Consider the following 54522-nt stretch of genomic DNA (forward strand, 5'->3'; position numbering starts at 1 on the left):
GTCGGCGCCGGTGAGGATGAAGGCGTGGTCGATCGGCCCCGGGATCGCCTCGAGCGAGGGATAGGCAGGCTCGCCGAGCACCTCGGTGGCGTTCGGGTTCACGGGGTAGAGGGTGCCGCGGAAGCCGTGGCGTCGGAGATGGATCTGCGCCCGGGCCGTGAGCTTCGCCGGGTCGGCCGAGGCGCCGACGAGGGCGATGCGCTGCGGCCGGAACAGCGCGTCGCGGAGCGCGGTCACTGGGGAGAGGGTGGCCGCTGGGGGAAGCTTCTGCCGAACACGCCCTCGGCGATCCGGTTCCGCATCATCTCGAGCGAGCCGCCGGCGATCATCCAGCCGCGCACCTTGCGGAAGCAGTATTCGACGAGCACGTCCTCGGAGTAGCCAGTGGCCCCCATCACCTGCATCGCCTCGTTCACGGCAAGCCAGCCCGCCTGGTTGCAGGCATATTTCGCGATCGCGACCTCCTGCGGGTCGGGCAGGCCACGCCCGGCATTGGCGGCGGCGCGCCAGAGCAGGAGCTGCGCGCCGTCGAGCGCCACGCGCAGTTCGGCGAACTTCCACGCGATCCCCTGGAACTCCATCAGCCGGCGGCCGAACTGAACGCGCGTCTCGGCATGCTCCTTGGCGAGGCGGAACGCGCACTCGCCCACCGCGCGGGACCGCGCGGCATTGCCCACGCGCTCGACATTGAAGCCGGCGATCTGGCGGCGGAACCCGCCCTCCTTGAGCAGCACGTGCGAGGGCGGAATGAAGACGTTGTCGAAATGAAGCGGCCGCCAGGTCTCGCCGTTGAGGAAGCGGCGCTTCTCGCCGAGGGTGAACCCCTCCATGCCGCGCTCGAGGATGACGCTGCCGATCCCTTCCGTTCCCGGGCCGAAGCGGCAATAGACGAGGAAGAGCGAGGCATCGTCGCTGTTCGAGGTGAACACCTTGCCGCCGGTGAGGCGATAGCCGTTGCCGTCCGGCCGGCAGGTCGAGCGGAGATCGGTCAGGGCCGAGCCTGCCTCGGGTTCGGTCATGCCGACGGCGCAGATCGCCTTGCCCGCGAGAAGCGGCGCGAACCAGCGCTCCTTCTGCTCTCGCGTGGCATATTCCGCGAGCGTGCGGAACGCGCCGAAATTTCCCGCCTGGAGCACATCGGCGCTGCGCGGGCACACCTCGGCGATGGCTTCCGCCGCGAGCACGGCGTCCATCAGCGTCCCGCCCTGGCCGCCCTCCTCCTCTGGCAGCATGATCCCGAACAGGCCGTTCTCGGCCATCAGCCGGGCGACGTCCCACGGAAACCCTTCGTCATGCGCGCGCGCGACCGCGCCGGCAGCGAGGTGGTCGGCGGCGAAGCGGCGGACGCTCTCTCGGAACGCGCGCTGTTCCTCGGTCAGCCGGAAGTCCATGCCTCAGACCGGGTCCCAGGAGAACACGTCCGCCGAGCGGTCGAGCGGGTAGAACGAGGCCCGCATCGCCGGGATGGCGTGATGGGCGATCGTCTCCGCCGTCCAGCCGCCGTCGCGGTGCACAGACCGGAGCGGCCGGCTCTGGCCCATCAGGAAGATCTCGTTGTTGCGCACGGCGAAGATCTGGCCGGTGACGTCCTTGGCGAGGTCGGAGGCGAGGAAGACCGCCATCGGCGCGATCTTGTCCGGCGTCATCTCGCGCAGCTTCGCCACGCGCGCCTGCTGCTCCGGCGTGTCGGTCGGGATCGAGCCGATCATCCTGCTCCAGGCGAAGGGCGAGATGCAGTTCGAGCGCACGCCGAACCGAGCCATGTCGAGCGCGATCGACTTCGAGAGAGCGGTGATGCCGAGCTTGGCAGCGGCGTAGTTCGCCTGGCCGAGATTGCCGATCAGGCCGGAGGTCGAGGTCATGTGGATGAAGACGCCCGAGCCCTGTTCGCGGAACAGGGGGGCGGCTGCGCGCGAGACGAAGAAACTGCCGTTGAGGTGCACGGCGATCACCGAGAGCCAGTCCTCCGGGCTCATCTTGTGGAAGATCACGTCGCGCAGGATGCCGGCGTTGTTGACGACGATGTCGATCCTGCTGAAGCGATCGAGTGCGGTGCGCACGATCGCCTGCGCGCTCTCCCACTCTGCCACGGAGTGGGTGTCGAGTGCGGCTTCGCCGCCTGCCTGTTCGATGATCTGGACCGTCTGGCGTCCGGGTGTCTCGTCGCCCCCTGTTCCCGTGACGGTCGCGCCGATGTCGTTCACGACCACCTTCGCCCCGGCCTTCGCCATGGCGACGGCGATCTCGCGCCCGATGCCGCCGCCTGCACCCGTCACCACCGCCACCTTGCCCGCGAGCAGCATGCGCCTCCTCCCCCTTGCCTCTCGATCCGGGCAGGGTTCTAGAGGCTCCGCGCCGGGCGCGCTAGGCGATGACGAAGCGCGCGGTGCTGCCGCGCAGCCCCGGCGTGACCTCGAGGCGGGCGGGAATTCGCGCCTTCAGTTCCGCGACATGGCTGATCACGCCGACGAGCCGGTTTCCGGCCTCGAGCCCTGCGAGCACCTCCATCGCCATCTCGAGCGCCTCCTCGTCGAGGCTGCCGAAGCCCTCGTCGATCAGGAGCGTGTCGATCCGCCGCGCCCCGGCATGCGCCTGGACGGTCTCGGAGAGCCCGAGCGCAAGGGCAAGAGCGGCGCAGAAGCCCTCGCCGCCCGAGAGGGTTCCGGCGGCGCGCGCCTGCCCCGTCCACGCGTCGAACACCTCGATGTCGAGGCCGATCGCGGCGTTGGCGCGCTCCGGCTCCTCGCGTCGCAACAGGCGGAACCGGCCAGATAGCATCCGCGCGAGATGCTGGTTCGCAGCGGCCAGCACCTCGTCGAGCAGGCTTGCGAGCACGAACCCCTCGAAGGAGAGCCTGAGGCGGTTCGTCCCGGCCGTGAGCTCGGCGAGCCCGGCGATCCGCCCGTGCACCTCACGCGCCGACGCGACACGCCGCTCGGCGTCGCGCAGGCGATCGAGCAGGCTCTTTGCCGTCTCCGCCGTCTTCCGTGCCTCTCCGGCCGACCGGTGCGCCGCCTGCTCCGCCTCGCGGCAGCGCGCCGTCTCCGCCTCGAGCGCGTCGAGGTCAGGCGCGCTCCTGCCCGCGGCGGCCGCGTACGCCGTCTCCGCGGCCTGGCGCGCGGCGGCCAGGCGTTCGCCGAAGTCGGTGACCTCGCGCTCGAGGGCCTCGATCTCCTCGGTCGTTCGTCGCGCGTCGCGCCAGGCGTCGAGGTCGGCGAAGCCCGCGCTGCGGCAGGCCGCGAGGAAGGCTTGTCCGGCCGCCTGCGCCTCCGCGGCCGCGCTGTTCCGACGCGCTATGGCTTCGGCGAGGTCGCTCCGCGCACGCTCGATCGCCTCGGTCGCGCCGCCGCCGCGCGCGCCTTGGCGAGAGCGAGGGTGGCGCGACGGTCGGCAAGCGTGGCGGCGAGCGCCCGCGACGACCAACGCGCCGCCACCGCCACCTCGGCCCTGCGGGCGGCGGACTCGCGCCTGGCCGCCGCCGCTTCGGCCTGCCGTCTTGCTTCGGCGAGGGCGGCTTCCGCCTGCTCGGCCTCCTCCGCGGCCAAGGCGAGCTTCTCCGCCTCGGCGAGGAGGGAGGCAAGCCGCGTCGCTTCCGCCCGTGCCGCCTGTTCCTGCATCTCCCGCAACGCCGCGTCGGCGAGCGCGCGCTCAGCCGCACGCAACCTCGCCTCCGCCTCAGCGAGACGTCGTTCCTGCTCGCGTGCCGCCGCGTCCGCCGGGCCGGCGATCCTCTCAAGCACCTTCAGTGCTTCGGCGCGGGCAGAGAGGGTTTCGGCCCGGCGCGCCACGGCCAGTTCCTGGCGCTGGGCCTCGATCTCGGGCAGGCGTGTCTCGAGCGTCGCGAGCTCGAGGCGCGCGGCGTCCGCTTCGGCGATCAGCCTCGCGTCCCTCGCGCGCGGCGGCAAGGCGCCGCTCCGCCTCCTGCGCAGCCTGCGCCGCCTCGAGCGCCGCGCGCTCCGCCGCGTCAGCCGCGCGCTCGGCCGAAGCGGCACGCTCCTCCGCTTCGGCGACGGTCTCGGCTCCGGCTTCCGACATCAGGGCCGACCGCGTTGCCTCCGCCGCCTTCACCTCCTCCCGGGCGTCGCGCTCCAGCGCGGCGAGCGCCTCCTCGACCCGGCGGTAAAACGCGGTGCGGAAGAGGGTGGCGAGGATGTCCTTGCGCGCCCCGCGCTTGGCGACCAGGAGTTCGCGGAAGCGCCCCTGCGGAAGCATCACCACCTGGCGGAACTCGGCGGCGGTGTAACCGAGAAGCTCGGTGAGCGCCTCGCGCACCGGCGTTACCTTCTCGGCGAGGACGGAGAGGCTTTCATCTGAGCCGCGACGCCACAGGGTCACCTCCGGCGTGCGCGCGACCGGCCTGCCGCCTCGGCCGGGCAGGCTCTGGGCGGGGAAGCGACGGATCCCGAACGCCTCCGCACCGAGAGAGAAGTCGAACTCGACCTCCGTCGGCCTCGTCGGCGCGGCATGGTGGCTCCTGTGGTCGGACGCGTCGCGCTCGTCGCCGCTGCTCTCCCCGAACAGAGCGAAACAGATCGCATCCAGCCGCGTCGTCTTGCCCGACCCGGTCGGGCCGTGGATCAGGAACAGCCGGTGGTCGCCGAGTTCGGCGAAGTCGATCTCCTGTTCGCCGGCATAGGCGCCGAAGGCGGCGAGGCGGAGGCGTTCGGGGCGCATGGCTCAGGCCTCGGCGCGTTCGGCGGCCGCGATCGCCTTGGCCGCAAGGCGCTTCTCCTCGGCATCGAGGGGCGGCGCGCCGACGCTGGCGCGGAAGGCCTCGAGCAGGGAGAGCGGGTCGGCCGCTGACCGGCGCGTGTGGCAGCGATTCCGGGGGCGTCGGAGGGGGCTTCGAACCGGAGGTCGAGCACCGAGGCGAAACGCTCGTCGAGCATGGCCTTGGCGCCGTAGGGGCGGTCGGTCAGCGTCACCTGAAGCCAGTCGTCGCGCCCGGGACCATCCGCTGCCGCCAACACCTCGGCGAGTGTGCCGCGCAGGCAGCGCAAGGCCCGGCGCGGCGTGATCACGATCTCCTCCGCCGTAGCCCCGCCCTCCGCCGCGAGCTCGACGAGGCTGAGCGACTTCGCCTGTGCCGCCTCGGAGAAGGAATACGCGAGCGGAGAGCCGGAAGAGGCGACCCGCCCCCCGTCGATCGCCTGCCGCCGGTGCAGATGCCCGAGCGCGACATAGTCGAACCCGGCGAAATGTGCGGCCGACACGGCCCCCGTTCCGCCGACCTGAAGCAGCCGCTCGCTCTCGCTCGTGACCCCGCCCTGGACAAAGGCATGGGCGACGAGAACCGAGCGCGCGCCAGGGGGGACGAGCGCCCGGAGCCTCTGCGCTGTGGCGGCGAAGGCGGCGTCGTGGTCGCCGAGGCTGCTCGCGCCCCCGAGGAGTTCCGAAACGAGCGCCGGCGAGCCGTAGCCGGCGGCGACCACCGTCACCTCGCCATGCCGGTCGGCGAAGCGGAAGGCCTCGCCGAGAGCGCTCTGGCTGATGAAGAGCCCCGCCCGCGTAGGAGGCCGGAGGCGAAGCCCAGGCGGCGAGGATCGTCATGGTTGCCGGGGATGATCACCCTTGGCACCCGGAGCCCGAGCACGACCTGGGCGAGGATGTCATCGAGGAGTTCGACCGCATCGGCCGGGGGGACGGAACGGTCGTAGACATCGCCGGCAACCACGACGAGATCGGGCCGCGTGTCACGCACCGCCTCGAGGAAGGGCCCGTGCAGGACCCACGCCTGCTCCTCGAGCAGGGGGCGGCCGCAGAGCGTGCGGCCGAGAGGCCAATCGGCCGTATGCAGGATGCGCATCACGTATCCTCAAATGCTTGCACGATTCGGCTCGGATGATGCGGCCCCTCTCCCCGTGTCGCAAGCGTCGGCCACATCAACGACTGACGCAACGGGGCTCGGTGGTTCCGTGGCCGAGGCGGCGCCGCGCACTTGGCGGTGACGCCGGGGCGGCAGGTCCGGGTTGACCACGGCCGCCTTGACAGGGGCGTGACGAAGGCACAGTTGAAAGTGGACAAAACCGGTCCGAATTGCATCGGGGGCGCTCAGGGACCGCGGGAAGGCGGAAGCGGCGATACGGAGCTGGACCTAAGGATGTTCAGGCTGTCGAAGATGTCGGACTACGCGGTCGTCGTGCTCTCCGAGCTCGGGCGCGAGGGGGCAGAGGCGAAGCGCAGCGCGGCCGACCTTGCCGCCGCCACCGGCATCGCCGAGCCGACGGTCGCAAAGGTCCTGAAACTGCTCGGGGCGGCAGGGCTCGTGACCAGCCAGCGCGGTGCCCAGGGCGGCTATCGGATCGCCCGGCCGCTCGCGCGCACGGCGATCGCCGACGTGATCATTGCCGTCGAGGGGCCGATCGCGCTCACCGCCTGCGTCGATGGCGCCACTGGGGCCTGCGAGGCGGAGTCGTGCTGTCCAGTGCGCGGCCGGTGGGACCCGGTGAACAGCGCGATCCGCCGCGCACTGTCCGAAATCACGCTTGCCGACATGCAGTGCCCCGCCTGGGTGCCGGGCTCGGTGGCGCGTCCGCAGGCGCTCGCCGTCGGGGACTAGATCGGGAACAGGGACGCAGGAAACAGCGATGCCAGCGGTTGCCGAAACCATAGACACCGTTCGTGACGTCACCGAGGGCTCCTACAAGTGGGGCTTCGAGACGGAGGTCGAGCAGGACATCATCCCCAAAGGCCTCGACGAGGACGTCATCCGCCTCATCAGCGCCAAGAAGAACGAGCCCGAGTGGCTGCTCGAATGGCGGCTGAAGGCCTTCCGGGCCTGGCAGGGGATGGACGAGCCGCGCTGGGCGGCGGTGTCGCACCCGCCGATCGACTTCCAGGGCCTCTCCTACTACGCCGCCCCAAAGCAGGCGAAGGCGCCCAAGTCCCTCGACGAGGTCGACCCGGAGCTCCTGCGCACCTACGAGAAGCTCGGCATCCCGCTCAAGGAGCAGGAGCGGCTCGCGGGGGTCGCGGTCGATGCCGTGTTCGACAGCGTCTCCGTTGCCACCACCTTCAAGGACAAGCTCGCCGAGGTCGGGGTGATCTTCTGCTCCTTCTCGGAAGCCGTGCGCGAGCACCCCGAGCTCGTGCGGCGCTATCTCGGCTCGGTCGTGCCGGCGAGCGACAATTTCTACGCCGCGCTCAACAGCGCGGTGTTCTCGGACGGCTCCTTCGTCTACATCCCGCGCGGCGTGCGCTGCCCGATGGAGCTCTCGACCTATTTCCGGATCAACGCGCGCAACACCGGCCAGTTCGAGCGCACGCTGATCATCGCCGAGGCAGGGAGTTACGTCTCCTATCTCGAGGGCTGCACCGCGCCGATGCGGGATGAGAACCAGCTTCATGCCGCGGTGGTCGAGCTCGTCGCGCTCGAGGAGGCGACGATCAAGTATTCGACCGTCCAGAACTGGTACCCCGGCGACGCCGAAGGCCGCGGCGGGATCTACAACTTCGTCACCAAGCGCGGCGCCTGCCGCGGGGCGAAGAGCAAGATTTCCTGGACGCAGGTGGAGACCGGCAGCGCCATCACCTGGAAATACCCATCCTGCATCCTGCAGGGAGAGGGGTCGGTCGGCGAGTTCTATTCGGTTGCGATCACCAACAACCGCCAGCAGGCCGACACCGGAACGAAGATGATCCATCTCGGCAAGGACACGCGCTCGACCATCGTTTCGAAGGGCATCAGCGCCGGCGAGGGACAGAACACCTATCGCGGCCTCGTGCGCATCATGCCGAAGGCGGATCGTGCCCGGAACTTCACCCAGTGCGACAGCCTCCTGATCGGCGACCGCTGCGGCGCGCACACGGTTCCCTACATCGAGAGCCGCAACCCCACCGCCAAGGTCGAGCACGAGGCGACGACGAGCCGCATCGCCGAGGACCAGCTCTTCTACTGCCGGCAGCGCGGGCTCTCCGAGGAGGATGCGGTCGGGCTGATCGTCAATGGCTTCTGCCGCGAGGTGCTTGCGGAACTGCCGATGGAGTTCGCGGTCGAGGCGCAGAAGCTGCTCGCGATCAGCCTCGAGGGAAGCGTTGGCTGAGGACGACAGGGACATGGACGCGATGCTGACGATCGAGGGGCTGACCGCGACGGTCGATGACAAGCCCGTGCTGAAGGGGATCGATCTTGCGGTTCCGGCGGGCGAGGTGCATGCCATCATGGGCCCGAACGGCTCGGGCAAGTCCACACTCGGCTACGTGCTGGCCGGTCGCGAGGGCTACGAGGTGACGGGGGGACGCGTGACCTTCCGGGGCCAGGACCTTCTCGCGATGGAGCCCGAGGACCGCGCGGCGGCGGGCCTCTTCCTCGCGTTCCAGTATCCGGTCGAGCTTCCGGGCGTCGGCAACGCGAACTTCCTGCGCCAGGCGCTGAACGCAATCCGGCGCAAGCGCGGCGAGGCGGAGCTCGACGCGATGCAGTTCCTCAAGCTCGTGCGGGCGAAGATGAAGGCGCTCGGCATGACGGAGGAGATGCTGAAGCGGTTCGTCAATGTCGGCTTCTCGGGCGGGGAGAAGAAGCGCAACGAGATCCTGCAGATGAGCGTGCTCGAGCCCGCCTTCTGCGTCCTCGACGAAACGGACAGCGGGCTTGACATCGACGCGCTGAAGATTGTAGCCGATGGGGTGAACGCGCTTCGCTCGCCCGAGCGCGGCATGCTCGTGATCACCCATTATCAGCGGCTTCTCACCTATATCGTGCCCGACCGCGTGCACGTGCTCGTCGGGGGGCGGATCGTCCGCTCCGGCGGGCCGGAGCTCGCGCTCGAGCTTGAGGAGAAGGGGTATGGCGAGCTCCAAGAGGCTGCCTGACGTGACGAGCCCCGCGAAGGACACGCCGGCAGCGCCCGCACCGCTCCTGCATCCTGCCGCGGCGGCCTATCTCGCGCGCCACGACGGGCTCGCGGAGCATCTCCCCGGCCATCGCCATCCTTGGGTGTCGGCACTGCGCCGACGGGCGGCGGAGGTGTTCGCGCGTCAGGGCTTCCCGACGCGCCGCGACGAGGCCTGGCGCTACACCGAGCTTCGCGCACTGACCGAGACGCGCTTCGATGAGCCGCTTCTGGCCGTGGATCGCCCGGTGCTTCTGCCCGACGGGATCGCCGATGCCGCGGCACCGCGGCTCGTGTTCCTCGACGGCCGGTTCCGGCCGGATCTCTCCGACCTCGACTCGCTTCCAGAAGGCGTTCGCGTCGAGAGCCTCGGCGCGCTGCTCGAAGCGGGCGAGGAGGATGTGCGCGACCGCTTCGGCGCGCTTGCTCGGGCAGAGACCTCCGCCTTTGTCGCGCTCAACGCCATGCTTGCGGAGGACGGAGCGGTGATCACCGTCACCGCCCCGCCCGAGGCGGCGGCGCGTCTGCATCTCGTCTCCGTCGGCTCGGCCTCGGGCGATCGGCCGGTCGCCTTCCACCCGCGACACCTGATCCGCCTCGCCGAAGGTGCGCGCCTCGCCCTGTTCGACAGCGCGGTGGGCGAGGGCACCACGCCCTATCTCAACAACACGGTGGCCGAGATCGCGCTCGCGCCCGGTGCTCGGCTCACCCATGTCCGGCTCCAGGCCGAGGCCGGCCGGTCGTTCCATGTCTCGACCGTGTTCGCGGAGGTGGGCGAGCGCGGGGAGTATGAAAGTTTCGTTCTCGCAACAGGAGCGCGGCTCGCGCGCAACGAGGTGCACGCTACGCTTGCTGGGCCGAAGGCTGCGGCGCACCTCAACGGCGCTCAGCTCGGCGACGGCGAGCGCCACGTCGACACCACGACCGTGATCACCCATGCCGCTCCGGACTGCGCGAGCCGGCAGACCTTCAAGTCGGTGCTCGCGGGCCGGTCGCGCGCGGTGTTCCAGGGCAAGATCCACGTCCACCGTGCGGCGCAGAAGACCGACGGCTACCAGATGAACCAGGCCCTGCTCCTCAGCCCTTCGGCCGAGATCGACGCCAAGCCGCAGCTCGAGATCTACGCCGATGACGTGAAGTGCAGCCACGGCGCGACGGTCGGCGAGCTCGACGCCGACCAGCTCTTCTATCTCCGGAGCCGCGGCCTGCCGCTTCGGGAGGCGCGCGCGATCCTCATCGAAGCCTTCCTCGCCGATGCGCTCGAGGCGGTCGAGGACGAGGCCTTCCGAAGCGCTCTCGGGCAGGCCACGGCCGGGTGGTGGGCGCGGGCGCACACGGAGGCGGGAGCGTGAGCGACGCCCGCGCGCTCGAGCGCCCCGCCGGTCTCGACGTCGCGGCGATCCGACGCGACTTCCCGATCCTTTCCGAGACGGTGCGCGGCAAGCCGCTCGTCTTCCTCGACAGCGCCGCCTCGGCGCAGAAGCCGCGCGCGGTGATCGAGGCGATGGTCCAAGCGATGGAGCACCGCTATGCGAACGTCCATCGCGGCCTGCACTGGATGAGCGAGCGGACGACGGAGGCCTACGAGGGGGCGCGCGACGCTGCCGCCGCCTTCCTCAATGCCCCTGATCGCGACGAGATCGTGTTCGTCCGCAACACCACCGAGGGGATCAACCTCGTCGCGCACAGCTATGGCCGTGCCTTTCTCAAGCCCGGCGACGCGGTGGTGATCAGCGCGATGGAGCACCACAGCAACATCGTGCCGTGGCAGATGCTGCGCGACGCGCACGGTGTCGAGCTGCGCGTCGCGCCCGTGACGGAGTCGGGCGAGCTCGACCTCGAGGGCTTCGAGGCTCGGCTCGCCGATGGGCGCGTGAAGCTCGTGTCGATCACGCACATGTCGAACGTTCTCGGCACCTACACGCCGGCGGAACGGATCGTCGCGCTCGCGCACGCCGCAGGTGCTGCGGTGCTGCTCGACGGCAGCCAGGCGGCGGTGCACCGGAAGGTGGACGTCCAGGCCTTGGGGTGCGACTTCTACGTGTTCACCGGGCACAAGCTCTACGGCCCCACAGGCATCGGTGTGCTCTGGGCGCGGCGCGAGCTTCTCGAGGCGATGCCGCCCTTCCTCGGCGGCGGCGACATGATCTCCTCCGTTTCCTTCGAGCGCAGCACCTGGGCGAAGGTGCCGCACAAGTTCGAGGCCGGAACGCCCGCGATCCTCGAGGCGATCGGGCTGAAGGCGGCGATCGAATGGACGACAGCGCTTGGGTGGGACGCGATCTCGGCCCATGAACAGGCGCTGACCGACCATGCGCTCGCGCGCCTTGCAGCGATCGAGGGCGTGTCGATCCTCGGCCGGGCGCAGGACCGTGGCGGCGTGGTGAGCTTCACGCTAGAGGGTGTGCACGCGCACGACGTGGCCACCCTCCTCGACCGGCAGGGAATTGCCGTGCGCGCCGGCCAGCACTGCGCCGAGCCGCTGATGCAACGCTTCGGTCTCGACAGCACCGTGCGCGCTTCCTTCGCCGCCTACACGACGCGCGCCGAGATCGACTTCCTCGCCGAGCAGCTTGCGCGCGTGCGGTCCTTCTTCGGGGCGAGAGGATGACGGTGTCGGCCGCCTTCGAGGAGCTTCGCGACCTCTACCAGGAGGTGATCCTCGACCACGGCCGCCATCCGCGGAACCACCGTCGCCTCGCCGATGCCGATCGGTCTGCCAAGGGCGACAATCCGATGTGCGGTGACCGTGTGGAGGTGTTCCTCCGGCTCGCACCGGATGGACGCATCGCCGAGGCGACCTTCGAGGGGCGGGGCTGCGCGATCAGCCAGGCTTCGGCGAGCCTGATGACCGAGCTCGTGCCGGGGCGAACGGCGGAGGAGGCGCGGGCGATCGGGCGCGCGCTTCGCACCCTCGCACGAACCGGGGTCTGCCCCGACTGCGAGGGGGTCGTCGCCGAGGCGATGGAGCGGCTCGCCCCGTTCGCCGGGGTCTCCGAATACCCCTCGCGGGTCAAGTGTGCGACTCTTGCGTGGCATGCGCTCGATGCCGCGCTTTCAGGTGAGGGAAGGGCGACGACGGAATGAGCGGCCAAGCGGACGCACCGAGAGTGCATTCGGCCTGGACGCCGGAGGGGGAGGTCGAGCCCGCTCCGCGCGTGTCGGAGGAGGCGGTGATCGCGGCCTGCGCGACCGTCTATGACCCCGAGATCCCCGTGAACATCTACGAGCTCGGGCTGATCTACGCGATCGAGATCGAGGATGACGGCCGCGTGCGGATCGAGATGACCCTCACCGCCCCCGGCTGCCCCTCTGCCCAGGAACTGCCCGATCAGGTACGCGGCGCCGTGCTCGCCGTGCCCGGTGTCACCGCCTGCGATGTCGCGGTGGTGTGGGACCCTCCCTGGACGCCGGAGCGGATGAGCGACGAGGCCCGGCTTGCCGTGAACATGTTCTGACCGCCGTGCCCGTGCTAGAGTTGCGCCCATGGAGACGCTCGCCGAACCGAAGACACCCCGCACCCTGCCGCCGCTTCTGACCCTGACGGAGCGTGCGGCAGAGCGTTTGCGCGCCCTCTACGCCGAGCCGAACGCGAAGCGCTACCTGCGAATCGGGGTGCGCACGCGCGGCTGCTCCGGCCTCTCCTACGACATGAGCTATGTTGACGAACCAGGGCCGAACGACGAGGTGGTGACGGACAAGGGCCTGACGATCCTGGTCGATCGCCGGGCGAGCCTGTTCCTGATCGGCACCGTGATGGACCATGTCTCGGAGAAGCTCTCCTCCGGCTTCACGTTCATCAATCCGAACGAGAAGGGCCGCTGCGGCTGCGGCGAGAGCTTCCACGTCTGACACCGCTGCCGCTCGATGCGCCTTCCCGCACGCTATGGTCCGGTGCTCTTTGGCTTCCTTCTGTCTGGGCTGATGAGCCTCGTCGTCTCGGGCATTGCCACGCTCAAAGCGCTGGGGCCGGTGCGGGAGATGCCGGGCGCCTGGATAGGGGCCTGGGCGATCGCCTGGACGATCGCCTTCCCCACCGTGCTGGTGGTCGCGCCGCTCGTGCGCCGGATCGTCGCCGCCGTCACCGAGCCCGCCGGCCGCTGAGGCTGCGCCGGTCGCCCCTGGAGAGAACCGATGGCTGAGAGGCTTCCCGACGCCGCGCTCGACACCCTGTTCCGCACCGCCCGGACGGCCAATGGCTGGACCGGCGAGCCGGTTCCGCCGGAAACCCTCGTCGCCCTCTACGACCTCGTGAAGTGGGGGCCGACCTCCGCCAACATGCAACCCTTGCGCGTCAAGTTCCTCGTCACCACCGCCGCCAAGGAGCGGCTCAGGCCGCATCTTTCGCCCGGCAATGTCGAGAAGACGATGGCCGCGCCCGTGGTCGCCGTGCTCGGGCAGGACCTCGCCTTCTACGAGCATCTGCCGCGGCTCTTCCCGCACAACCCCTCCGCCCGGAGCTGGTTCGAAGGCAAGCCGGAGCTCATCCGCGAGAGCGCGCTGCGCAACGCCTCGCTCCAGGGAGGCTATTTCATCCTCGCCGCACGCGCGCTCGGGCTCGATGCAGGGCCGATGTCGGGGTTCGACTCGGAGGGGGTCGATCGCGAATTCTGGCAGGGCACCTCGGTCAAGACGAACTTCCTCTGCAACCTCGGCCACGCCGATCCGTCGAAGACCTTCCCGCGCTCGCCGCGCTTCGATTTCACCGAGGTCTGCGAGCTCCTCTGAGCGGTCGCCCGGCCGGCACCCGGCACCAGCAGGACATTCGCACTTTGGAATATGCTGGACGCGGCGCCGCATTGGTTGCAAGCCAATAGAGGGGCCAGACGAGGGATGCCGATGGATACCCTCTCCGCGATCGACATGTCCGCGCTCGACCAGCGCGCCGAGGCGGCTGCGCTGCTCTTGAAGTCGCTCGCCAATCCGGTGCGTCTGAAGATGCTCTGCGCGATGATCGAGGGCGAGCAGTCGGTCGGCGCGATCGCGCGCCGCGTCGGCGTCCGCGAGACGGTGGTGAGCCAGCACCTGATGCGGCTGCGCGCGGAAGGCATCGTCTCCTACCGCCGGCAGGGGACGACGGTGTTTTACCGCCTGGTCGCCGGGCCGGCGCAGCGCGTGCTGGTCACGCTGCACGACGTTTTCTGCAAGCCCTGAGCCGGTCGCAGAACGCGGCGCGCCCGTCTCGCGAGCGTCGGGCGCCGCGCCACGACGCAGGGGGATGGTGACCGGTTCGGGCTGAGGCCGCGGGGCGAGCACGGGTCGCGCCGGGGCCAGGGAAAACGGGCGCCTTTGGCTCGTCCTCTACGGCCTGTCGCCGAACAGTTCGGGCGCCGCTTCGACCTGCTCGGGCGTATCGAAATCCCGGATCGCCGAGTCGTCCTCCACCGGCACCTCGTGCACAGCCTCCGCGTGCGCGCCGATCAGGTGCCGCGCCCCGACATCGCCGGTGATCGCCCGCATCTCTGCGAAGAAGCGCCTGTCCCAGAGCACCGGGTTGCCGTGCCGGCCGCCAAAGGTGGGAACCACGATGGCACGGCCCTCGTCGGGGTCGTAGGCGGCGATCAGCCGCCCGATCAGGTCGGAGCCGACGAGGGGCATGTCGCCGAGGCAGACGAGAGCGGCATCCGCCTCCTCGCCGAGCGCGTCGAGCCCGGTGCGAAGGGAGCTCGAAAGCCCTTGCGCATGCTCGGTGTTGTGCGCGAAGCGCACCGCGCGCCCGGCGAGCGCCGCCCGCACCTCCTCCGACGCATGCCCGGTGACGACGACTACGGGCCGGGCGGGGCTCGCGAGCACCGCGTCCACGACCCGCGCCACCATCGGCACGCCGGAACGGTCAGGGATCAGGAGCTTGTTGCGCGGGCCCATGCGGCTCGATCGGCCGGCCGCGAGCACGATCGCGCCGATTCGCCGCCGCTGCCGGCGCGGCTCGGCCTCGGCCGCCTGGGCGCGCGGCAGAGGGCGCGTCTCGATCTCCTTGAGCAGGCCGCCCGCCCCCATCGCCATGATCTCCTCGCGGCCGACAGGGAGATCGGCCATAAGACGCTGCAGCACCCAGTCGAACCCGTTGAGCTTGGGGCTGCGCGCGCAGCCGGGAAGAACGACCGCCGGGATGTCGCCGATCCGGCCCAGGCAGAGCAGGTTGCCGGGGTCGACCGGCATGCCGAAATGCTCGATCCGCCCGCCCGCGGCGACGATCCCGGCCGGGCAGACGTCGCGCCGGTCGACCACCGCCGAGGCACCGGAGACGAGCAGGATCCGCGCGCCTTCCGACGCGAGCGCGCGCAAGCCCGCTGCGACCTCCGCCTCCGTGTGGCCGACCCGCCGCGGCGGCAGGAGCGTCGCGCCGAGCGCGGAGACGCGTGCGCGCGTCACCGCCTCCGTGCCGTCGAGGATGCTCTCCTTCATGCCAGGAAGCCGCGTGAGAACGAGGCCGACGGGGCGCGGCATAAAGGGATGGAGCGACAGAAGCGGCCCGCCCTCGCGCGCGCTCGCCACAGCCCGGTCCACGGCTGTGGCCGGTGCGGCGAAAGGGATGATCTTGATTGTCGCGAGCATCTCCCCCGCCGCCACCTGGGCGAAGGGCGGAAGGGTGGCGACCGTCACGGCCTCGTCGATGCGGTTGAGGCGATCGAGCCGCGCGACATCGACGGCGAGCACGCCGGCCGTCTCGGCGATCAGGTTCACCCGCCCCGTCGCCGCGCGCGTGGCCCGCACATGCGGGGTCGCGAACGCCTCGGCGATCCGCGTCGCCGCCTCGTCTTCGCCAAGATCGCCCGGCTCGAGACGCGCGGCCACCACCTCGGCGATCCCGGCGGCGGCAAGGGCCGTGAGATCGTCGGGCCCGAGCGCGCGGCCCTTCTTCAGCGTGCGGTCCCCCGCCTTCAGCGTGTGGGCGAGGATGGCGCCGCCCGCCTCGGCGAGGGGGAACCGCCCGAAGATCAAGCCGCCATACCCTGTTGCGGAGACGAGACGATCTCCGCCCCGCGCCGGACGGCGACGATCTCGGCGAGGATCGAGAGCGCGATCTCCGGCGCCGTCACCGCCCCGATGGGAAGCCCGACGGGGCCGCGGATCCGTGCGAGCGCCTCCGGCCCATGTCCGAGCGCCGCGAGACGCTGAAGCCGCGCCGCATGCGTGCGGCGGCTGCCGAGCGCGCCGATGTAGCCGGCCTCCGACCTCAGCGCGCGGTCGAGTGCGGGGTCGTCGAGCTTCGGATCATGGGTAAGGGTGACGACGGCGGTGCGCCGATCGGGGCCGAGCGCGTCCAGAGCTTCGTCCGGCCAGGCATCCGAGATCGTAACCCCAGGGAAACGTTCTGCCGTGGCGAAGGCGCGCCGCGGGTCGATCACCGTCACGGCGAAGCCGAGCGGCAGAGCCATCGGCACCAGCGCCTGGGCGATGTGGACCGCCCCGACCACGACGAGACGCCGGGGAGGGGCATGGACGTGCAGGAACCAGCGCTGGCCGTCGTGCTCGACGGTCCGGCTCTCGTCCTCGGCAAGGGCGGCGAGGGCGGCGGCGGCGAGCGGCTCCGGCAGGGCGGCGCCGTGGGTGCCGTCCTCCGTCACAAGCGCCTGGGTGCCGTCGGCCAGCCGCGTGGCGAGCACGACCGGCCGCTTCGCCGCCCGTGCGGCGGTCAGCGCCGCGAGCAGGGTCGGCGTCATCCGAGCCTCTCGACGAACACCGACACCTTTCCGCCGCAGGCGAGGCCCACCTCCCAGGCCCGCTCGTTGGTGACACCGAACGACAACAGCTGCGGCGTGCCGGTCTCGATCACCGCGCGTGCGGCCTCGGCCACCGCCCCCTCGATGCAGCCGCCCGAGACGGAGCCCGCGATCCGCCCGGTTTCGCTCACCGCCATCTGGCTCCCGGGCGGGCGCGGGGAGGAGCCCCAGGTCTCCACCACGGTCGCCACCGCCACGCGCTCGCCCGCCTCGCGCCAGGACGAGGCGAGGCCGAGGATGTCCTCGGCATCCGTGAGCGTGCTCATGCCGCCTTCCTCCATCGTCTCTGCGACGCCGGGCCGGAGAGGGCGTGCACCAGCGCCTGCAGGCTCTCGATATTGTGCACCGGGCGGAAATCGTCCACGTGCGGCAGGATCGCGCGGATCCCGGCCGCCTTCGGCTCGAACCCCTCCCAGCGCAGGAGCGGGTTGAGCCAGATCAGGCGCCGGCAGGACTTGCTGAGCCGCTCGGCCTCCTCGGCAAGGCCTTTGCCGCCCTCGCGATCGAGCCCGTCGGTGATCAGAAGAACCGTCGCTCCCTGGCCTAGAACGCGCCGGCCCCACTCTCGGTTGAACGTGTGCAGCGTCTCGCCGATCCGCGTTCCACCCGACCAGTCGGGGACGATGTTGGCGACCATCTGGAACGCCACCTCGGGGTCGCGGTGGCGCAGCGCGCGCGTCACGTTCGTCAGCCGTGTGCCGAACAGGAACACGTGCACGCGTGCGCGGTCGTTCGCGACCGCATGCAGGAAGGCGAGCAGGACCGCGGCATAGCGCGCCATCGAACCCGAGATGTCGGCGAGCACGACGAGCGGCGGCGTGCGCGTCCGCCGCCGCTTGCGGGCGATCTCGACGAGATCGCCGCCCTCGCGCAGCGACTGGCGCAGCGTCGCTCTGAGGTCGGCGCGGGGCCCGAGCGGGTCGGGGCGGAAGCGTCGGGTGGGGAGCTCGTCGAAGGGGAGTCTCAGGCGCGCGATGGCGGCGCGCGCGGCCCGAACCTCCTCCTCGCTCATCGCCTCGAAATCCATCTTGCGCAGCCGTTCCTCGGCCGAGACGAGCAGCGCCGCCTCGAGGTGCTCGCGCTCCGGCTCTTGCTTGGGCGGCTCCCGCCGCTCGCGCGGCGCCATCGCCTCCGCCGCGCGGCGGCTGCCTGCCTTGGGCTTCTGCGGCTCGGCCTGCCGCCGTGCGCCGTCGAGCGCAGCCATCACGCTCTCGGCGATCGCGCGCTCAGGGTTGCGCCAGAACAGGGCGAAGGCGGCGTCGAACACCTCGTGCTGCTCGCGACGCGTGGCCATGACCGCGCGCAACGCCGCGTGCACCTCCGCTTTCGCGGTGAGGTCGATGTGGCAGAGAGCGGCCTGGGCATCGATCACCTGGCCTGGCCCCACGGGGATGCCGGCGCGGCGCAGCATGCGCGCGAACTGCATCACGTTCGCCGCGAGGCACCCTCCGCCCTGCGGCGGAGGGAGCATCAGGCCGAGGCCTTCGCGTCCGCGACGAGCGAGGCCACCTGCTCGCCGCGGATGCGCGCGATATCGTCCTGGTACTTGAGCAGCACGCCGAGCGTCTCCTCCACCCGCGCGGGGTCGAGCTCGGTCGCATCCAGATGGGAGAGCGCGCTGCACCAGTCGATCGTCTCGGCGACCCCGGGCATCTTGAAAAGGTCCATCTTCCGCAGACGCTGCACGAAGGCGACCACTTGGTGCGACAGCCGCTCCCCGGCCTGCGGCGCCTTGAGGCGGAGGATCGCCCGCTCGCGCTCGGCGGAGGGGAAGTCGACCCAGTGGTAGAGGCAGCGGCGTCGCAGAGCGTCGTGGATCTCGCGGGTTCGGTTCGAGGTCAGGATCACGACGGGCGGCGTCTCCGCCCGGATGGTGCCGAGTTCGGGGATCGTCACCTGGAAGTCGGCCAGAAGCTCGAGCAGGAAGGCCTCAAACGGCTCGTCGGCCCGGTCGAGCTCGTCGATCAGGAGCACGGCCGGGCCCCCCTCGGGGCTGATCGCCTGCAAAAGCGGCCGCTCGATCAGGAAGCGCCGGTCGAAGATGCCCTTCGCAAGCGCCTCCTTGTCGCGCGCCCCAGCAGCCTCGAAGAGCCGTATCTCGAGGAGCTGGCGGGGATAGTTCCAGTCATAGAGAGCCGAGGCGAGATCGAGCCCGTCGTAGCACTGAAGCCGAACCAGCCGCCGCCCGAGCGTCGCGGCGAGCACCTTGGCGATTTCGGTCTTTCCAACCCCCGCCTCGCCCTCGAGAAGGAGCGGCCGGTTCATCGCAAGCGCGAGGTGGACGGCGGTAGCGAGCGCCCGGTCGGCGACATAGTCGCCGCGGGCAAGGAGCGCGATCGTCTCGTCGACGCTCGCGGGCAGGGAGGGCTGAGGGGTCACAGCATCCATCGCGTGAGCCTAGACGGCCGGGGCGGCGCCGTCATCCGAGGGCGTGCCCCAACCACAAGAATAGACCCGTGAGCAGCACGAGGCAGGCGACCCAGGCGGGAAGCGGCAGGCCTCTCACAGCACCATCAGGAGCACGATCACGATCCAGACCGCGAGACCGCCCCAGAACACGGTCGGCAGGCCGGCGATTTCGGCAGGCGGCGGGAAGCGCGGGAGAGCGCCCAAGCCCGGCTTGGCCGCGGCCGCCGCGACCGGGGGCGGGGGTGTGGCGCCGACATCGGCAGCGACCCGGGCAGCGAAACGGTCGAAGAACTGATCGGCCATGGAGCGGGCGGTGCTGTCGATCAGCCTCGCACCGAGCTGCGCCATCTTGCCCCCGACCTGGGCCTTCACCGCATAGGTCATCAGCGTCGCCCCGGGGCCGTCCTCGACAAGCTTCACTGTCGCTCCCCCCTTGGCGAAGCCGGCCACGCCGCCCTGCCCCTCGCCGGTGATCGTGTAGCCGTTCGGCGGGTCGAGATCGGAGAGCTGCACGCGCCCGGAGAAGCGCGCGTTCATCGGGCCGATGCGCACAGCCACGCGGGCGGAGAGTTCGGTGTCGCTGATCCGCTCGATGTGCTCGCAGCCCGGGATCGATGCCTTCAGCACCTCGGGGTCGTTCAGGGCCCGCCAGACGGTCTCGCGCGGCGCAGGGATACGGCGCTCGCCGGTCATCTCCATCGTGTCGCGTCCATGTCCAACAGGGGGAAGACCCCGGGCTGCACTCGGGCGCGGACCTAGCCTGCGGGAGTGCGTTGCGCAAGACCGAGGAGGCGGATTTGCCGCTCCCCGCGCCCGGCAGTATAGGCTTGCGCGTCCTGAACGCTCGGTCCCCTCCGGTCGCAGCATGATGTCGAAGCCAGCCCTGTTCCTCGCCGCGGTCGCCGCGGGAGCCCTCCTTGCCGCGCCGGCCGAGGCAGCGGCCGAAGGCGGCTTCGACGGGCGGACGCTGTCGCTCTGGTGGGCGCTGCCTTTCGCCGGGGTGCTTCTCTCGATCGCGATCGTGCCGCTTGTCTCGGCGCACTTCTGGCACCGCTTCTACGCCCTTGTGATGCTCGGGTGGTCGCTCGCACTCGTGGTGCCGGCGGCGTTTCGCTTCGGCGTCGAACCGGTGCTCGACTCGCTCCTGCACACGGCCCTGCTCGAATACGTCCCGTTCCTGCTCCTCCTGTTCGCTCTCTTCACGGTCGCGGGCGGCGTGCACATCGCCGGCACGCTGCGCGGCACGCCCGGCACCAAAACCGCCATCCTCGCCCTCGGCACGGCGATCGCGAGTCTCACCGGAACCACAGGGGCGAGCATGCTGCTCGTGCGCCCGATCCTGTGCGCCAACCGCGAGCGCAAGCATCGGACGCACACGATGATCTTTTTCATCTCTCTCGTGTCGAACATCGGCGGCTGCCTCACCACGCTCGGAGACCCGCCGCTTTTCTTGGGCTTCCTCAAGGGTGTGAGCTTCTTCTGGCCGACCGAGCGTCTGCTCGCGCCGCTGATGCTCGCCTCTGCCTTGCTCCTGCTCGTCTATCACCAGATGGACGTGCGCTCTTTCCGCCGCGAGTCGGACGAGCTCAGGGAGGGGGGGCGGGCCGGTCGAGCCGCTGCGAATCCAGGGTGGGGTGAACATCCCGCTTCTGATGCTCGTGGTGCTCGTGGTGCTGATGGAGGGGGTGTGGCACCCGGGCGCGGTGATGTTCCTCAAGCAGGAGCTTTCGATCGAGGTGCTGTTTGGGGACGCGCTCCTGCTCGCCATCGCCGCCTATTCGATCTGGGCCACACCGCCGATGGTGCGCAACGCCAACGGCTTCACCTGGGGCGCGATGATCGAGGTGGCGAAGGTGTTCGCCGCGATCTTCGTCACCATCACACCGGCGATCGCGATCCTGCGGGCGGGCAGGGAAGGGGCGGCGGCCCCCCTGATCGCGCTTGTGTCGCGCGAGGACGGCGCGCCGATCCCGGCGATGTATTTCTGGATGACCGGGCTCCTCTCCTCCTTCCTCGACAATGCGCCGACCTACCTGATCTTTTTCAATCTCGCCGGCGGTGACGCGGAGGTGCTGATGGGGCCAGGGGCGCAGGTGCTGGGTGCGATCTCGGCGGGTGCCGTCTTCATGGGCGCGAACTCCTACATCGGCAGCGCGCCGAACTTCGTGGTGCGTGCGATTGCCGAGGAACAGGGCGTGCCGATGCCCTCCTTCTTCGGCTACTGCGCCTGGGCGGCGGTGATCCTGCTGCCCCTCTTCGCCCTGATGACCGTGATATTCTTCCGCGGCTGACCGCGAGGGAGAACCCGATGCCCTATCTCGACCAGGCCGACCTCCCTTCCGTTCCCGCCGGGGAACGCTTCCGCGCGCTGCTCGCCCGGCCCGGGATCCTCGAGCTTCCGGGCGCGCACAACGCGCTCGCGGGGCTGCTTGCGAAGCGTGCCGGGTTCGAGGCGCTCTATCTTTCCGGGGCGGCGATGACCGCCTCGATGGGCCTCCCCGATCTCGGCATCATCACGGTCGACGAGGTGTGCTTCTTCATCCGCACCATCGCGCGCGCCACTGCGCTCCCGATCCTCGTCGACGGCGACACGGGCCATGGCGGGGTTCTCAACGCAATGCACATGGTGCGCGCCTTCGAGGAGGCGGGGGCTGCGGCGGTGCATATCGAGGATCAGGACCTGCCGAAGAAGTGCGGCCACCTCAACGACAAGAGGCTCGTCGAGCCGGCAGAGATGGCGGCCAAGGTCGCAGCGGCCAAGCGTGCGGCGCGCCACCTCGTCGTGATCGCGCGCACCGACGCCGCCGGCGTGGAGGGGATCGAGGCGGCGGTCGCGCGCGCGAAGCTCTACCTCGAGGCAGGGGCGGACGCGATCTTTCCGGAGGCGCTGACATCGCGCGAGATGTTCGAGCGCTTCGCACGCGAGCTTCCCGGCGTGCCGCTGCTTGCGAACATGACCGAGTTCGGCCGCACGCCCTATTTCACCGCCGCGGAGTTCGCCGCCATGGGCTATCGGATGGTGATCTGGCCCGTTTCCTCCCTCCGCGTGGCGGCGAAAGCCATGGCCGGGCTCTATGCCGCGATCCGTCGCGACGGCGGCACGATGCACCAGCTTGACGCGATGCAGACACGCGCCGAACTCTACGAGACAATCGGGCTTTCGGCCTACGAGGCGCTCGACCGCTCGATCGTCGCGACCGTTCTGCCGCCCGAGCTGCGGGCCGACACGCCGGCGGAACGGGCGGCGGAGTAGCACGCCTGCCGTGCCGCCGCCGCGCCTTGTCGTGAGCGACATCTACCGTGGGTCGAGCTACGGGCCGAAACATCCGCTCGCCATCCCGCGCGTTCCGGCGATGCTCGACCTCTGCGCCGCGCTTGGCTGGCTGCCCCCGGGGCAGCTTCTCGAGAGCCCGCGTGCAACGGCCGCCGAGCTCGCACGCTTCCATGACCCCGCCTACATCGCTGCGCTCGCGCGCGCCGAGGCAGAACAGTCGGTGGATGCGGAGACGCGCGCGCGTTTCGGGATCGGAGCGAACGGCAATCCGGTCTTTCGCGAGGTGTTCCGCCGCCCCGCCACCGCCGCGGGCGGAACGCTGCTCGCCGCGCGGCTGACGACGGCGGAAGGAGGCATCGTCTACAACCCAGGTGGGGGAACGCATCACGGCAAGCCGTCCCGCGCCGCCGGCTTCTGTTTCGTCAACGACCCGGTGCTCGGCCTCCTTGCTTGGCGTGACGCGGGCCTCGCGCCGCTCCTCTATGTCGACATCGACGCCCATCATGGCGACGGGGTCGAGGAGGCCTTTGCCGACGACCCGGCGGTGTTCACCCTCTCGGTGCACGAGGCCGGCCGCTGGCCTGGCACAGGCGCGGTGGAGGAGACGCGCAGCGGCGGGGCGATGAATATTCCCGTGCCGGCGGGGTTCAACGACAGCGAACTCCGCTTCGTGCTCGAGGAGGCAATCCTTCCCGTGGTCGCCGCTCTTCGCCCGGCCGCGATCATGCTCCAGGGAGGGGCGGATGCTCTCGCCGAGGACCCGCTCGCGTCGCTTGCGCTCTCGAACGCGGCGCACTGGTCGGTCGTCGCTGCGCTCGCGCACGCCGCACCGCGCTTTGTTCTGCTCGGCGGCGGCGGCTACAACCCCTGGTCGGTCGCACGCTGCTGGGCCGGCGCCTGGGCGACGCTGAACGGCTGGGAGATCCCCGACCGGCTGCCGCCTGCGGCCGAGGCGGTGCTGCGCGGGCTCTCGCTCGACCGCGCTTCTGGCCGCAACCCGCCCGAACACTGGTTCACCACGCTGCGCGACGCGCCGCGCGAGGCCCCGGTTCGCGAGGAGGTGAGGGCGGTGGTTGCGCGCGCCATGGCCCTGTTCCGTCCCGCCGTGGTATCGGCCGTCGCATGAGGCACACGCTCACACGTCGGTTTCTCGTCGCACTTCTCGGCGCTTCCGTCGCACCTGCGCGCGCGCAGAACGCGCCGCAGTCGGAACTGCCGAAGGAGCGTCTTGTCATCGTGACGCGCGATGGCGCGCGGCATGCGTTCCTGGTCGAGATGGCGGTCACGCCGGAGCAGCAGATGATCGGGCTGATGTGGCGCCCCTCGGTGCCGCCCGATGGAGGGATGCTGTTCGACTGGGGCAGCCCGCGCGAGTCCCAGATGTGGATGCGCAACACCCTCGTCTCGCTCGACATGATCTTCATCGCCGCCGACGGGCGTATCCACCGCATCGCCGAACGGACCGTTCCCCACTCGCTTGCGACCATCAGCTCGAACGGGCCGGTGCGCGCGACCCTCGAGGTCGCGGCAGGAACGGCGGAGCGGCTCGGCATACGCGTGGGCGACCGGGTTCTGCACCCGATCTTCGGCACGGCGCCGTAGCGTTTGCAGCTGCGCAAGCGATCCGCCTAGGCCGAGGCGACTGGCTGCAGCACCTTCCCTCTCAGCGGGCGACGCGGGGCAACCGATCCGCGCCTGCATGACAGAACAAAGCACGTCTTCGGAGGCAGCTTTAGCCGCGATCTCAGACCCGCATGCCCCGGCTCAGCGTGCGCTGCACCGCGTCGCGCCAGCGGGCGTAGCGACGCTCGCGCTCGGCCTCGCTCATGCGCGGGGCGAAGCGGCGGTCGAGCGACCAGCTGCGCGCGAAGGCGTCCTGATCGCCGAACAGGCCGGCGCTGAGGCCGGCGAAGAAGGCGGCGCCGAGAGCGGTCGTCTCCTGAACCCGCGGGCGATCGACGGGTGCGCCGAGGATGTCGGCAAGGAACTGCATCGTCCAGTCGCTCGCCGTCATGCCGCCATCGACACGAAGAACGGTGTCCGCGCCCGCGCCCCAATCAGCCCGCATGGCCTCGATCAGGTCGCGCGTCTGCAGCGCGACACTCTCGAGCGCGGCGCGCGCGAGCTCAGCCCGCGTGGTGCCGCGCGTGAGACCGAAGATGGCCCCGCGCGCCTCGGCGTCCCAGTAAGGCGCGCCGAGGCCGACGAAGGCGGGAACCAGCGTCACCTCCTGCGCCGGGTCGGCTGCTTCGGCGAGCGCGCCGGCTTCGGCCGCATGCGCGATCACCCCGAGCCCGTCGCGCAGCCACTGCACGGCAGCGCCGGCGATGAAGATCGCGCCTTCGAGGGCGTAAGTGCGCCGGCCACCGAGCTGCGTAGCGATGGTCGTGATCAGCCGGTTCGAGGACGCAACGGGCACGTCGCCTGTGTGCATGAGCGCAAAGCAGCCCGTGCCATAGGTCGATTTCACCATTCCCGGGGAGAAGCAGGCCTGACCGGCGAGCGCGGCCTGCTGGTCTCCGGCGATGCCGCGGATCGCGATCGCCGCGCCAAAGCAGCGCGGTTCGGTGACGCCGAACAGCCCGGCCGTGTCGCGCACCTCGGGAAGGATCGCCTCCGGAATCCGGAACAGCCTCAGCATCTCCGGGCTCCACGTGCCGGTGCGAAGATCAAGAAGAAGCGTGCGCGACGCGTTGGTCGCATCCGTCGCGTGCACCGCACCGCTGGTGAGGCGCCAGAGCAGGAAACTGTCGATCGTCCCGAAGGCGAGACGACCCGCCTCGGCCTGTGCCCGGGCGCCGGGGATCCTATCGAGCAGCCAGGCGATCTTCGTCGCCGAGAAGTAGGGGTCGAGCAGAAGCCCCGTCGTGGCGGACACGAGCGGCTCGGCGCCGTCGGCGCGGAGCCGCGCGCAGGCCTCCGCCGTGCGCCTGTCCTGCCAGACGATTGCGTTGTGGATCGGCCGGCCGGTCGCGCGGTCCCACAGCACGGTGGTTTCGCGCTGGTTTGTGATGCCGATCGCGGCGATGTCGGCTGCCTCGAGCCCGGCGTTCCGGATCGCCGCCCGCGCGGTCTTAAGCACCGTGCGCCAGATCTCCTCCGCGTCGTGCTCGACCCAGCCCGGGTGCGGATAGGATTGCGGGAACTCGGCCTGGGCGAGGCCGAGCACCCGGGCGGAGGGGTCGAACACGAGCGCGCGCGAGGACGTCGTGCCCTGGTCGATCGCGAGCAGATGCGCCGCCCGGCTCATGCCGCGACCGCCTCCGCCATGGCGCGGTCGACCGCGTCGCGCTCGGCCGCGGAAAGCCTCAGCCCGAGCTTGGTGCGGCGCCAGAGGACGTCCTCGCCGGTGCGGGCCCACTCGTTTCGGGAAAGGAAGCGAAGCTCGGCCTCCGTGAGCCCCGCGCCGAAGGAGCGCCCGAGATCGGCGAGCGCGCCCGCTCCGTCGAGGAGCCGCTCCGCCTCGGTTCCGTAGGCGCGGACGAGGCGCCGGGCGAGGGAGTGCGGCATCCACGGGTGCCGCACCGACACCTCCGCGACCAGAGCCTCGAAGCCGGTCACCGGAAAATCGCCGCCTGGCAGCGGTTCCCGGCCGGTCCAGCCGCGCGGCTTGCCCCGGCGGGCAGGCAGGTCTGCCGCAAGCGCCTCGAGTGCGGCGTCCGCGAGCCGGCGATAGGTGGTGATCTTGCCGCCGAAGATGCTGAGAAGAGCAGGTTGTCCTTCAGGGGCATCGCGCACCAGCACGTAGTCGCGCGTCGCCTCCTGGGCAGCGGAGGCGCCATCGTCGTAGAGCGGGCGAACGCCGGAATAGCTCCACACCACGTCGTCGGGTGTGATTGGCCTCCGGAACCACGCGCTCACCGCCGCGCAGAGATAGGCGATCTCCTCGTCGGTCGCTCTCACCGTCGCAGGGTCGCCATGCCAGTCGCGGTCGGTCGTGCCGATCAGCGTGAAGTCTTCCTCGTAGGGAATGGCGAAGACGATGCGTCGGTCCGTGTTCTGCAGGATGTAGCAGCAGTCGTGATCGTAGAGGCGGGGCACCACGATGTGGCTTCCCTGGACGAGGCGGACGCGCGCGGGCGCATGCGCGTGCACCACGCCTGCGAGCACGTCCGCGACCCAGGGGCCGGCGGCGTTGACAAGCACGCGGGCGCGGATGCGACGCCTGCGCCGCCCGTCGGCATCGGCCAGGGAGAGCGTCCACGCCCCCTTCTCCCGCCGCGCGTCGAGGCAGCGCGTGCGCGTCTCGATCACCGCTCCGTGCGCCGCGGCGTCGCGCGCGTTGAGGACGACGAGCCGGTTGTCCTCCACCCAGCAGTCCGAATAGGCGAAGCCGCGGCGTAGGCCGGGGGTGAGCGGTGCTCCCGCCGGGTCGGAGCGCAGGTCGAGCGTGACCGTGCCCGGAAGCAACGTTCTGCCACCAAGATGATCGTAGAGAAAAAGGCCGAGCCGCAAGAGCCAGGCCGGACGCAGCCCCGGCCGGTGCGGCAGCACGAAGCGAAGCGGCCAGATGATGTGCGGGGCAATCCGCCACAGCACCTCTCGCTCGGCGAGCGCCTCGCGCACGAGACGGAAGGCCCAGTGCTCGAGATAGCGTAGGCCCCCGTGGATCAGCTTGGTCGAGGCCGAGGAGGTGGCGCCGCCGAGATCGCCCTGCTCGACGAGGTGGACCGAGAGCCCGCGCCCGGCCGCATCGCGCGCGATCCCGGCGCCGTTGATCCCGCCGCCGATGATCGCGAGATCGACCATCTCGCCCGTGCCGTCCGCCGTGCGCGTCGTCATCATCAGGCGACGCTACGGTGCACGTCGCGCTCCCGTCCAGGGGTACGCCGGATGGACCGGCGCTCGGGTCGGTGCCACAGTGACGTCATGCCCGATGACATCTCCCGCGCCGTCCTGCCGCCGCTGTCGGCGACGATCGAACGTACCGATGCGCCGCCGATCCCCGCCGCCCGCTCCTGGGCGGCAAGCTACCAGGGAGAGGCAGGCCCCGCGATCGACCTCACCCAGGCGGTTCCCGGCTATCCCCCGCATCCTGAGCTGCTCGCCCGGCTTGCCGCTGCCGCGGGCGACGGGACGTATGCTGGCTACGGGCCGATCCTCGGCGAGCCGGCCCTGCGCGAGGCACTCGCTGCCGACATCGCCGCACGCTACCGCGCGCCCGTGGGGGCGGAGGATGTGGCGATCACCGCTGGCTGCAACCTCGCCTTCGCGATGGTGATGGAGGCGATCACCGCCCCCGGCGAGGCGGTGCTGCTTCCCGCGCCCTGGTATTTCAACCACCGGATGGCGCTCACCTTGCGCGGTGTTGCCGCCGTGCCGCTGCCCTGCCGCGCCGGGGACAGGTTCGTTCCCGATGTGCAGCGGGCAGAGGCGGCGCTCACCCCTGACGTGCGGGCGATCGTTCTCGTCACCCCCAACAATCCCACGGGTGCGGTCTATCCGCCGGAGACGATCGCTGCCTTCGCGGCGCTCGCCCGCCGCCGCGGCCTCTTTCTTGTTCTCGACGAGACCTATCGCGACTTCCTCGCACAGGACGACGCGCCGCACGACCTCTTCGCCGACCCGTCCTGGCGTCAGGGTGTGGTTCACCTCTATTCCTTCGCGAAAGCCTATTGCGTTGCGGGACACCGCGTCGGCGCGGTGGTGGCGGGGCCGGCCCTGCTCGCCCGGCTGATCAAGGCGGCGGACACGCTTCAGATCTGCCCGCCACGTTCGCCGCAGGTGGCACTCGCCTGGGGGGTCGCGGGGCTGCGCGCCTGGCGGGAGGCGAACCGAACGCTGATGGCACGGCGTGCGGCCGCGTTTCGCGCCGCGATGGCCGGCGCCCCGGCCTGGCGCATCGACGCGCTCGGCGGCTACTTCGCCTATCTCCGAATCCCCGACGGGCTTCCCGATGCCGTGGCGGTGGCGGAACGGCTTGCCGTCGCGCAGGGCCTGCTCGTTCTGCCCGGTCCGTTCTTCGGCCCTGGCCAGGAGCGGCACCTCAGGCTTGCCTTCGCCAATGCCGACGAGGCGAGGATCGCCGCCGTGCCGGCGCGGCTTGCCGCACTCGCCTGAGCGTCCCTCGCGCGAGGCGCGCGGTCGCGCGGCGTGGCGGCTCGGTGTTGTGGCCGAGCGGAGGTGCGAGCAAGCCCTCGCGCGCGCAGGCTTCACCCTGCTCGGCCGCCGTGTCCGCACGCCTGCGGGCGAGATCGACCTCGTGGCGCGGCGCGGCGACCTCACCGTCATCGTCGAGGTGAAGGCGAGGCCGAGCGTCGAGGAGGCCGCCTTCGCGATCCCGCCGCGCCAGCGGCGCAGGCTCGCCGCCGCCGCCGAGGCGCTGATGGCCTCCGAACCGTCCTGGTTCGGCGGGCCGGTCCGGTTCGACGCGATGCTGGTCGGCGCCGACGGGTCGCTCGTCTGGCTCGAGGACGCGTTCCGGCCCGGGGAGTGACGCGGGCTCAGGCCGTCTCGCGGACCCCCCGCGCGCGCCAGCTCAGCGCCTCGGCGACGTGCAACCGGGTCACACGGTCGCAGTCGGCGAGATCGGCGAGCGTGCGGGCCACACGGAGGGTGCGTGCGAAGCCGCGGGTCGAGAGCCTCAGACGCTCTGCTGCCTGTTCGGCGAAGGCGAGCGCGTCCGGCTCGGCCGCGATCGTCGAGCGCAGGACGGCGCCGTCGGCTTCGGCATTGCAGCTGGGACCGGCCTCGCCATAGCGGGCACGCTGGCGGGCGCGGGCGGCGGCGACGCGGGCGGCGACCTTGGCGGTCGACTCGCTAGGCCGCACCCGGGTGAGCTCCTGGGGGGGGATCGGCTGCACCTCGACGAACAGGTCGATCCGGTCAAGCAACGGGCCGGACAGCCGCCCCTGGTACTCCTCGCCGCAGCGCGGCGCCTTGCCGCACTCGCGTGCCGGGTCGCCGAGATGGCCGCAGCGGCAGGGGTTCATCGCGGCGACAAGCTGGAACCGGGCCGGGTAGGTGATGTGGGCCGCGGCGCGGGCGATGGTGGCGCGGCCGGTCTCGAGCGGCTGGCGCAGCGCCTCGAGCGTCTGGCGCGGAAACTCCGGCAGCTCGTCGAGGAACAGGACGCCGCGGTGCGCGAGGCTGATCTCGCCCGGCCTCGCACGCTGGCCGCCGCCGATCAGCGCCGGCTGCGAGGCGGAGTGGTGCGGCTCCCGATAGGGCGGGCGGCGCAGGAGCCTCCCCCCCGAGAGGAGACCGGCAACCGAGTGCACCATCGAGACCTCGAGCGACTCGGCTGGGGTGAGGTCAGGCAGGAGGCCGGGCAGGCGTGCGGCGAGCATCGACTTGCCGGCGCCAGGGGGGCCGATCAGAAGGAGATTATGGCCCCCCGCGGCAGCGACCTCGAGGGCCCGCTTGGCCGTCTCCTGCCCCTTGACGTCGATCAGGTCCGGTCCGCCAGCGACGGGCGGGAGCTCGGGCGGCTCTGGCGGGTCGAGCACCTGGTCGCCCTTGAAATGGTTGATCAGCTGCAGGAGCGATCCGGCGGCAAGCAGGCGCGCATCGCCCGCCCAGGCCGCCTCCGCCCCTTGTGCTGCGGGGCAGATCAGACCGAGCCCGCGCGACACGGCCCCGATCGCCGCCGGCAGCACGCCGGCCACGGGGGCGATCCTGCCGTCGAGGCCGAGCTCGCCGAGCGCGGCATATTCGGCCGCATCCTCGCGCGGGATCACCTCCATCGCGGCGAGCAGGGCGAGAGCGATCGGCAGGTCGAAATGGCTTCCCTCCTTGAGAAGGTCGGCGGGCGCGAGATTGACGAGGATTCGCTTCGGCGGCAGCGAGAGGCCGAGCGCTGTGAGCGCCGCCCGCACGCGCTCGCGGCTCTCGGCCACCGCCTTGTCGGGGAGGCCAACGATCGCGAAGGCGGGCAGCCCGGGCGCGATCTGAACCTGGATCTCGACGGGAACGGTGTCGATCCCCTGGAAGGCGAAGCTCTGGACGGCGGCGAGCACGGCGCTCAGGGTGCTTCCGATCCAGGCACGATGCCCTTCGGCAACGACACGATGTGGTCGTAGATCGCGCCGGCGGTGGTGATATACACCGTGCCGCGGTGGCCGGCGATGTGGGCAAGTGCCCGCCGCAGATGCCGCAGCCGGTGCGGCTGGCCGACGATGTAGGGGTGCAGCGCAATCCCCATCACCAAGGGCTGGCGCTGCGACTGGCTTAGCATCTCGTCGAAACTGTCGACGATGATGTCGGCGAACTGCGCCGCGCCATCCTTGCGCGCCACGATCGATGGGATGTCGTTTGCCTCCTGCGGGTAGGGGATGGAGAGCAGCTTCCCGTTCCGGGTTCGCATCCAGATCGGCTGATCGTCCATGCACCAGTTGAGGGTGTAGCGGTAGCCGGCTTCGGCGAGCAGGTCGGGCGTGGCGTGGCTCTCGGCGATCCACGGCGAGAGCCAGCCGCGCGGGGGCGCCCCTTCCGCCGCCGCGATGGTCGCCGTCGCCTCGGCGATCAGCGCGCGCTCCTCGGCCTCGGAGAGAACCGACTGGCGTTCGCTGTTTGTGCGGCCGTGGCCGACGATCTCGTCGCCGCGGGAGCGTATCCGCGCCATGAGCGACGGCGCATAGGCGTACATGGCGCTGTTGACGAGCATCGAGGCGGGCAGGCGCAGATCGTCGAGCAGCTCGATCAGCCGCCAGGCGCCGACCCGGTTGCCCCAGTCGCGCCAGGCGAAGTTCAGCACGTCCGGCTGCGGGCCGCCCGGCGCGAGCTCGGCGCCGAGGCCCTCGCCGAAGGCGAAATGCTCGAGGTTGATGCCGAGATAGACGGCAAGCCGGGCGCCTCCGGGCCAGGCATAGTCCGCCCGCTCGGTGATCCCGCTGTAGTCGTAGCGGCCATGGCTCCGGAGCATGCGTCTCCCTCCGCGTTCCGGTCCTCCCGAGTAGCAGGAGGGCGGCTGCCCTGCCAGCGGTGCAGTCGCGGCCGGGGGGCGTCAGGCGCCGAAGGCGGAGCTCGCGGGGGCGGAGGCGGCGCCAAGCGCGATCGCCCTCTGCCAGGCGGCGAGCCAGGCCGGAACGGCGACCGCCGGCATCGGCCGGCCGACCATCCAGCCCTGGGCGAGGTCGGCGCCGAGGTCGCGTGCCATCTGCCAGGTGGCTGGGGTCTCGATTCCTTCGGCAACGATCAGTAGGCCGAGCCGGTGCGCCATGCGCACCACCGCGCCGAGGGCACCGCGCGCCGCACGATCGTCTCGGGCGGCAAGCACGAGCGAGCGGTCGAGCTTCATCTCGGAGAAGGGCAGGGAGACGAGGCCCGCTTGGGCGGCGTTGAGGCTGAAATCGTCGATCGAGACGCCGAAGCGCTGGTCGCGCAGCCTGAGCGCCGCGGCGCGGACGGCGCCAAGATCGTGCGCGATCTGGCTCTCGGTGAGCTCGATCGTCAGAGCCTCCGCCGGCAGGCCGGCAGAGGCGACGGCCTCGGCGAGGCGGTCGGCCGTCGCGGGGTGAAGCAGGACGTCGAGCGGGAGGTTGAAGGCCATGCGCAACCGCACCCCCCGCCGATGCAGGGCCGCGAGGTCCTCGACCGCCGACCGCATCACCCGATCCGCGAGCGTGGCCCCGAGTCCCGCACCTTCCGCGAGCGGGACGAATTCGGCCGCGCCGAGCAGTCCGCGCACGGGGTGCTCCCAGCGCGCGAGCGCCTCGAGCGCGAGCGGCTCGGCATCGGCGAGCCGAACCTGCGGCTGGTAGCGGGTGACGATGTTGCGCGCCACGATCGCCGAAGTGAGCGCCTCGGCCGTGAGCGCGTCCGCCGGGACGCTGGGTGCCGCCTCGCGGAGTCCGGCGAGGGACGCAGCGAGCTCCGCCACGCCCGAGTCAACCGAAACCACTGCTGCGGTGAGGCCGAGATGATGCGCCACACCGAGGGCGCGGCGCCCCTTTAGGGGATCGAGGCGAAGCAGGAGCGGCACGTCGAGGTCCGGATCGGCCATCGTCCGCAGAAGCGGCACGAAGCTTCCGCCGATCCCGCCCGTGTCGGCGAGCACGAAGCGCGGCGGCGCGGAGGCGCGGAGGAGGCGCACGAGCGCCACCGAATCGGAGGGAACGATCACCACCTCGCCGCAGCCGGCCTCCGTGGCCGCGGCGGCGAGCAGCCCGGCCGCTGCGCCACGCGCGATCACAAGAGCGGATGCCCCGCGCGTGCCGGCGCTGTCCGCCTTGGCCTGCCGGTCTTCGGCCGGCTCTGCTGTGTCGGGCATCGGTCCTCTGCTAGCGTTGGCCAAGTGATAGGCGCTGCCGCGAGGCGTGTAAAGAAATGCAAGACATGTCCCGAATCATTCATCGCGACCTCCGCGCGCCGCCTCCGGTAGCGGTTCGTGCCAAAGGCCTCTGGATCGAGGACGATCAAGGCAGACGCTACGCGGATGCCTGCGGCGGAGCGGCCGTGTCCTGCCTCGGGCATGCGCATCCGGCCCTGGTCGCGGCGGTTCGCGACCAGGTGGGCCGTCTCGATTATGTACACACAGGCTTCTTTTCGAACCGGCCGGCCGAGGAACTCGCGCGGGTGATGCTCACCGATGCGCCGGCCGGGCTCTCGCACATCTATTTCGTCAGCGGCGGCTCGGAGGCAATCGAGGCGTCGCTCAAGATCGCGCGGCAATACTTCGTCGAGCGCGGCGAGCCGGGGCGAACCCGGTTCATCGCGCGCCGCCAGTCCTACCACGGCAACACGCTCGGGGCGCTCTCCGTCGGCGGCAACATGGCCCGCCGCGCGCTCTACGACCCGATCCTCATCCCCGCCTCTCTGGTCGAGCCGTGCTTCGCCTACCGCTTCAAGCGGGAGGACGAGACGGAGGAGGAGTATGGCGCGCGCGCCGCAGCAAGCCTCGAGGCGGAGATCCTGCGACACCCTCCGGGAACGGTGGCCGCCTTCCTCGCCGAGACGGTGGTGGGCGCGACCGCCGGGTCGGTGCCGCCGGTGCCGGGCTATTTCCGCCGGATCCGCGAGATCTGCGACCGGCACGGCGTGCTGCTGATCCTCGACGAGGTGATGTCAGGGATGGGACGCTGCGGCACGCTGCACGCCTGCACGGCAGAGGGGATCGTCCCCGACATTCTCGTCGTCGCCAAGGGCCTCGGCGCCGGTGTGCAGCCCATCGGGGCGATGCTCGTCTCTGAGGCGATCGTCGACGCGATCCGCGACGGCTCTGGCGCCTTCCAGCATGGCCACACCTATCTCTCTCACCCGGTCGCCTGCGCGGCCGCGCTTGCGGTGCAGCGCGAACTGCGCGAGGGGGGCCTGCTCGAGAGGGTCGCGCCGATGGGCGCGGTGCTGGCCGATCTGCTGACGGAACGGTTCGGCAACCATCCGCATGTCGGCGACATCCGCGGGCGCGGACTCTTCTGGTCGATCGAGCTCGTGGCCGACCGTGCGACGCGTGAGCCGTTCGATCCGGCGCGGAAGCTCCATGCGCGGGTGCGCGAGGCGGCGATGGCGCGCGGCCTGCTCGTCTATCCGATGGGCGGCACGATCGACGGCCGCCGCGGCGACCATGTCACGCTCGCGCCCCCGTTCACCGTGACGGAGGAGGAGCTCGCAATGATCGTCGAGCGCCTCGGCGACGCGGTCGAGGCGGCGCTCGAGGCGTGAGCGAGCCGCCCGCTCTCTCGCGCGAAGAGATGCTCGCCTTCCTTGCACGGGAATTCCCGAATGCCGGGTTCGGCGACGGCAGGCTCCGCCTCGAGGACTATGCGCGCGGCGCCTGCCGCGTGGTGATGCCGCTCGACGAGCGCACGATCCGGCCGGGGCCTTCGGTATCGGGCCCTGCCATCATGGGGCTTGGCGACGTCTCCGCCTGGGTGGCGCTCCTCTCCGTCATCGGGCCGGTGCCGCTTGCCGTCACCGCCACGCTGAACGTCACCTTCCTTCGCCCTGCCGGGCTCTCCGATCTCGCCTCCGCCTGCATCGTGCTGCGCGCCGGCCGGCGGCTCGCGACCATGCTCGCCGAGGTGTCGCGGCTCGGCGACGGCCAGGCGGTGGCGCACCTGACCATCACCTACGCGATCCCGGACGGGGCGCGGGCCTGAGCCGTCACGGCGACGGGCGCCAGATGTCCGCTTCCCAGGACTGCATCGCCCAGACGAGATCGACGTGGAGAGGGGATAGGCGCACGTAGCCCGCCGCCTCGATGTCTCGCGCGAGCACAAGGCCGCCATTGTTCCGGTTGACGATCGCAAGGTCGACGGCGCGCGCCCGAAGCGCCTCGGCGAGCCGTTCCCGAAGCGCGTCTCGCTCCGCCGGCGCGAGCATGTACTCGCTGTGTCCGGTTTCGACCGGGGTATGGCCCGCGAGAGCGGCAAGCGCGGCGAACTCGGTCGTCACGAGCGGCGCGGAGGCCCTCGCGAGCGCCTCTGCCGCGACCGCGAAACGGCCCTCGGCCGCGGCAAAGCGGTCGGGGTCGAGCACGAACCAGTGCGCGTTCAAAACCACCGCGACCGGCAGGGCAAGCACGAGCGCGCGCCTCGGGGCCTCCGCCTCGCCGATCGCGGCCGCGACGGCGATGGCGAGCGGCGGCGTCAGCAGGTGGAAGAAGTAGGTCATGTGCGCCCCGCCATGCCCGCCGAGGGAGACGAGCAGGACACCAAGGCCGCAGAGGGCGGCGAAGCCCCAGAACCGGGCCTCGCCGCTCCAGCGCCACGGCGGCAGCCGCCAGAGAGCCGAGGCGAGCCCGGGGATCAGCGGCAGGCTGAAGAGCAACCAGTCCCACCCTTGGCGCAGGAGGTGGCCGAGGTCGTAGCTTGTGGCGCCGAGATTCGCGGAGAGAACGAGCGCGCCCCAGCCCGGCATCAGCGACGCAAGCAGGAACGCCCAGAGCGCGATGGCAACGGCCGCGGCGACGCCCAGCGCGACGCCACGACGCAACGAGACGAACAGCGCCACATAGGCGGCGACGATCACCACCCCGCCGACGAAGTAGATCTTGGCGGCGAAGCCGCCGAGGGAGAGCGCGAGCGCGGCCGCGAAGCGTCGCGGCGAGGAGGGGGCGGGGGCGGCGATGACGAGCCCACCCAGCATCAGCGCAAGCCCAACCCCGTCGGGCCGAACCGTCGGGCCAACCCAGTAGAGCCACCCGGCAAGCGACAAAAGCGCTGCGAGGAGGGCAGGCAGCCGCGCCGCGCCCGCCCGGCGCGCGCCCCGCCACACGAGGCCTGCGGCGACCAGGAGAGCGAGACCGTTGACGAGGCGGTGCGTTCCGAGGCCGGGCCCGAGCACGAGTGCGAAGGGCGTGACCGCGAGCGGATAGAGGATGCCGTAGAGATTGCCGCCCGAAAGGCCGGCCGTGAGCGGATCGGCCGAGGCATAGGGGTTTCGCCCGTCGAGCAGGGCGAGGGTGGTCAGCACGAGCGCTCCCTCGCGCATCTCCTGCGGCGCAGGCGACAGGATCATCCGCGCCCAGAGAAGCCCGAGCCACCCGATGGCGCCGAGGAAGATCGCGATCGCGGCACCGTCGAGCGCATGGAGGATCGGCCATGTTCCGGCCGGCGCCGGCCGCGCGCGCGCTTCGGCGGGCCCCTCTGCCTGCCGGCTGCCGCCTAAGCTCATGCGCGGCTCTGGCGATCCATAAGGCGCGCCTCGACCGCTCTCGCCGTCACGCCACAGAGGCACGGATCGACTTGTGGTGGAAGCGGAAAGCGAGGCACCGCGCCGTCGGCGGCGTCAGGCCGGCGCCTTCGCCTCCTCCACCCCGCCCTTCCGGAGCCGCTTCTCACCAAGAAACAGAAGGATGGGCGCGGCGATGAAGATCGAGCTCGAGGTGCCGACGACGATCCCGAACAGCATCACCCAGGCGAAGGCGGCGACCGGCCCGGTCGCGATCAGGGCGAGCGGAAGGCAGGCGAGGAAGGTGGTGAGGGAGGTGCCGATGGTGCGGTTCAGCGTCTCGTTGATCGAGAGGTCGATCACCTCGCGCAGAGGCATCGTCTTGTACTTGCGGAGGTTCTCGCGCATCCGGTCGTACACGACGACCTTATCGTTCACGCTATAGCCGATGATGGTGAGGATCGCCGCGACGGTCGCGAGGTCGAACTCGATCCGCGTCAGCGCGAGGAAGCCGATCGCCTTGGTGACGTCGAGGATCAGGGTCACCACCGCACCCACGCCATATTCCCACTCGAAGCGGAACCAGATGTAGAGAAGCATCGCGAGCAGGGCGACGCCGAGCGCGGTCATTCCGGCTGTGAACAGCTCGGCGGAGACGCGCGCACCAACCGCCTCGATTCGGACGATCCTCGCCCCTGGCACGGCCTGCTCGAGCCAGCTGCGCACTGCAGCTACGGCGCGCTGCTGCGCGCCCTCGTCCGGCTGACGCTCGAGCCGGATCAGCACCTCGTTCGGGCTGCCGAACTGTTGCAGCGCCACCGAGCCCAGATTGAGCCCCTCGAGGCCCGAGCGGAGCTGGGCGAAATTGGCGGGCTCGGGCGTGCGCAGCTCCATCACGATACCGCCCCGGAAGTCGAGCCCGTAGTTCAGGCCGGGGGTGAAGAACAGCACGACGGAGGCGATCGAGAGGAACGCCGACATCGCGAGGCCAAGCATCCGGCCCCGCATGAAGGGGATGGTGGTTCCGTCGCGGACGAGGCGGAGCGGCATGGGCGTTCTCCTCCCGCTCAGACCGGCAGAGCCGCTGGGCGGCGCGCGCGATACCACGTCACCATCATGTAGCGGACGAAAACGAAGGCAGAGAACATCGAGACCAGGATCCCGACGGTGATGGTGACGGCGAAACCGCGCACCGGGCCGGAGCCAAAGGCGTAAAGCATCGCCATCGCGAGCACGGTGGTGAGATTGCTGTCGAGGATGGTGGTGAAGGCGCGCCGGAACCCCGCCTCCATGGCGTTGAGCGGCGTGCGCCCCCGCCGCACCTCCTCGCGGATGCGCTCGTTGATCAGGATGTTCGCATCCACCGCCATGCCGAGGGTGAGCAGGATCCCGGCGATACCGGGCAGGGTGAGCGTTGCCTCCATCAGCGACAGGGCGCCGAGCAAGAGCACGAGATTGACCACCAGCGCGATGTTCGCGAACAGCCCGAACAGCCCGTAGAACAGCACCATAAACACGATCACGAGGACGAAGCCGATCGCGAGCGCGATCGTTCCGACACGGATCGCATCCGCGCCGAGATCGGGGCCGACGGTGCGCTCCTCGATCACGGTCAGCGGCGCGGGCAGCGCGCCCGCCCGCAGCAGCACGGCGAGGTCGTTCGCCGATCGTGCATTGAAATTGCCTGAGATCTGACCGCGCCCGCCGAGGATCGGCTCGCGGATCACGGGCGCGGTGATCACTCGGTCGTCGAGCACAATGGCGAAGGGGCGGCCGACATTTGCGCGGGTGATCTCGGCGAAGCGTCGCGTGCCGATGCTGTCGAAGCTGAAGTTCACCACCCACTCGCCGGTCTGCGGGTTCTGGCCGGCGCGCGCATCGGTCAGGTTGGCGCCGTCCACCTCGACGCGGCGCCGCACGGCGTAGCGCTGCTCCCCTCCTTGCGGCCCCTCGCCGCGCAGGAACATCACCCCGGGCGGCGGGGACGGCGCGTCGAGATTGGCGGTCTCGTCGAGCAGGTGGAAGGTCATTCGCGCCGTCTTGCCGATCAGCTGCTTGATCCGCTCCGGGTCCTGCACGCCCGGAAGCTGGACGAGGATGCGGTTCGCTCCCTGGCGCGCGATGATCGGGTCAACGACGCCGCTCTCGTCGATCCGGCGCCGGACGATCTCCATCGACTGCTCGACTGCCTGGGTCGCCTTCTCGCGCAACAGCGGCTCGGAGAGCGAGATCGTGATCGTGCCGTCCGGCGCCGCCTGCACTTCGAGGTCGGGCTGCGATGTCCCCATGCCGGTGACGATCGGGTTCGCGAGCTCGCGCAGCAGCCGGACCGCCTCTTGTGCCCGCGCTGGGTCGTTCAGACGAAGCGTCACGGTTCGGTCACGTACGGAGAGGCCCGTGTAGTTGATGTTGGCGCCACGAAGCCTCGAGCGGACGCTGTCCTGGATGTTGTCGAGACGCTCCCGGACCACGGCGTCCATGTCGACCTCGAGCAGCAGATAGCTGCCGCCCCTGAGGTCGAGGCCGAGCTGGAACTGGCGCCAGGGAAGGGCCTCGCCGAGCGAGCCGAGGCTTGTGCGCGGCACGAAGGAGGGCACGCAGAGCAGGGTTGCGAGCGCGATCGTGGCCCAGATGGCGATCACCTTCCAGCGGGCGAAGTACATCATGGTGGCTGAGGTGTCTCCGTCTGCCGGCGAGCCGGGGCGTGCCGCGCCCGGATTCCCGGGGCCTCGAACGGCGGCGGAGAATGTCGGGAGCCGCCGGGCTTGGCAACCGCGCGCGGGGTCAACAGAGCGCGGGCCGGCTCAGCGCGGGGCGACGACCCGGGCCCCGCGAAGCGTGTTGTTGAGGTAGAACTCGTCGCGGGGGAAGAGGTCGGTGTTGATCTCGTCCAGGTCGCCGCGCGGCGTCTCAGGGCCCCACACCCGCACCTCCTCGGCGAACAGGGCCGGGAATTCGGCCGGGTCGACTCCCCCCGCGCGCCGCGCCCATTCGACAAAGGCGGGCTCCTGGAGACGCGCGAGCAGCCCCTCGCGGTCGAACGGGATCGGCCGATCCGAGCCGATCACGATCGAGATGGGGAGAAGCATCAGCACGTGCGGGAAGGCCTTCAGGAAGCTGCGCGCCACCCGCTCGGTCGGCGCCCACTGGACGAAGAGGCCCCCCGGCTTGAGGCTCTCGCGCACAAGCGAGAGGAACTCCACCGAGTAGAGCATGCCTGAGTGCGAGGTCTGCGGCAGGATGGCATCTGCCTCGATCACGTCGTAGCGGGCGCCGGAGGCGAAGATCTCGCGCCGCCCGTCACCCACCGCGAGGGTGAAGCGCGGGTCGGTCACGAGCGCCGCGAGCGCGCTCGCTGGCCGTGTCGCGGCGTAGTCGCGGATCACCTCATAGACGGGCGCGATCAGCTCGACGGCGCGGATGTGTCGGGTTGCCGGGTTCCAGCCGGCGGCGAAGGGCGTGCCGCCTGAGCCGGACCCGATCACGAGCACATCCTCCGGGTTCGGGTGCAAGGCGGGCCCGATGGCACCGAGGAAGTAGTGGTGCGGCCAGAACGGCACCTGGCTCTGGGTGTGGCCCGTGATGAACATCGGCCCCGCGTCGCCCTTGAGCCGCAGCACGACCACGCCCGAGCGGTCCTCCGCCACGATCGCCGTCTGGTCGGCCTTGACGCCGTGGATCCGGCTCCACCAGGCGACATTGCCCGGGAAGAGGGCAATCGCCGCCGCAAGGCAGAGGGCGAGCGCCCGCCCGGCTGTATCGCGCACGCCGCTACGGGCGGCGAGGACGAGCCACAGGAGGAGCATCGCCAGCGCGAGCAGCCCCACCGCCCGCGCCGTTCCCGCCGTTCCGAAGAGGTGCAGAAGCACGAGCCCGCAGACCAGGCTTCCGGCCGCGTTGCCGGCGATGTTGCCGACCTGGACGAGCCCGACCCGGAACCCGACCGAGGCAAGGTCACGCTGCACCGCCTTCTGCACCACGGGAAAGCTCATCCCCAGCAGGAAGGCGGGAGGCCCGATCAGAGCCACCGCGAGTGCGGCGATCACCGCGATCTCGGCAGGGCCGTGACGGAACGTCTCCATGCCGACGAGCGCCTCGAACCAGGGGAAACCGTAGAGGGCGCGGAAGCCAAGCAGCGTGGCAAGCGCATAGAGGGCGGCCCAGGCCTGGAGATGAAAGAAGGCCACCCGCGTGTCGGCGACACGCTTCACCCACGCCGAGCCGGCGACGACGCCGAGACCGTCCGTCACCAGGAACACGCCGAGGATGAGCGAGAAGGAATAGGCGTTCGCCTGGCCGGCGATTCCGAGCACGCGCACCCAGAGGATCTCGAGCGCGATGATGAAAAAGCCGGAGAGGAAGACGAGTGTGGTCCAGGCCGGGAGTCCGAGGCTGCCCGGTTCCTTCGCGCCGATAGCAGCGGCGCGACCCGGTGCGGCGGGTGCCTGACGCGGCAGGCCGCGGAGCACCGCGACGGTCAGAAGTGCCGCCACGGCATTCAGCGCCGCGCCCACGTGGAGCGAGCGCTCGAAACCGAGGGTGCCGACGAGCCAGAAGCCGCCGACCAGGGTGCCCGCGGCCGCACCGAGGGTGTTGACGCCATAGAGCCAGCCGATCCGCCCCGCCGCCTGGTCAAGCCGGGCCACGACGGCGCGGGCGAGGAGCGGCAGCGACAGGCCCATCAGAAGCGTCGGCGCGAGCAGGCCCGCGAAGCAGACGGCGAAGATCTGCCAGCCGGCGGTCATGAGCGGCCCGAGCTCCTCCACCACCACGCCGTAGAGGAAGGGCTTCGAGAGCAGGGCGAAGACGGCGATGCCGCCCTCGCAGGCGATGAAGGCCCAGGCCGCTCGGTGTGGCGACAGCCGGTCGGCGATGACGCCGGCGAGCAGCGACCCGAGCCCGAGCCCGGCGAGGAAGGCGCCGACGACGAGCGCCGCAGTCACGGCATCGGACCCGGCGAAAAGGCCGAGCATGCGCTGCCAGATCACTTGGTAGAGCAGTGCGGCGAAGCCTGACGCGAAGAAGCCGATCGAGATCAGGCCGAACACGGGCGTGCGGCCGGTCGCCCGGGCCTCGCCCCGAACCTCGACAACACCGTGCATCGATGCCCCTGCCATCCCCCCGAAAGCGCGCTTCGCGGAGCGCCCAGGTCCTGTCAACTCCCCTTTTCCGCGGCAGCCGCGTGATTGGCCCTTGGATCGCCCGCCAAGGTGTCGGAATGAAGGCGCGCTTCGGGCCTTCGTCCGAAGCGCCGGCAGGGGAGAGCGATGGCACGGGTGAGGGTCGCGGTGATCGGGGCGGGCCATTTCGGCCGGTTCCACGCGCAGAAGGTGGCGGCCGCGGCAGGGGCCGTTCTCGTCGGCATCCATGACCGGCATCCGGAGCGTGCGGCTGCCGTTGCCGCCGAGCTCGGCGCCCCCGCCCTTGCCTCGGCCTCTGACGCGATCGAGGCGTCGGAGGCGGTGATCGTCGCCACCTCCACCCCGTCGCACCATGAGATTGCCGCCGCGGCGTTCGACGCGGGCCGGCATGTGCTCGTCGAGAAGCCGATGACGGCGACTCTTGCCGAGGCCGATGACCTGATCGCGCGCGCGGCGAGGGCGGGGCGCGTGCTCCAGGTCGGGCATCTCGAGCGGTTCTCGGCGGCGCGCGGGGCGCTCGCGCGCCACGTCTCGCGCCCCCTCGTGATGGAATGCGTCCGGGTCTCGCCGTTCCGGCCGAGGGGGCTCGATGTGTCGGTCGTACTCGACCTGATGATCCACGACATCGACCTCGTGCTTATGCTCGCTCAGGCCGCCCCCGTCTCGGTGGAGGCGACCGGCGCGACCGTGATGTCGGATCGGATCGATGTCGCGCTGGCGCGCCTTGCCTTCGCCGACGGCCGGGCCGCCTCCCTCAGCGCGAGCCGGATCGCTCCCGGCACGACGCGCACGCTCCGCGTCGCGGGGGTGGACGGCACGCTCGAGGCAGACCTTGTCGCCCGCACGCTGAGGCGTTTCCAGGTCGCGGACGGGTCGGTCTCTGAGGAGAGCTGGACGGAGGCCGACAGCCTCGCCGCGCAGCTCGAGGGGTTCCTCGCGGCGGTGCGTGGCGAGGCGCCGCCGCGTGTCGACGGCAGGGCGGGCCGGGCGGCGCTTGCCATCGCGCTCGAGATCGAGGCGCGGATCGCCGAGGCGCAGGCCTCAGCACGCGCCGCCGGGCTGCTCGAGACGCTCTAGGATCGCCTCTGCCGCCGCCTCCGAGGGCGCGCGGCCACCCGGGGCGGCGAGGGCGGCGCGCACCTCCGCACAGGCCCGGCGCTGCGCCGCCGCTGCGGCGTGATCGGTCAGAAGCGTGGTGACCGCCGCGGCGAGTGCCTCCGGCGTGGCGTTCTCCTGCAAGAGTTCCGGCACCGCCGGCTCGGTGGCGAGCAGGTTGACGAGCGAGGCGTGACGCACCCTGACGAGCCGACGCACGATCGCAACCGTCAGCCTGTTGCCGCGCCAGGCCACCACCTGCGGCACGCCGGCGAGCGCGACCTCGAGCGAGGAGGTGCCCGATTTCACGAGCGCCGCGGCGGCGGCGGCGAGCGCATCGCGCTTGCCCTGGTCGTCATCGACCACCGGGACGCCCGGCCATGCTCGGGCGATCCGCTCTTTGTGGCGGGGAAGGGAGAGAGCGACGGGAACGAGGCCGGGGACGCGGGTGCGAAGCCGCTCGAGCGCGGCGCCGAAGAGCGGCAGGTGCCGCGCGAGCTCGCCCTGTCGGCTTCCGGGCATGACGGCGAGAACTCTCGCCCCCTCGGCGAGGCCGTGCCGTCTCCGGAACGACTCCCCGTCCCCGGGCACCGCGCCCTCGAGGACAGGGTGGCCGACGAACCGCGCCTCGATCCCCGCGCTCGCGAAGAACGCGGGCTCGAAGGGCAGAAGGCAAAGGAGACGGTCGACCCGCGCGGCGATCTTCCGCACCCGGCCCGGACGCCAGGCCCAGACCTGCGGCGCGACGTAGTGGACCACGCGCACGCCCTTCCGCCGCACGCGCCCGGCGAGGCGAAGGGCGAAGGACGGCGCATCGATCGTGACGAGAACGTCGGGGCGTTTGGCGAGGATGTCGGCCTCCGCTTCGCCAAGGCGCCTGATCAGCCGCGGCAGGGAGGGCAGAACCTCGGCAAGCCCCATCAGCGCGAGCTCCTCCATCGGGAAGAGGGAGGCGAGCCCCTGCTCGGCCATCCGCGGCCCGCCGATCCCGGCGAAGCGCACACCCGGCCGACGCGCCGCGAGCGACGCCATCAGCCGCCCGCCGAGCACATCGCCGGAGGCCTCTCCCGCGACGAGGTAGATCAGCGTCATGCGGCGAGCAGGGCGCGTACCGCGGCCTCGAGCGCATCCGCCACCGCGAAGAGCTCGGCGAGCTCGACATGTTCGTCCGCGCCGCCCATACCGTGCGGGGTAGGCCCGAACACGGCGGTGGGGATGCCGAACAGGCGGAACAGCCGCGCATCGGAGCCGCCCACCCTAAGGTTGAGAACGGGGCGGCGGCCGAGCACCGCTTCCGCCGCACACGCGAGGGCCTCGAACAGGGGATGGTCGGGTGGTGTGACGGTCGGCTCCCAGGCGACATCGACGCTGAGCGTCACCCTGGGCAGGTCGGCGATCGCTGATCGTGCGGCGGCGATGACCGCCTCGGTCGTCGTCCCCGGCGGCAGACGGATATCGAGCCCTGCCTCGGCCCGCTCCGGCACGAGGTTGGTGCTCGTTCCGGCAGCGACCCGGCCGAGATTGACGGTAAGCCGCGAGAGCGTCTCCGCCTCGCCCTGACCCCCGAAGCGCTCGCTCACGTCCCGGGCGGCCGCGATCGCCCGCGCGACCTCTGCGGGCAGCGCGACCGGCAGATCGCGCAGCGCGAGGAGACGACGAACCGCCTCGACCACCAACTCTGCAGCGTTGACGCCCCGATGCACATGCGCGCCGTGCGCGGCGCGCCCCTCCGCCTGCAGCGTCAGCCACACCATGCCCTTCTCGCCGAAGCGGATCACGGCAGGGCTGCCGGCATCGACGACGATGCAGGCGTCGCCCCGCAGGGCGGGAACGGTCTCGAGCAGGAACAACGTGCCGTCGCGCCCCATGCTCTCCTCGTCGCCGGCGAGCGCGAGCACCACCTCGCCCGGCCAGTCGCGACGCCCAGCAAGCGCGGAGAGGACGGCGATCGCGGCGGCGATCCCGCCCTTCATGTCGGCAGAGCCGCGGCCGAACAGCCTGCCGTCGCGCGCCTCGGGCGCATAGGGAGGGCTCTCCCAGCGCGCCTCGTCCCCGGCCGGATAGGTGTCGAGATGGCCGGAGAGGACGATCCGCCGGCCCGGCCGTCCGCCGCGCAGCACCGCAACGAGGTTGTGCACGGGCTCGCGACGCACATGGCGCGTCACCTCCACGTCCGGGATCGCCGCGAGGATCCGCGCCGCTTCGTCGGCGACGGCACGGGTGTCGGAGGGCGGCGTCTCGGAGGGGATCGCGATCAGCGCCTTCGCCGTCTCGAGGATCAGGTCGTGATCGGTCATGCCGCCCGGGTCGGCCGCACGACGACGGGGCAGGGAGGGACCTCCTCCGGCCAGTCGGCATGGTTCAGCACCGCGCCGTCGCGCCGCACCGCATCGACCGACGCGGGGTCGAGCGTGGCGACGACGAGGCCGGGCGCGTTCTCGCCCCCCTCGGCGATGATCCCGTCATCGGGGAAGAAGCGGTCAGCGGGGCCGTAGATCCCGGCCCGCCCATGGTTCGAATCGAGGCTCTCGCACCACGGTGCTGTGCCGACGGTGGGCGCGACCGCGACCAGGCACTGGTTCTCGATCGCCCTCGCCCGCGCCGAGACGGTGACGCGCGTCGCGCCTGCCGCCGTGTCGGTCGCGGCAGGGGCGAGGATGAGCCACGCACCGGCCCGCGCCTGGGCGCGCACGAGCGGAGGGAATTCCACGTCGTAACAGACGGCGATCCCGAGCCTTCCCCACGGGGTCTCGAACACACGGGGCGGCGCGCCCGGGGCGAGCCCCCAGGCTTCGCGCTCGAACCGTGTGGGCCGGTTCTTGTCCTGCCAACCCGCGAGGCCCTCAGGCGCGACGAGGGGGCAGGCGTTGACGATGCCCAGCTCGGTTCGCAGCAACACCGTTCCGCCGGCGATCCAAAGCCGGTGTCGGGCGGCGGCACGCTCGAGCGACGCCACGAGCCGAGATGCTGCGTCTGCCGCGCGGTCGCGCTCGGCGGCCGCGCCGCCGCCGCCGGGGAAGGCCTCGGCGCAGAGAGCGTATTCGGGAAGTACGAGAAGCTCCGCCCCGGCCGCGCGCGCCTCCTCACACCACCGCTCGAGCCAGTGGGCGACCGGCTCGGCGCGAACGGGCCAGGCGAGGGTGGCGAGGCGTAGCGGACGGGTCACGGCAGCGGCGCGTCGCCGAGCGGGCGGATCCAGAAGGAGAGCTCGTGCAGGCTCTCCTCCGTGCCGCCGATCTCGCGCCACGCGAGGTGGCAGACGAGGTTCGGGTAGGGCACGTAGCCGCGCCGGCGCCAGAACCCATCAAGCGGCCGGTAGTCCGCAGGCCGAAGCGGGTCGTCATCCGGCCGCCGCACCGCGCAGAAACAGGTGTAGGCAATGCCGGGGAAGCTCGCGGCATGGGCCTCGCGCGCGTCGAAGAAGGCATGGCCGAGGCCGCGCCCGCGATAGGCCGGAAGCAGCACGCTCTCGCCAAAATAGAAGAATCGGGACGGATCGAGCCCATGGTCCTCGAACGGGGAACGGATCGCATCCGTCTCGACCGCGAGCGGCAGGCAGGTCGCAGCACCCACCACCGCCTCGCCGTCGCGCACCAGAACGATGGCCCCGCCATCGCGCGTGTAGCGGGCGAGGTAGCTCGCCTCGTAGGCGGCATCGCCGTCGTAGAGATAGGGATACTCGCGGAACACGGCGATCCTCAGCCGCGCGAGCTCCTTCAGATGCGGCAGAAGAGCGGGCCCGGTGAGGGTGTCGATTCGGAGCGTGGTGCCGTCCATGCCGCATGCTTACGAGGTGCGGTGGGGAACGGCAACGAAGCGCTTCGCGCGCCCGCGCGCCGTCACCCACCGGCGGCGAACGCCGCCTCGTTCGACGCCGCCTTCTGGAACGCCGCGATCCCCTCCTCGATCACCGACCTCGGGAGGTCGCGCACGATGAAGACGAGCCGCGAGCGCCGGTCATCCGTCCCGTCCGGGCGCTTCGGCCACGCGGGCAGACGGGCAGGGGGGTGGAACAGGTGCTGCACGCCGTGGATCGCGACCGGACGCTCCTGCCCGACGAGGTCGAGGATGCCCTTGACGCGGAGAAGGCTCTCCCCGCGCGTCACGATCAGCATCTCGAGCCAGGTGGCGAGCGCCGACCACTCGAGCGGCGTCTCGAAGGTCAGGCAGAAGGCGCTGATGCGCGAGTCGTGGCGGTTGACGTCGCGCGGGGTATCGCGCGCGCCGTGGCCATCGTGATGATGCTCGTGGCCGTGGCCGTGGTCGTGGTCGTGATGATGGTGGTGGTCTCCGCCATAGGCCTCGGCGTTCAGCCAGGCGGCGACGTCGGGGATCTTGCGGGAGGGGTCGAACAGGCCGGCGTTGAGGAGGTCGCGGGGCTCGACCGCACCCATCGTTGCCGTGATCTGGCGCGCGCCGGGATTGAGCGCGGCGAGCCGGCGCTCAAGCCGCGCGACCCGCTCGGGGCCTGCAAGATCGGCCTTGGTGATGACGATGCGGTCGGCCACGGCCGCCTGCTTCACGCTTTCGGCTTGGGAATCGAGCGTCGCCTCGCCGACAACCGCGTCCACCGTCGTGACGATCCCGTCGAGCCGGTAGCGGGACGCGATCCCGGGCTCGGCCATCAGCGTGTGCAGGATCGGGGCCGGGTCAGCGAGGCCGGTCGTCTCGATCACGACGCGATCGAACGCGATCTCGCCCGCCTCGGCCCGCTCCGCAAGGCGCCCGAGCGCCTCGACGAGATCGCCGCGCACGGTGCAGCAGAGGCAGCCCGAGGAGAGAAGCACGAGGTCGCCATCGACCCGCTCGACCAGGAGATGGTCCAGCCCCACCTCGCCGAACTCGTTGATCAGCACCGCTGTGCGGGCGAGCTCGGGGCGTCGGACCAGGGCGTTGAGCAGCGTGGTCTTGCCGCTGCCGAGGAAGCCCGTGAGCACGGTGACCGGGATCGGAAGCGTCATCGCGCGCCCCCGTAGAGCGCTTCCGGGTCGGCGAGGGGGGCGGCAATCTCGGTCACCGCTCCGTCGCGGATGGCGGTGAAGAAGCACGACCGCCGGCCGGTGTGGCAGGCGACACCGGTCTGCTCGACGAGGGCGAGCAGCGAATCCCGATCGCAATCGAGCCTGAGCTCGACCAGGCGCTGCACCTGCCCCGAGGTCTCGCCCTTGCGCCACAGCGTGCCGCGGCTTCGCGAGAAGTAGCAGACGCGCCCGGTGGCGAGAGTCTCCTCCACCGCCGCTCGGTTCATCCAGGCGAGCATCAGCACCTCGCCGGTTGCGGCGTCCTGGGCGATGATGGGCACGAGTCCGGCGCGGTCGAACCGGACGGCGTCGAGGAAGGCCTCGCGCGCTCGCTCGTGCGGTGGGGTGTAGCTGGTCACGCAGGCTCCTTCGCAGCCTTAGGAAATGATTATAATATGACACGATGACCAGCGGAACAATGACGGAAGGCTCCGAGACCGGGATTGAGGCGGCGCTCGCGCGGGCGGAGCGGCACTGCGCCGCCCGCGGGGCGCGGCTGACCAACCTTCGACGCCAAGTGCTCGCGCTGATCCTCCAAAGCCCCGTTCCGATCGGCGCCTATGCACTGCTCGACAAGCTGAAGCCGAGCCATGCCGGGGCCGCCCCGCCCACCGTCTATCGCGCTCTCGAGTTCCTTCTCAAGCATCGCCTGGTGCACCGGATCGAGCGGCTCAACGCCTTCATCGGCTGCCGTGTCGGCTGCACGGAGGCCAGCGCAGCGCAGGGGCACGAGGAGCACGGGCATGCCCATGCGGCGCAGTTCCTGATCTGCCGCCGCTGCGGCCGCGTCGAGGAGATCGAGGACGAGGCGGTCGGCCGCGCGCTCGCTGCCGCTGCGCGCTGCGCGGGATTTGCGCCCGAGCATGCGACGGTCGAGATCGAGGGCACCTGCTCCTCCTGCCGCGCAGGCTGAGAGCGCGCCCGCCACGGCGCACGCCGCGTGTCGAGGCCGTTGCGCGAGCGGCCGGCCGCGCCGAAGGCTGTGGACGATGCCGCGCCGACGAGCGGCGAAGGGGCGGCAGCCGACGGGGGCCGCCCGCCAGCCTTCCTCGCCTCACCCTCTGTGGTGGCGCAGGACGGACAACCCCGCCTCGAGGTCAGCGATCAGGTCGGCCGTGTCCTCGAGCCCGATGTGCAGCCGCACCGCTGGCCCGCCGAGGTCGCCCGAGGTCGCGGTGCGGGTGATGAACCCCGTGGTGGGGAGGGCGAGGCTCTCATAGCCGCCCCAGGAGGCGCCGATCCCGAACAGGGTCAGGCTGTCGACGAAGGCCCAAGTGTCCTCGACGCTGAACTCGGGGCGGAACACCACGCCGAACAAAGAGCACGCTCCCGTGAAGTCGCGCTTCCAGAGCTCATGCCCGGGCGCTCCCGGGAGGGCAGGGTAGAGGACCTTAAGCACTTCCGGCCGGGACGCGAGCCAGGACGCGACCTCGAGCGCGGTCGCCGCCTGCCGCGCAAGCCGAACCGGCATGGTGCGCACGCCGCGCAGCGCGAGCCAGCAATCATCCGGCGAGGCGTACTGCCCGAGCTGCAGCGCGGCGGAGCGAAGCGTCCGCCAATCCTCCTCGGTGTTGACCGTGATCGCGCCGAGCAGCACGTCGGAGTGCCCCACAACGTACTTGGTGAGCGCCTGGATCGAGACATCGACGCCGTGGCGGAACGGCTGGAAGTGGTGGATGCCCCAGGTGTTGTCCATCAGCACCTTTGCCCCGCGCGCATGGGCGGCGCGAGCGATCGCGGGGATGTCCTGAACCTCGAAGGTGTGGCTGCCCGGGCTTTCGGTGTAGACCACCCGCGTGTTGGGGCGGATCAAGGCCGCGATCCCGGCCTCATCGATGCAGGGGTCGTAGTAGGTCGTCTCGATGCCGAGACGGGCGAGCATCCCGTCAGCGAAGCTTCGCGCAGGGCCGTAGACGCTGTCGGGCATCAGGAGGTGATCGCCCGCCTTGAGGAAGGCGAGGAGCGGCACCGTGACGGCGGCAAGCCCGGTCGAGACGATCTGGCACCGCCGCCCGCCCTCGATCTCGCAGATGACGTCCTCGAGCGCGTGGTGGTTCGGGCCGCCCTGGGTGCCATAGGTCAGCGCCTGGTCGAACCGCTTCGCGGCCGCCGCGCGGCGATCGGCGCAGGTGGGGTAGAGGACGGTCGAGCCGCGCACGACGGGCGGGTTGACGAAGCCGTGCACGCGCGTGCCGGCGCGGCCCGCATGGCTCATGCGGGTGAAGAAGCCGTGCGGCGTGCCGTGTCCCTTGCGTGCGCTGTCGTCAGGCATCGGATCGTGTCTCCACAGGCGTGTCGGTGCGCCCGCCCCACTCGGTCCATGACCCGTCATAGACGGCGACATCGGGAAGCCCGACCAGATGGGCGGCGAAGGCGATTGCGCAGGCGGTGACGCCGGAGCCGCAGGAGGCGATCACGGGGTGCGTGCCATCCGCCCCGGCAGCGGCGAGAAGGGCGCGCAGCTCCTCGGCTGGGCGGAACGTCGCGTCATCGTTCAGAAGTGCGAGATGGGGCAGGTTGCTCGCCCCCGGGATGTGGCCCGAGCGGAGGCCGGGCCGAGGCTCCGGCGCGGTGCCGTGGAAACGTCCCGCCGGCCGCGCGTCGACGAGCCGGGCTGTGTGCGTGGTAACGGCGCCGAGCACCGCGCGCCAGTCGGCCACGAGCCAGGGGCGGAAGGCGGGGGCGAACACGGCAGGCGGCGGTGAGGCGGGTTCCCCGCTCTCCGTCGGCCGCCCTTCGGCGATCCATTTCGGCAGGCCGCCATCGAGCACCGCGGCCGCGTCGTGCCCGAAAACGCGCATCATCCACCAGCCGCGCGCCGCCGAGGCCATGCCCTTCTGGTCGTAGAACACGACCTGGTGCGCGTTCGAGATGCCCAAGGCTTCCATCGCTGCGGCGAAGGTCGTGGGGTCGGGCAGCATGTGGGGAAGGTCGGTCGAGCGGTCAGCCACCTCGTCGATGTCGAGGTAGCGCGCGCCCGGGATCCGCCGGGCGCGGTACTCGGCCTTGCCGTCCTTCGGCTCGTTCGGCAGGTATTTGGTGATGTCGACCACCACGAGCCCCGGCTCGCCCAAGCGCTCGGCGAGCCAGGCGGTGGTGACGAGCGCGTCAGGATTCGCGTAGCCCTCAGCCATGTCCCTCAGCCCTCCAGAGCGAGCGCGATTCGTCGGTTCTGACGCCCCTTGTTCTCGATCTTCACCACCGTGACGCGCCCCACCTCCCGGGTCGAGCCGACATGGGTGCCGCCGCAGGGCTGGAGGTCGATCGGGGTTGCCTCGGGCCCGATCCGCACGAGCCGCACCCGCCCGGTGCCGCGCGGCGGCTTGACCGAGAGCGTGCGCACTAGCCCAGGGTTCGCGTCGAGCTCCTCCTCGGTGATCCAAAGCGTGCCGACCGGGTGATCCTCGGCGACGAGAGAGGCGAGCGCCGCGTTGAGCCGCTCCTTATCCGGCGGCTCGGGGAGGTCGAAATCAAGCCTGCCCTTGCCGTCGCCGATCGACCCGCCGGTCACCGCCGTCCCGGGGAGAAGGCTGCAGAGGAGATGCAGCGCCGTGTGCATGCGCATCAGCCGGTAGCGTCGCTCCCAGTCGATCTCCGCCCTGACCTCTGCACCGATCTCCGGCAGGGGTGTTCCGGGGGCGACACGGTGGAGGATCGTTCCGCCCTCTCCCTTCACCGTATCGATCACCGCGACCGCCGACCCGTCGGGCATCAGGAGCCGGCCCGTGTCCCCGGGCTGCCCGCCGCCTTGGGCGTAGAACACGGTGCGGTCGAGAACGATCCCCTCCGGCCCGGCCGACAGCACGCTGGCGGTGCAGCTCCGCAGCGTGGCGTCGTCGCGAAACAGCGGCTCCGTCTTCACCGGCCTTCCCCTTGCCGCATGTCACGCGGCCCAGGCGCGTCTCAGCCGCTCGCGATTGGCCTGAAGCCAAAAGAGAGCGAGCGCGGTGGAAATGTTGACGATCCGCCCCTCCGCGATCATCGCGAAGGCCGACTCGGCCGGCACGGCGAAGACCCTTATGTCCTCGTGCTCGTGGGCAAGCCCGGCATGGCCCGCCTCGCCGGGAGGGGCGTCCACCCTGCCCGCGAACACGGTGATCGTCTCGTCGGCCACACCCGGGCTCAACAGGAATCGGCCCGCCCGCTCGAGAGCGGTGACGGAAAGCCCCGTCTCCTCGAGCGTCTCGCGAACCGCCACCGCTTCGTCCGGCTCATCCCCGTCGGCGAGGCCGGCCGCGACCTCGACGAGCCACGGCTCGAGCCCGGCGGCGAGCGCGGGCAGGCGGAACTGTTCGATGAGCACCACGGTGTCGCGAACCGGGTCATAGGGCACGACTGCGACGGCGCGGCCGCGGCGCAACAGCTCCCAGCGCGCCGGGCCGCGCAGCTCGCCGCGGAAGCCGCGGAAGGAGAAGGACACGCGCTGAAGCGCATTGCGCCCATGCCAGAGGGTTTCGACCTCGTGGATCGTGACGCGCGGATCGGAGGGGAGGGAGAGCTCTGCCATGCGGGCGCGCACCGTAGCCGCTCGGCCCTGGCAGGGCCAGGGGGCGCGGGGATAGCATCCGGGGAGGAGAACGCCCCACCCGGTGACCGATCCCACGCCCACGCGGCAGACGGAGGCCCGAGACTCGACCGCCCGGCGCCGCGCCCGCGCCATCGCCTCCATCATTGGCGCGACCGCCATGTTCGCGTGCGCGGCGATGCTCGTGAAGCTCGTCTCATCCACCCTTCCCACAGCGGAGATCGTGCTCGCGCGCTGCGCCATCTCGCTTGCGGCCCTCACCCCCCTGCTCGCCCGCGAGGGGGGCCTGCGCGCGCTTCGGACGCGCGAGCCGTTCTGGCACGCGGTGCGCACGTTCTCGGGCTTCGGCGGCATGATCACCGCCTTCTACGGCTACGCAACCCTGCCGCTCGCTGAGGTCACGGCGCTCGGCTTCACCATGCCGATGTTCCTCACCATGCTCTCGATCCCGATCCTGGGCGAGAAGGTCGGAATCAGGCGTGCGAGCGCGATCGTGGTCGGCTTCCTCGGCGTGCTTCTGATCCTTCGCCCGTTCTCGAACGCCATCCCGCTTCTTCCAGCGCTCGTCGTCGTGTTCGGCGCGGTGTGCTGGGCAATGGCGATGATCGCGATCCGCAGGATGGGGGAGCTCGGGGAAAGCAATGTGGCGATCGTCGCCTGGTTCTCGATCGGCGGCACGGTGCTTGCCGGGGTGCTCACGATCCCGGTCTGGGTCACGCCGACGCTCGCCGAGACGGCGGCTCTCATCGGCGTGGGGCTCGCGAGCACGGTGGCGCAGCTTCTGATGACGGATGCCTATCGCCGTGGCGAGCCGACGATCGTCGCGCCGTTCGAATACACGAGCATCCTCTGGACGACGTTGATCGGCATCACGCTGTTCGGGGAGACGCCATCGCCCACGATGGCGGCGGGCGTGCTCGTGCTCGTCGCCTCCGGCCTCTACATCCTGCATCGGGAGGTGATACGCCGTCGCGAGGCGGGCGGGGCCGGGCGCTGAGGCGCCTGGGAAGCCGAGGACGGAGCACGAGCGACCCGAGAGCGAGCGGCGTCTACGGCGGGCGCTTTGGGGTGGACTCCCGACCGCCCGGCTCGAGCCGATGCGAGGCGGGACGGGTCATCGGACCCCCCGGTTCTGCCCAGGCGAAGGGGCGAACCGGGGATCCGACCCGCGGCAGTAGCCTCTCGCCGCGCCTCGGCAGCGTCGCACCTCAAGATTTCGGAAACATGAACACAGCGTGATGAGTGCGTGTCCGACACGCGCCGAGGCGTCGCCCCGAAGCCTCAGCGCCGCCTCAGGCTCAGGATATAGGCGATCAGGTCCTCGGTCTCCTCGCGCGTGAGGCTTAGGTCGGGCATGCGGTCATGCGGCGTGCGGAGGAACACGGTGAGCGACGTCACCGTCGTCGAGGCACGGTCCGCAACCGATTGCAGCGTCGGCGCTCCGTCGGTGGCACGCCCCGCTCCCGGCCCGACGGCGTGGCAGGAGGTGCACCAGCGCTCGGCGATCGCCCCCCGGACGCCAGGTCGCCGGTCGCAACCTGGGCGTTAGCGGCGAGGGAAAGGGAGAGGGCAGCCACTAGGGTCAACACGCGCATCGCACACTCCTTCGCAAGCGCCCCGGAGCGTCGCTGACGCCGCGCGCGCGTGCCTTGACGGCGATCAAACCGACTTCAGAGCCCCCATCGCCCGAAGCCGGCGACGATGCTCGTCACGAGCCCCAGCACGAGATTGGCGGTGATCAGGAGCCGCACGCGATTGGCCGCAGCCGTCGCCGCTTCCGCCTCGCCACGCCCCATCGCGGCGCGGAAGCGGGCATAGGGCCCGAACCAGATGGCGAGGAACACCCCCGCCATGATCATGCCGGTGAGGTTCATCACATGGACATGCACGCCGGCGTCACGGAAGCCGCCATACCAGCCGAACAGCAACGCCCAGCCGCTCGCGACCACGATCGGCATCGCATGCCAGACGATCAGGAAGAAGCGGCGGAACACCTCGGCATGAAGTGCTAAGCGCTGTGGCGGTGCGAGCACAGCGAGCGCTGGGCGGAGGACGAGGATCGCGAACGCCATGCCGCCGACCCAGAGGATCGCGCCGACGAGGTGAAGCACGAACAGCAAGGTCGGCACGGTCGCGCTCATCATTCCCTCCCGAGCCAAGGGGCGAGAGCCGAGACGAGCCCGCGCACCTCCTCTGCCGCGAGGCTCCGCGGCGCGCTCTCGGTCACACCAAGTCCGGCCGCCATCGCCATCGCGTAGGCCGAGCGGTTGCCGAGCGAGGCGGGAAGCGCCTCCACCCCGGCGCGGGCGAGCTCGGCCTTGGTCGCCTCGAGCAGCCGGCCACGCGCGGGCGCGCGATTGAGAACGACCTTGGCCTCGCGCCGCTCTGCCCTGGCGAGGTCGAGCGTCGGGCCGGTCGCCCAGAGGTCGAGCGGCGAGGGCTGCATCGGCACGAGCACGAGGTCGGCCGCGCGCAAGGCGAGCCGCGCCTCGGTCTCGGCATGCGGCGGGCTGTCGATCAGAACCACCTCGTGGTCGCGCCTGAGCCGCTCGATCTCGGCGGCGAGCTTCCAGCCGGAGGTGTCGGCGAAGGTGACGCCGGCTGCGGCCGCCCGTGCCTCAGTATTGCGGCGCGCATGCCAGCGCGCGAGCGACCTCTGCGGGTCGATGTCGAGCAGGGCGACGCGCCGGTCGGCCGCAAGCGCGGCTGCAAGCTGGGCCGCGAGCGTGGTCTTGCCCGCTCCGCCCTTCTGCTGCGCCACCGTGAGCACGATCGCCGCCATCCGGCGAAGGCTAGCGGAGCGACTCGCGCGGCTCCAACCACCGGAAGCGGCCGGGCGCGTAGGGAGCGGGGTCGAGCGGCGGCGCCGCGCCCGTCATCAGCGCCGCGATCAGACGCCCGCTGCCCGCGCCCATGGTCCAGCCGAGCGGCCCGTGGCCGGTGTCGAGCCA

Annotated in this window: 59 protein-coding genes and 1 pseudogene (2 of these 60 cut by a window edge); 23 read left to right on the forward strand and 37 right to left on the reverse strand. The window is 71.0% G+C overall.

What is annotated here, in order from left to right; genetic code table 11:
* The 8 genes from KO353_RS15250 to KO353_RS15285 form a co-directional block, all read right to left on the reverse strand.
* Nucleotides 1–237, reverse strand: the start of a protein-coding gene (locus tag KO353_RS15250; protein WP_218285627.1) for an acetate--CoA ligase family protein. Its footprint begins 1803 nt before the window's first position; only the first 237 of its 2040 coding nucleotides appear in the window; it begins with the start codon at nt 235–237; the stop codon falls past the left edge of the window.
* The gene (locus KO353_RS15255) at nt 234–1391 is read right to left on the reverse strand and encodes an acyl-CoA dehydrogenase family protein (RefSeq protein ID WP_218285628.1); all 1158 of its coding nucleotides are present in this window, start codon (nt 1389–1391) and stop codon (nt 234–236) included. The genes KO353_RS15250 and KO353_RS15255 overlap by 4 nt, the downstream gene beginning before the upstream one ends.
* 3 nt (nt 1392–1394) lie before the next feature.
* On the reverse strand, nt 1395–2303 hold the full coding sequence (locus KO353_RS15260; RefSeq protein WP_218285629.1) for an SDR family oxidoreductase: 909 nt from the start codon (nt 2301–2303) through the stop codon (nt 1395–1397).
* A gap of 61 nt (nt 2304–2364) precedes the next feature.
* A complete protein-coding gene (locus tag KO353_RS15265) occupies nt 2365–2778 on the reverse strand; it encodes an SbcC/MukB-like Walker B domain-containing protein (protein WP_218287425.1) in 414 nt (137 codons plus the stop codon).
* 515 nt (nt 2779–3293) lie between these two features.
* Nucleotides 3294–3788 carry a hypothetical protein gene (locus tag KO353_RS15270; protein ID WP_218285630.1) on the reverse strand — a complete coding sequence of 165 codons (495 nt, stop codon included), beginning with the start codon at nt 3786–3788 and terminating at the stop codon, nt 3294–3296.
* Nucleotides 3733–4674 (reverse strand): AAA family ATPase, encoded by a 942-nt coding sequence (locus KO353_RS15275; protein WP_218285631.1) that lies wholly within the window; start codon nt 4672–4674, stop codon nt 3733–3735. Before KO353_RS15275 ends, KO353_RS15270 begins: the two co-directional genes overlap by 56 nt.
* The gene (locus KO353_RS15280; protein ID WP_218285632.1) at nt 4578–5438 is read right to left on the reverse strand and encodes an exonuclease SbcCD subunit D; all 861 of its coding nucleotides are present in this window, start codon (nt 5436–5438) and stop codon (nt 4578–4580) included. Before KO353_RS15280 ends, KO353_RS15275 begins: the two co-directional genes overlap by 97 nt.
* Entirely contained in the window at nt 5435–5806 is a 372-nt protein-coding gene (locus tag KO353_RS15285; protein WP_218285633.1) for a metallophosphoesterase family protein, read from the reverse strand. Before KO353_RS15285 ends, KO353_RS15280 begins: the two co-directional genes overlap by 4 nt.
* Before the next feature lie 294 nt (nt 5807–6100).
* Between KO353_RS15285 and KO353_RS15290 the strand changes: the two genes are divergently transcribed.
* The 11 genes from KO353_RS15290 (at nt 6101) to KO353_RS15340 (ending at nt 13985) form a co-directional block, all read left to right on the forward strand.
* A complete protein-coding gene (locus tag KO353_RS15290) occupies nt 6101–6559 on the forward strand; it encodes an SUF system Fe-S cluster assembly regulator (RefSeq protein ID WP_218285634.1) in 459 nt (152 codons plus the stop codon).
* Between the two features lie 28 nt (nt 6560–6587).
* Nucleotides 6588–8042 carry a Fe-S cluster assembly protein SufB gene (gene sufB / locus KO353_RS15295; RefSeq protein ID WP_218285635.1) on the forward strand — a complete coding sequence of 485 codons (1455 nt, stop codon included), beginning with the start codon at nt 6588–6590 and terminating at the stop codon, nt 8040–8042.
* 13 nt (nt 8043–8055) lie between these two features.
* The gene (sufC, locus tag KO353_RS15300; RefSeq protein ID WP_456236915.1) at nt 8056–8811 is read left to right on the forward strand and encodes a Fe-S cluster assembly ATPase SufC; all 756 of its coding nucleotides are present in this window, start codon (nt 8056–8058) and stop codon (nt 8809–8811) included.
* Entirely contained in the window at nt 8786–10183 is a 1398-nt protein-coding gene (sufD, locus tag KO353_RS15305) for a Fe-S cluster assembly protein SufD (protein ID WP_218285636.1), read from the forward strand. Before sufC ends, sufD begins: the two co-directional genes overlap by 26 nt.
* The gene (locus tag KO353_RS15310; protein ID WP_218285637.1) at nt 10180–11442 is read left to right on the forward strand and encodes an aminotransferase class V-fold PLP-dependent enzyme; all 1263 of its coding nucleotides are present in this window, start codon (nt 10180–10182) and stop codon (nt 11440–11442) included. Before sufD ends, KO353_RS15310 begins: the two co-directional genes overlap by 4 nt.
* Nucleotides 11439–11918, forward strand: coding sequence for a Fe-S cluster assembly sulfur transfer protein SufU (gene sufU / locus KO353_RS15315; protein ID WP_218285638.1), 480 nt, complete (start codon nt 11439–11441; stop codon nt 11916–11918). Before KO353_RS15310 ends, sufU begins: the two co-directional genes overlap by 4 nt.
* Nucleotides 11915–12289: an SUF system Fe-S cluster assembly protein gene (locus KO353_RS15320; protein WP_218285639.1), complete on the forward strand. Its 375-nt coding sequence runs from the start codon at nt 11915–11917 to the stop codon at nt 12287–12289. Before sufU ends, KO353_RS15320 begins: the two co-directional genes overlap by 4 nt.
* A 28-nt stretch (nt 12290–12317) precedes the next feature.
* Nucleotides 12318–12683, forward strand: a complete 366-nt coding sequence (locus tag KO353_RS15325; RefSeq protein WP_218285640.1) for a HesB/IscA family protein — start codon at nt 12318–12320, stop codon at nt 12681–12683.
* 15 nt (nt 12684–12698) lie between these two features.
* Nucleotides 12699–12935 carry a DUF2798 domain-containing protein gene (locus KO353_RS15330; RefSeq protein ID WP_218285641.1) on the forward strand — a complete coding sequence of 79 codons (237 nt, stop codon included), beginning with the start codon at nt 12699–12701 and terminating at the stop codon, nt 12933–12935.
* Nucleotides 12936–12965: 30 nt separating this feature from the next.
* Nucleotides 12966–13559, forward strand: a complete 594-nt coding sequence (locus KO353_RS15335) for a malonic semialdehyde reductase (protein ID WP_218285642.1) — start codon at nt 12966–12968, stop codon at nt 13557–13559.
* A gap of 111 nt (nt 13560–13670) precedes the next feature.
* Nucleotides 13671–13985: an ArsR/SmtB family transcription factor gene (locus KO353_RS15340; protein WP_235691918.1), complete on the forward strand. Its 315-nt coding sequence runs from the start codon at nt 13671–13673 to the stop codon at nt 13983–13985.
* A 147-nt stretch (nt 13986–14132) separates the two neighbouring features.
* On the opposite strand, the gene KO353_RS15345 is transcribed toward KO353_RS15340, so the two are convergent.
* The 6 genes from KO353_RS15345 to KO353_RS15370 all read right to left on the reverse strand — a co-directional run bounded on the left by KO353_RS15345 (nt 14133) and on the right by KO353_RS15370 (nt 19663).
* On the reverse strand, nt 14133–15773 hold the full coding sequence (locus KO353_RS15345) for an NTP transferase domain-containing protein (RefSeq protein ID WP_218285643.1): 1641 nt from the start codon (nt 15771–15773) through the stop codon (nt 14133–14135).
* Nucleotides 15770–16495: an XdhC family protein gene (locus KO353_RS15350; RefSeq protein WP_218285644.1), complete on the reverse strand. Its 726-nt coding sequence runs from the start codon at nt 16493–16495 to the stop codon at nt 15770–15772. Before KO353_RS15350 ends, KO353_RS15345 begins: the two co-directional genes overlap by 4 nt.
* Nucleotides 16492–16821: an XdhC family protein gene (locus KO353_RS15355; RefSeq protein ID WP_218285645.1), complete on the reverse strand. Its 330-nt coding sequence runs from the start codon at nt 16819–16821 to the stop codon at nt 16492–16494. The genes KO353_RS15350 and KO353_RS15355 overlap by 4 nt, the downstream gene beginning before the upstream one ends.
* Complete coding sequence (locus tag KO353_RS15360) at nt 16818–17981, reverse strand: vWA domain-containing protein (RefSeq protein ID WP_235691919.1); 1164 nt, start codon at nt 17979–17981, stop codon at nt 16818–16820. The genes KO353_RS15355 and KO353_RS15360 overlap by 4 nt, the downstream gene beginning before the upstream one ends.
* Before the next feature lie 44 nt (nt 17982–18025).
* The gene (locus KO353_RS15365) at nt 18026–18943 is read right to left on the reverse strand and encodes an AAA family ATPase (protein WP_218285647.1); all 918 of its coding nucleotides are present in this window, start codon (nt 18941–18943) and stop codon (nt 18026–18028) included.
* A 114-nt stretch (nt 18944–19057) separates the two neighbouring features.
* On the reverse strand, nt 19058–19663 hold the full coding sequence (locus KO353_RS15370) for a CoxG family protein (protein WP_218285648.1): 606 nt from the start codon (nt 19661–19663) through the stop codon (nt 19058–19060).
* A 169-nt stretch (nt 19664–19832) separates the two neighbouring features.
* Between KO353_RS15370 and KO353_RS16780 the strand changes: the two are divergent.
* From KO353_RS16780 to KO353_RS15390, 5 genes and pseudogenes are all read left to right on the forward strand, one after another.
* Nucleotides 19833–20489: pseudogene (locus KO353_RS16780) on the forward strand (sodium:proton antiporter); the annotation flags it as partial.
* 109 nt (nt 20490–20598) lie between these two features.
* On the forward strand, nt 20599–21255 hold the full coding sequence (locus tag KO353_RS16785) for a sodium:proton antiporter (protein ID WP_268906197.1): 657 nt from the start codon (nt 20599–20601) through the stop codon (nt 21253–21255).
* A gap of 17 nt (nt 21256–21272) precedes the next feature.
* Entirely contained in the window at nt 21273–22217 is a 945-nt protein-coding gene (gene prpB / locus KO353_RS15380; RefSeq protein ID WP_218285649.1) for a methylisocitrate lyase, read from the forward strand.
* Nucleotides 22218–22227: 10 nt separating this feature from the next.
* Nucleotides 22228–23364, forward strand: coding sequence for an acetoin utilization protein AcuC (locus KO353_RS15385; protein WP_235691920.1), 1137 nt, complete (start codon nt 22228–22230; stop codon nt 23362–23364).
* Nucleotides 23361–23840 (forward strand): DUF192 domain-containing protein, encoded by a 480-nt coding sequence (locus KO353_RS15390; RefSeq protein WP_218285650.1) that lies wholly within the window; start codon nt 23361–23363, stop codon nt 23838–23840. Before KO353_RS15385 ends, KO353_RS15390 begins: the two co-directional genes overlap by 4 nt.
* A gap of 142 nt (nt 23841–23982) precedes the next feature.
* Here KO353_RS15390 and glpK read toward each other — a convergent pair whose 3' ends face one another.
* Together glpK and glpD are read right to left on the reverse strand one after the other, a co-directional pair.
* Nucleotides 23983–25488, reverse strand: a complete 1506-nt coding sequence (glpK, locus tag KO353_RS15395) for a glycerol kinase GlpK (RefSeq protein ID WP_218285651.1) — start codon at nt 25486–25488, stop codon at nt 23983–23985.
* A complete protein-coding gene (gene glpD, locus KO353_RS15400) occupies nt 25485–27023 on the reverse strand; it encodes a glycerol-3-phosphate dehydrogenase (RefSeq protein ID WP_235691921.1) in 1539 nt (512 codons plus the stop codon). The genes glpK and glpD overlap by 4 nt, the downstream gene beginning before the upstream one ends.
* An 84-nt stretch (nt 27024–27107) precedes the next feature.
* Between glpD and KO353_RS15405 the strand changes: the two genes are divergently transcribed.
* Together KO353_RS15405 and KO353_RS15410 are read left to right on the forward strand one after the other, a co-directional pair.
* A complete protein-coding gene (locus KO353_RS15405; protein ID WP_218285652.1) occupies nt 27108–28298 on the forward strand; it encodes an aminotransferase in 1191 nt (396 codons plus the stop codon).
* Nucleotides 28282–28674 (forward strand): YraN family protein, encoded by a 393-nt coding sequence (locus KO353_RS15410; protein WP_235691922.1) that lies wholly within the window; start codon nt 28282–28284, stop codon nt 28672–28674. Before KO353_RS15405 ends, KO353_RS15410 begins: the two co-directional genes overlap by 17 nt.
* Nucleotides 28675–28681: 7 nt before the next feature.
* Here KO353_RS15410 and KO353_RS15415 read toward each other — a convergent pair whose 3' ends face one another.
* The 3 genes from KO353_RS15415 to KO353_RS15425 all read right to left on the reverse strand — a co-directional run bounded on the left by KO353_RS15415 (nt 28682) and on the right by KO353_RS15425 (nt 32448).
* Nucleotides 28682–30196, reverse strand: coding sequence for a YifB family Mg chelatase-like AAA ATPase (locus KO353_RS15415; protein ID WP_218285654.1), 1515 nt, complete (start codon nt 30194–30196; stop codon nt 28682–28684).
* 5 nt (nt 30197–30201) lie between these two features.
* Complete coding sequence (locus KO353_RS15420; RefSeq protein WP_218285655.1) at nt 30202–31101, reverse strand: polysaccharide deacetylase family protein; 900 nt, start codon at nt 31099–31101, stop codon at nt 30202–30204.
* A gap of 81 nt (nt 31102–31182) precedes the next feature.
* A complete protein-coding gene (locus tag KO353_RS15425; RefSeq protein WP_218285656.1) occupies nt 31183–32448 on the reverse strand; it encodes an EAL domain-containing protein in 1266 nt (421 codons plus the stop codon).
* Between the two features lie 65 nt (nt 32449–32513).
* Here KO353_RS15425 and KO353_RS15430 point away from each other — a divergent pair, with 65 nt between their 5' ends.
* Together KO353_RS15430 and KO353_RS15435 are read left to right on the forward strand one after the other, a co-directional pair.
* Nucleotides 32514–33839, forward strand: coding sequence for an aspartate aminotransferase family protein (locus KO353_RS15430; RefSeq protein WP_235691923.1), 1326 nt, complete (start codon nt 32514–32516; stop codon nt 33837–33839).
* Nucleotides 33836–34276: a PaaI family thioesterase gene (locus KO353_RS15435; protein ID WP_218285658.1), complete on the forward strand. Its 441-nt coding sequence runs from the start codon at nt 33836–33838 to the stop codon at nt 34274–34276. Before KO353_RS15430 ends, KO353_RS15435 begins: the two co-directional genes overlap by 4 nt.
* A 4-nt stretch (nt 34277–34280) precedes the next feature.
* Here KO353_RS15435 and KO353_RS15440 read toward each other — a convergent pair whose 3' ends face one another.
* From KO353_RS15440 to KO353_RS15455, 4 genes are all read right to left on the reverse strand, one after another.
* Nucleotides 34281–35792 (reverse strand): hypothetical protein, encoded by a 1512-nt coding sequence (locus tag KO353_RS15440; RefSeq protein ID WP_218285659.1) that lies wholly within the window; start codon nt 35790–35792, stop codon nt 34281–34283.
* Between the two features lie 114 nt (nt 35793–35906).
* Nucleotides 35907–36839 carry a protein translocase subunit SecF gene (gene secF / locus KO353_RS15445; RefSeq protein ID WP_218285660.1) on the reverse strand — a complete coding sequence of 311 codons (933 nt, stop codon included), beginning with the start codon at nt 36837–36839 and terminating at the stop codon, nt 35907–35909.
* 17 nt (nt 36840–36856) lie between these two features.
* The gene (gene secD / locus KO353_RS15450) at nt 36857–38455 is read right to left on the reverse strand and encodes a protein translocase subunit SecD (protein WP_218285661.1); all 1599 of its coding nucleotides are present in this window, start codon (nt 38453–38455) and stop codon (nt 36857–36859) included.
* A 138-nt stretch (nt 38456–38593) separates the two neighbouring features.
* Nucleotides 38594–40891 (reverse strand): fused MFS/spermidine synthase, encoded by a 2298-nt coding sequence (locus KO353_RS15455; protein ID WP_218285662.1) that lies wholly within the window; start codon nt 40889–40891, stop codon nt 38594–38596.
* Nucleotides 40892–41056: 165 nt separating this feature from the next.
* Here KO353_RS15455 and KO353_RS15460 point away from each other — a divergent pair, with 165 nt between their 5' ends.
* Complete coding sequence (locus KO353_RS15460) at nt 41057–42007, forward strand: Gfo/Idh/MocA family protein (protein WP_218285663.1); 951 nt, start codon at nt 41057–41059, stop codon at nt 42005–42007.
* On the opposite strand, the gene lpxB is transcribed toward KO353_RS15460, so the two are convergent.
* The 6 genes from lpxB to hisI all read right to left on the reverse strand — a co-directional run bounded on the left by lpxB (nt 41972) and on the right by hisI (nt 47405).
* Nucleotides 41972–43117, reverse strand: coding sequence for a lipid-A-disaccharide synthase (gene lpxB / locus KO353_RS15465; protein WP_218285664.1), 1146 nt, complete (start codon nt 43115–43117; stop codon nt 41972–41974). The genes KO353_RS15460 and lpxB overlap by 36 nt on opposite strands.
* Complete coding sequence (locus KO353_RS15470; protein ID WP_218285665.1) at nt 43114–44322, reverse strand: M20/M25/M40 family metallo-hydrolase; 1209 nt, start codon at nt 44320–44322, stop codon at nt 43114–43116. The genes lpxB and KO353_RS15470 overlap by 4 nt, the downstream gene beginning before the upstream one ends.
* The gene (locus KO353_RS15475) at nt 44319–45191 is read right to left on the reverse strand and encodes a nitrilase-related carbon-nitrogen hydrolase (protein WP_218285666.1); all 873 of its coding nucleotides are present in this window, start codon (nt 45189–45191) and stop codon (nt 44319–44321) included. The genes KO353_RS15470 and KO353_RS15475 overlap by 4 nt, the downstream gene beginning before the upstream one ends.
* Complete coding sequence (locus tag KO353_RS15480) at nt 45188–45802, reverse strand: GNAT family N-acetyltransferase (RefSeq protein ID WP_218285667.1); 615 nt, start codon at nt 45800–45802, stop codon at nt 45188–45190. The genes KO353_RS15475 and KO353_RS15480 overlap by 4 nt, the downstream gene beginning before the upstream one ends.
* A gap of 62 nt (nt 45803–45864) precedes the next feature.
* A complete protein-coding gene (locus KO353_RS15485) occupies nt 45865–46986 on the reverse strand; it encodes a CobW family GTP-binding protein (protein WP_218285668.1) in 1122 nt (373 codons plus the stop codon).
* Nucleotides 46983–47405 (reverse strand): phosphoribosyl-AMP cyclohydrolase, encoded by a 423-nt coding sequence (gene hisI / locus KO353_RS15490; protein ID WP_218285669.1) that lies wholly within the window; start codon nt 47403–47405, stop codon nt 46983–46985. The genes KO353_RS15485 and hisI overlap by 4 nt, the downstream gene beginning before the upstream one ends.
* A 44-nt stretch (nt 47406–47449) precedes the next feature.
* On the opposite strand from hisI, the gene KO353_RS15495 reads away from it, so the two are divergent.
* Nucleotides 47450–47959: a Fur family transcriptional regulator gene (locus KO353_RS15495; protein WP_218285670.1), complete on the forward strand. Its 510-nt coding sequence runs from the start codon at nt 47450–47452 to the stop codon at nt 47957–47959.
* Nucleotides 47960–48100: 141 nt separating this feature from the next.
* Here the strand turns inward: KO353_RS15495 and metC are convergent, their stop codons facing one another.
* From metC to KO353_RS15515, 4 genes are read right to left on the reverse strand one after another with little or no spacing between them, the layout of a single operon-like run.
* Nucleotides 48101–49318 (reverse strand): cystathionine beta-lyase, encoded by a 1218-nt coding sequence (gene metC, locus KO353_RS15500; protein ID WP_218285671.1) that lies wholly within the window; start codon nt 49316–49318, stop codon nt 48101–48103.
* Nucleotides 49311–50180 (reverse strand): 3-mercaptopyruvate sulfurtransferase, encoded by an 870-nt coding sequence (gene sseA / locus KO353_RS15505; protein WP_218285672.1) that lies wholly within the window; start codon nt 50178–50180, stop codon nt 49311–49313. The genes metC and sseA overlap by 8 nt, the downstream gene beginning before the upstream one ends.
* A gap of 5 nt (nt 50181–50185) precedes the next feature.
* Complete coding sequence (locus tag KO353_RS15510) at nt 50186–50908, reverse strand: alanyl-tRNA editing protein (RefSeq protein WP_218285673.1); 723 nt, start codon at nt 50906–50908, stop codon at nt 50186–50188.
* 21 nt (nt 50909–50929) lie between these two features.
* Nucleotides 50930–51553, reverse strand: coding sequence for an NUDIX domain-containing protein (locus tag KO353_RS15515; protein ID WP_218285674.1), 624 nt, complete (start codon nt 51551–51553; stop codon nt 50930–50932).
* A gap of 82 nt (nt 51554–51635) precedes the next feature.
* Between KO353_RS15515 and KO353_RS15520 the strand changes: the two genes are divergently transcribed.
* Complete coding sequence (locus KO353_RS15520) at nt 51636–52568, forward strand: DMT family transporter (RefSeq protein WP_235691924.1); 933 nt, start codon at nt 51636–51638, stop codon at nt 52566–52568.
* 284 nt (nt 52569–52852) lie between these two features.
* Here the strand turns inward: KO353_RS15520 and KO353_RS15525 are convergent, their stop codons facing one another.
* The 4 genes from KO353_RS15525 to KO353_RS15540 all read right to left on the reverse strand — a co-directional run.
* Nucleotides 52853–53077, reverse strand: a complete 225-nt coding sequence (locus tag KO353_RS15525; protein WP_218287431.1) for a c-type cytochrome — start codon at nt 53075–53077, stop codon at nt 52853–52855.
* A gap of 164 nt (nt 53078–53241) precedes the next feature.
* Complete coding sequence (locus KO353_RS15530) at nt 53242–53712, reverse strand: CopD family protein (RefSeq protein ID WP_218285675.1); 471 nt, start codon at nt 53710–53712, stop codon at nt 53242–53244.
* The gene (parA, locus tag KO353_RS15535) at nt 53712–54353 is read right to left on the reverse strand and encodes a ParA family partition ATPase (protein ID WP_218285676.1); all 642 of its coding nucleotides are present in this window, start codon (nt 54351–54353) and stop codon (nt 53712–53714) included. Before parA ends, KO353_RS15530 begins: the two co-directional genes overlap by 1 nt.
* A gap of 10 nt (nt 54354–54363) precedes the next feature.
* Nucleotides 54364–54522, reverse strand: the end of a protein-coding gene (locus tag KO353_RS15540) for a D-amino acid dehydrogenase (RefSeq protein ID WP_218285677.1). 1125 nt of this gene lie beyond the right edge of the window; only the last 159 of its 1284 coding nucleotides appear in the window; the start codon falls outside the window, past its right edge; the stop codon is at nt 54364–54366.

The sequence above is a fragment of the Elioraea tepida genome, assembly GCF_019203965.1.
Taxonomy (GTDB): domain Bacteria; phylum Pseudomonadota; class Alphaproteobacteria; order Acetobacterales; family Acetobacteraceae; genus Elioraea_A; species Elioraea_A tepida.

Excerpts from the sequence above, each read along its gene's own strand:
- KO353_RS15255 (WP_218285628.1), bottom strand. The coding sequence starts at position 1,391 with ATGGACTTCCGGCTGACCGAGGAACAGCGCGCGTTCCGAGAGAGCGTC.
- KO353_RS15260 (WP_218285629.1), bottom strand. The coding sequence starts at position 2,303 with ATGCTGCTCGCGGGCAAGGTGGCGGTGGTGACGGGTGCAGGCGGCGGC.
- KO353_RS15265 (WP_218287425.1), bottom strand. The coding sequence starts at position 2,778 with ATGCTATCTGGCCGGTTCCGCCTGTTGCGACGCGAGGAGCCGGAGCGC.
- KO353_RS15275 (WP_218285631.1), bottom strand. The coding sequence starts at position 4,674 with ATGCGCCCCGAACGCCTCCGCCTCGCCGCCTTCGGCGCCTATGCCGGC.
- KO353_RS15285 (WP_218285633.1), bottom strand. The coding sequence starts at position 5,806 with ATGCGCATCCTGCATACGGCCGATTGGCCTCTCGGCCGCACGCTCTGC.
- KO353_RS15290 (WP_218285634.1), top strand. The coding sequence starts at position 6,101 with ATGTTCAGGCTGTCGAAGATGTCGGACTACGCGGTCGTCGTGCTCTCC.
- sufB (WP_218285635.1), top strand. The coding sequence starts at position 6,588 with ATGCCAGCGGTTGCCGAAACCATAGACACCGTTCGTGACGTCACCGAG.
- sufC (WP_456236915.1), top strand. The coding sequence starts at position 8,056 with ATGGACGCGATGCTGACGATCGAGGGGCTGACCGCGACGGTCGATGAC.
- sufD (WP_218285636.1), top strand. The coding sequence starts at position 8,786 with ATGGCGAGCTCCAAGAGGCTGCCTGACGTGACGAGCCCCGCGAAGGAC.
- sufU (WP_218285638.1), top strand. The coding sequence starts at position 11,439 with ATGACGGTGTCGGCCGCCTTCGAGGAGCTTCGCGACCTCTACCAGGAG.
- KO353_RS15320 (WP_218285639.1), top strand. The coding sequence starts at position 11,915 with ATGAGCGGCCAAGCGGACGCACCGAGAGTGCATTCGGCCTGGACGCCG.
- KO353_RS15325 (WP_218285640.1), top strand. The coding sequence starts at position 12,318 with ATGGAGACGCTCGCCGAACCGAAGACACCCCGCACCCTGCCGCCGCTT.
- KO353_RS15330 (WP_218285641.1), top strand. The coding sequence starts at position 12,699 with ATGCGCCTTCCCGCACGCTATGGTCCGGTGCTCTTTGGCTTCCTTCTG.
- KO353_RS15335 (WP_218285642.1), top strand. The coding sequence starts at position 12,966 with ATGGCTGAGAGGCTTCCCGACGCCGCGCTCGACACCCTGTTCCGCACC.
- KO353_RS15340 (WP_235691918.1), top strand. The coding sequence starts at position 13,671 with ATGGATACCCTCTCCGCGATCGACATGTCCGCGCTCGACCAGCGCGCC.
- KO353_RS15350 (WP_218285644.1), bottom strand. The coding sequence starts at position 16,495 with ATGACGCCGACCCTGCTCGCGGCGCTGACCGCCGCACGGGCGGCGAAG.
- KO353_RS15355 (WP_218285645.1), bottom strand. The coding sequence starts at position 16,821 with ATGAGCACGCTCACGGATGCCGAGGACATCCTCGGCCTCGCCTCGTCC.
- KO353_RS15360 (WP_235691919.1), bottom strand. The coding sequence starts at position 17,981 with ATGCAGTTCGCGCGCATGCTGCGCCGCGCCGGCATCCCCGTGGGGCCA.
- KO353_RS15365 (WP_218285647.1), bottom strand. The coding sequence starts at position 18,943 with ATGGATGCTGTGACCCCTCAGCCCTCCCTGCCCGCGAGCGTCGACGAG.
- KO353_RS15370 (WP_218285648.1), bottom strand. The coding sequence starts at position 19,663 with ATGGAGATGACCGGCGAGCGCCGTATCCCTGCGCCGCGCGAGACCGTC.
- prpB (WP_218285649.1), top strand. The coding sequence starts at position 21,273 with ATGCCCTATCTCGACCAGGCCGACCTCCCTTCCGTTCCCGCCGGGGAA.
- KO353_RS15390 (WP_218285650.1), top strand. The coding sequence starts at position 23,361 with ATGAGGCACACGCTCACACGTCGGTTTCTCGTCGCACTTCTCGGCGCT.
- glpK (WP_218285651.1), bottom strand. The coding sequence starts at position 25,488 with ATGAGCCGGGCGGCGCATCTGCTCGCGATCGACCAGGGCACGACGTCC.
- glpD (WP_235691921.1), bottom strand. The coding sequence starts at position 27,023 with ATGATGACGACGCGCACGGCGGACGGCACGGGCGAGATGGTCGATCTC.
- KO353_RS15405 (WP_218285652.1), top strand. The coding sequence starts at position 27,108 with ATGCCCGATGACATCTCCCGCGCCGTCCTGCCGCCGCTGTCGGCGACG.
- KO353_RS15420 (WP_218285655.1), bottom strand. The coding sequence starts at position 31,101 with ATGCTCCGGAGCCATGGCCGCTACGACTACAGCGGGATCACCGAGCGG.
- KO353_RS15425 (WP_218285656.1), bottom strand. The coding sequence starts at position 32,448 with ATGCCCGACACAGCAGAGCCGGCCGAAGACCGGCAGGCCAAGGCGGAC.
- KO353_RS15430 (WP_235691923.1), top strand. The coding sequence starts at position 32,514 with ATGTCCCGAATCATTCATCGCGACCTCCGCGCGCCGCCTCCGGTAGCG.
- KO353_RS15440 (WP_218285659.1), bottom strand. The coding sequence starts at position 35,792 with ATGAGCTTAGGCGGCAGCCGGCAGGCAGAGGGGCCCGCCGAAGCGCGC.
- secF (WP_218285660.1), bottom strand. The coding sequence starts at position 36,839 with ATGCCGCTCCGCCTCGTCCGCGACGGAACCACCATCCCCTTCATGCGG.
- secD (WP_218285661.1), bottom strand. The coding sequence starts at position 38,455 with ATGATGTACTTCGCCCGCTGGAAGGTGATCGCCATCTGGGCCACGATC.
- KO353_RS15455 (WP_218285662.1), bottom strand. The coding sequence starts at position 40,891 with ATGCACGGTGTTGTCGAGGTTCGGGGCGAGGCCCGGGCGACCGGCCGC.
- KO353_RS15460 (WP_218285663.1), top strand. The coding sequence starts at position 41,057 with ATGGCACGGGTGAGGGTCGCGGTGATCGGGGCGGGCCATTTCGGCCGG.
- lpxB (WP_218285664.1), bottom strand. The coding sequence starts at position 43,117 with ATGACGCTGATCTACCTCGTCGCGGGAGAGGCCTCCGGCGATGTGCTC.
- KO353_RS15470 (WP_218285665.1), bottom strand. The coding sequence starts at position 44,322 with ATGACCGATCACGACCTGATCCTCGAGACGGCGAAGGCGCTGATCGCG.
- KO353_RS15480 (WP_218285667.1), bottom strand. The coding sequence starts at position 45,802 with ATGGACGGCACCACGCTCCGAATCGACACCCTCACCGGGCCCGCTCTT.
- KO353_RS15485 (WP_218285668.1), bottom strand. The coding sequence starts at position 46,986 with ATGACGCTTCCGATCCCGGTCACCGTGCTCACGGGCTTCCTCGGCAGC.
- KO353_RS15495 (WP_218285670.1), top strand. The coding sequence starts at position 47,450 with ATGACCAGCGGAACAATGACGGAAGGCTCCGAGACCGGGATTGAGGCG.
- metC (WP_218285671.1), bottom strand. The coding sequence starts at position 49,318 with ATGCCTGACGACAGCGCACGCAAGGGACACGGCACGCCGCACGGCTTC.
- sseA (WP_218285672.1), bottom strand. The coding sequence starts at position 50,180 with ATGGCTGAGGGCTACGCGAATCCTGACGCGCTCGTCACCACCGCCTGG.
- KO353_RS15515 (WP_218285674.1), bottom strand. The coding sequence starts at position 51,553 with ATGGCAGAGCTCTCCCTCCCCTCCGATCCGCGCGTCACGATCCACGAG.
- KO353_RS15530 (WP_218285675.1), bottom strand. The coding sequence starts at position 53,712 with ATGAGCGCGACCGTGCCGACCTTGCTGTTCGTGCTTCACCTCGTCGGC.
- parA (WP_218285676.1), bottom strand. The coding sequence starts at position 54,353 with ATGGCGGCGATCGTGCTCACGGTGGCGCAGCAGAAGGGCGGAGCGGGC.